This is a genomic window from Xanthomonas cucurbitae (assembly GCF_002939885.1).
Taxonomy (GTDB): domain Bacteria; phylum Pseudomonadota; class Gammaproteobacteria; order Xanthomonadales; family Xanthomonadaceae; genus Xanthomonas; species Xanthomonas cucurbitae.
Window position 1 is genome coordinate 1 of the sequence record NZ_MDED01000027.1, and the last position, 57,671, is coordinate 57,671.

General features: G+C 68.1%; 35 protein-coding genes and 1 CRISPR repeat array (1 of these 36 running past the window's edge). Of the genes, 11 read left to right on the plus strand and 24 right to left on the minus strand.

The window, feature by feature from the left end; genetic code table 11:
• Positions 1–120 precede the first annotated feature (120 nt).
• A CRISPR array of direct repeats spans positions 121–2,189; the repeat unit is 28 nt; unit sequence GTTCACTGCCGCGTAGGCAGCTCAGAAA.
• 103 nt (positions 2,190–2,292) lie between these two features.
• The 5 genes from zwf to XcuCFBP2542_RS14170 all read right to left on the minus strand — a co-directional run bounded on the left by zwf (position 2,293) and on the right by XcuCFBP2542_RS14170 (position 9,875).
• Positions 2,293–4,104, minus strand: a complete 1,812-nt coding sequence (gene zwf / locus XcuCFBP2542_RS14150) for a glucose-6-phosphate dehydrogenase (RefSeq protein ID WP_167526805.1) — start codon at positions 4,102–4,104, stop codon at positions 2,293–2,295.
• Entirely contained in the window at positions 4,101–5,900 is a 1,800-nt protein-coding gene (locus tag XcuCFBP2542_RS14155) for a glycoside hydrolase family 15 protein (protein ID WP_104604175.1), read from the minus strand. The genes zwf and XcuCFBP2542_RS14155 overlap by 4 nt, the downstream gene beginning before the upstream one ends.
• Before the next feature lie 63 nt (positions 5,901–5,963).
• Positions 5,964–6,275 carry a phosphotyrosine protein phosphatase gene (locus tag XcuCFBP2542_RS14160; protein ID WP_372372333.1) on the minus strand — a complete coding sequence of 104 codons (312 nt, stop codon included), beginning with the start codon at positions 6,273–6,275 and terminating at the stop codon, positions 5,964–5,966.
• A 26-nt stretch (positions 6,276–6,301) separates the two neighbouring features.
• Entirely contained in the window at positions 6,302–9,622 is a 3,321-nt protein-coding gene (locus XcuCFBP2542_RS14165; RefSeq protein ID WP_104604177.1) for an ankyrin repeat domain-containing protein, read from the minus strand.
• Complete coding sequence (locus XcuCFBP2542_RS14170; protein ID WP_104604223.1) at positions 9,615–9,875, minus strand: YcgL domain-containing protein; 261 nt, start codon at positions 9,873–9,875, stop codon at positions 9,615–9,617. Before XcuCFBP2542_RS14170 ends, XcuCFBP2542_RS14165 begins: the two co-directional genes overlap by 8 nt.
• 219 nt (positions 9,876–10,094) lie before the next feature.
• Here XcuCFBP2542_RS14170 and XcuCFBP2542_RS14175 point away from each other — a divergent pair, with 219 nt between their 5' ends.
• From XcuCFBP2542_RS14175 to XcuCFBP2542_RS14190, 4 genes are read left to right on the plus strand one after another with little or no spacing between them, the layout of a single operon-like run.
• A complete protein-coding gene (locus XcuCFBP2542_RS14175; RefSeq protein WP_104604178.1) occupies positions 10,095–11,291 on the plus strand; it encodes a beta-ketoacyl-[acyl-carrier-protein] synthase family protein in 1,197 nt (398 codons plus the stop codon).
• The gene (locus XcuCFBP2542_RS14180; protein WP_104604179.1) at positions 11,291–12,064 is read left to right on the plus strand and encodes a beta-ketoacyl synthase chain length factor; all 774 of its coding nucleotides are present in this window, start codon (positions 11,291–11,293) and stop codon (positions 12,062–12,064) included. Before XcuCFBP2542_RS14175 ends, XcuCFBP2542_RS14180 begins: the two co-directional genes overlap by 1 nt.
• Positions 12,061–12,882, plus strand: a complete 822-nt coding sequence (locus XcuCFBP2542_RS14185; protein WP_104604180.1) for a glycosyltransferase family 2 protein — start codon at positions 12,061–12,063, stop codon at positions 12,880–12,882. Before XcuCFBP2542_RS14180 ends, XcuCFBP2542_RS14185 begins: the two co-directional genes overlap by 4 nt.
• Positions 12,879–14,501, plus strand: a complete 1,623-nt coding sequence (locus XcuCFBP2542_RS14190; protein WP_104604181.1) for an NAD(P)/FAD-dependent oxidoreductase — start codon at positions 12,879–12,881, stop codon at positions 14,499–14,501. Before XcuCFBP2542_RS14185 ends, XcuCFBP2542_RS14190 begins: the two co-directional genes overlap by 4 nt.
• A 297-nt stretch (positions 14,502–14,798) precedes the next feature.
• On the opposite strand, the gene fabG is transcribed toward XcuCFBP2542_RS14190, so the two are convergent.
• The 9 genes from fabG to xanC form a co-directional block, all read right to left on the minus strand.
• Complete coding sequence (fabG, locus tag XcuCFBP2542_RS14200; protein WP_104604182.1) at positions 14,799–15,536, minus strand: 3-oxoacyl-ACP reductase FabG; 738 nt, start codon at positions 15,534–15,536, stop codon at positions 14,799–14,801.
• Between the two features lie 170 nt (positions 15,537–15,706).
• The gene (locus tag XcuCFBP2542_RS14205) at positions 15,707–16,156 is read right to left on the minus strand and encodes a hotdog family protein (RefSeq protein WP_104604183.1); all 450 of its coding nucleotides are present in this window, start codon (positions 16,154–16,156) and stop codon (positions 15,707–15,709) included.
• A complete protein-coding gene (locus XcuCFBP2542_RS14210; protein ID WP_104604226.1) occupies positions 16,143–18,509 on the minus strand; it encodes an MMPL family transporter in 2,367 nt (788 codons plus the stop codon). Before XcuCFBP2542_RS14210 ends, XcuCFBP2542_RS14205 begins: the two co-directional genes overlap by 14 nt.
• A 138-nt stretch (positions 18,510–18,647) precedes the next feature.
• Positions 18,648–19,295: a LolA-related protein gene (locus XcuCFBP2542_RS14215; protein ID WP_104604184.1), complete on the minus strand. Its 648-nt coding sequence runs from the start codon at positions 19,293–19,295 to the stop codon at positions 18,648–18,650.
• Positions 19,219–20,193 carry a lysophospholipid acyltransferase family protein gene (locus tag XcuCFBP2542_RS14220; RefSeq protein WP_104604185.1) on the minus strand — a complete coding sequence of 325 codons (975 nt, stop codon included), beginning with the start codon at positions 20,191–20,193 and terminating at the stop codon, positions 19,219–19,221. The genes XcuCFBP2542_RS14215 and XcuCFBP2542_RS14220 overlap by 77 nt, the downstream gene beginning before the upstream one ends.
• The gene (locus XcuCFBP2542_RS14225; protein WP_104604186.1) at positions 20,190–20,477 is read right to left on the minus strand and encodes an ApeI family dehydratase; all 288 of its coding nucleotides are present in this window, start codon (positions 20,475–20,477) and stop codon (positions 20,190–20,192) included. The genes XcuCFBP2542_RS14220 and XcuCFBP2542_RS14225 overlap by 4 nt, the downstream gene beginning before the upstream one ends.
• 11 nt (positions 20,478–20,488) lie before the next feature.
• On the minus strand, positions 20,489–21,238 hold the full coding sequence (locus XcuCFBP2542_RS14230) for a lysophospholipid acyltransferase family protein (RefSeq protein ID WP_104604187.1): 750 nt from the start codon (positions 21,236–21,238) through the stop codon (positions 20,489–20,491).
• A gap of 54 nt (positions 21,239–21,292) precedes the next feature.
• Positions 21,293–21,976 carry a COG4648 family protein gene (locus XcuCFBP2542_RS14235; RefSeq protein ID WP_167526992.1) on the minus strand — a complete coding sequence of 228 codons (684 nt, stop codon included), beginning with the start codon at positions 21,974–21,976 and terminating at the stop codon, positions 21,293–21,295.
• A 37-nt stretch (positions 21,977–22,013) separates the two neighbouring features.
• Complete coding sequence (gene xanC, locus XcuCFBP2542_RS14240) at positions 22,014–22,283, minus strand: xanthomonadin biosynthesis acyl carrier protein XanC (protein ID WP_104604189.1); 270 nt, start codon at positions 22,281–22,283, stop codon at positions 22,014–22,016.
• A gap of 294 nt (positions 22,284–22,577) precedes the next feature.
• Between xanC and XcuCFBP2542_RS14245 the strand changes: the two genes are divergently transcribed.
• Together XcuCFBP2542_RS14245 and XcuCFBP2542_RS14250 are read left to right on the plus strand one after the other, a co-directional pair.
• On the plus strand, positions 22,578–23,912 hold the full coding sequence (locus XcuCFBP2542_RS14245; RefSeq protein ID WP_104604228.1) for an NAD(P)/FAD-dependent oxidoreductase: 1,335 nt from the start codon (positions 22,578–22,580) through the stop codon (positions 23,910–23,912).
• On the plus strand, positions 23,909–24,916 hold the full coding sequence (locus tag XcuCFBP2542_RS14250; protein WP_170066993.1) for a chorismate transformation FkbO/Hyg5 family protein: 1,008 nt from the start codon (positions 23,909–23,911) through the stop codon (positions 24,914–24,916). Before XcuCFBP2542_RS14245 ends, XcuCFBP2542_RS14250 begins: the two co-directional genes overlap by 4 nt.
• 158 nt (positions 24,917–25,074) lie before the next feature.
• On the opposite strand, the gene XcuCFBP2542_RS14255 is transcribed toward XcuCFBP2542_RS14250, so the two are convergent.
• Positions 25,075–26,418, minus strand: coding sequence for an AMP-binding protein (locus XcuCFBP2542_RS14255; RefSeq protein ID WP_104604190.1), 1,344 nt, complete (start codon positions 26,416–26,418; stop codon positions 25,075–25,077).
• A 292-nt stretch (positions 26,419–26,710) separates the two neighbouring features.
• Here XcuCFBP2542_RS14255 and XcuCFBP2542_RS14260 point away from each other — a divergent pair, with 292 nt between their 5' ends.
• The 4 genes from XcuCFBP2542_RS14260 (at position 26,711) to hemF (ending at position 31,616) form a co-directional block, all read left to right on the plus strand.
• Entirely contained in the window at positions 26,711–29,077 is a 2,367-nt protein-coding gene (locus XcuCFBP2542_RS14260; protein ID WP_104604191.1) for a S9 family peptidase, read from the plus strand.
• A gap of 277 nt (positions 29,078–29,354) precedes the next feature.
• On the plus strand, positions 29,355–30,071 hold the full coding sequence (locus tag XcuCFBP2542_RS14265; protein ID WP_104604192.1) for a hypothetical protein: 717 nt from the start codon (positions 29,355–29,357) through the stop codon (positions 30,069–30,071).
• Positions 30,068–30,628: a hypothetical protein gene (locus XcuCFBP2542_RS14270; protein ID WP_104604193.1), complete on the plus strand. Its 561-nt coding sequence runs from the start codon at positions 30,068–30,070 to the stop codon at positions 30,626–30,628. Before XcuCFBP2542_RS14265 ends, XcuCFBP2542_RS14270 begins: the two co-directional genes overlap by 4 nt.
• Positions 30,629–30,716: 88 nt before the next feature.
• Entirely contained in the window at positions 30,717–31,616 is a 900-nt protein-coding gene (gene hemF, locus XcuCFBP2542_RS14275; RefSeq protein ID WP_104604194.1) for an oxygen-dependent coproporphyrinogen oxidase, read from the plus strand.
• Between the two features lie 525 nt (positions 31,617–32,141).
• Here hemF and polA read toward each other — a convergent pair.
• Entirely contained in the window at positions 32,142–34,922 is a 2,781-nt protein-coding gene (polA, locus tag XcuCFBP2542_RS14280) for a DNA polymerase I (protein WP_104604195.1), read from the minus strand.
• A 77-nt stretch (positions 34,923–34,999) separates the two neighbouring features.
• Here polA and XcuCFBP2542_RS14285 point away from each other — a divergent pair, with 77 nt between their 5' ends.
• Positions 35,000–35,284: a DUF2782 domain-containing protein gene (locus XcuCFBP2542_RS14285; RefSeq protein WP_104604196.1), complete on the plus strand. Its 285-nt coding sequence runs from the start codon at positions 35,000–35,002 to the stop codon at positions 35,282–35,284.
• A 72-nt stretch (positions 35,285–35,356) separates the two neighbouring features.
• On the opposite strand, the gene tssA is transcribed toward XcuCFBP2542_RS14285, so the two are convergent.
• The 8 genes in view from tssA to tssM are tightly spaced (at most 50 nt apart) and all read right to left on the minus strand, a layout consistent with a single transcriptional unit that may run on beyond the window.
• Positions 35,357–36,397 (minus strand): type VI secretion system protein TssA, encoded by a 1,041-nt coding sequence (gene tssA, locus XcuCFBP2542_RS14290; protein ID WP_104604197.1) that lies wholly within the window; start codon positions 36,395–36,397, stop codon positions 35,357–35,359.
• Between the two features lie 50 nt (positions 36,398–36,447).
• Positions 36,448–49,149 carry a filamentous hemagglutinin N-terminal domain-containing protein gene (locus XcuCFBP2542_RS14295; RefSeq protein WP_158251451.1) on the minus strand — a complete coding sequence of 4,234 codons (12,702 nt, stop codon included), beginning with the start codon at positions 49,147–49,149 and terminating at the stop codon, positions 36,448–36,450.
• A gap of 11 nt (positions 49,150–49,160) precedes the next feature.
• The gene (locus XcuCFBP2542_RS14300) at positions 49,161–50,843 is read right to left on the minus strand and encodes a ShlB/FhaC/HecB family hemolysin secretion/activation protein (protein WP_104604199.1); all 1,683 of its coding nucleotides are present in this window, start codon (positions 50,841–50,843) and stop codon (positions 49,161–49,163) included.
• On the minus strand, positions 50,840–51,283 hold the full coding sequence (locus XcuCFBP2542_RS14305; protein WP_104604200.1) for a hypothetical protein: 444 nt from the start codon (positions 51,281–51,283) through the stop codon (positions 50,840–50,842). The genes XcuCFBP2542_RS14300 and XcuCFBP2542_RS14305 overlap by 4 nt, the downstream gene beginning before the upstream one ends.
• A complete protein-coding gene (locus XcuCFBP2542_RS14310) occupies positions 51,280–54,972 on the minus strand; it encodes a bifunctional serine/threonine-protein kinase/formylglycine-generating enzyme family protein (protein WP_104604211.1) in 3,693 nt (1,230 codons plus the stop codon). Before XcuCFBP2542_RS14310 ends, XcuCFBP2542_RS14305 begins: the two co-directional genes overlap by 4 nt.
• Before the next feature lie 4 nt (positions 54,973–54,976).
• Positions 54,977–55,693: a PP2C family protein-serine/threonine phosphatase gene (locus tag XcuCFBP2542_RS14315; RefSeq protein WP_104604213.1), complete on the minus strand. Its 717-nt coding sequence runs from the start codon at positions 55,691–55,693 to the stop codon at positions 54,977–54,979.
• Positions 55,690–56,265: a type VI secretion system-associated protein TagF gene (tagF, locus tag XcuCFBP2542_RS14320; protein WP_104604215.1), complete on the minus strand. Its 576-nt coding sequence runs from the start codon at positions 56,263–56,265 to the stop codon at positions 55,690–55,692. The genes XcuCFBP2542_RS14315 and tagF overlap by 4 nt, the downstream gene beginning before the upstream one ends.
• Positions 56,262–57,671: the final stretch of a type VI secretion system membrane subunit TssM gene (gene tssM / locus XcuCFBP2542_RS14325; protein WP_104604217.1), read on the minus strand. The gene runs 2,118 nt beyond the window's last position; the window shows 1,410 of its 3,528 coding nt (coding positions 2,119–3,528); its start codon lies beyond the right edge, outside the window; its stop codon occupies positions 56,262–56,264. The genes tagF and tssM overlap by 4 nt, the downstream gene beginning before the upstream one ends.

Consider the following 57,671-nt stretch of genomic DNA (forward strand, 5'->3'; position numbering starts at 1 on the left):
CTGGGACGGTGGAAAGGGCCTGTTTCCAAGGCTCAACGCAGATTCAGGGGCCTCAAGGCACCCACACGAATCCGCGATGAGCCAGAAAAAAAAAGACTCTGCCGGCATTGCGCGAGCCATGTTCACTGCCGCGTAGGCAGCTCAGAAATACCTCGCGCGCGAGCGGGACAAGGGCGGCGAGTTCACTGCCGCGTAGGCAGCTCAGAAAAGTATCGAGGACAGCGAACACGCGACGGCGCCGTTCACTGCCGCGTAGGCAGCTCAGAAATGGTATACGGCCATAGCGCCGGTCTGCTTTGCGTTCACTGCCGCGTAGGCAGCTCAGAAACGAAGGGGCGCAGCATCGCATCGGCAGTGTGGGTTCACTGCCGCGTAGGCAGCTCAGAAACTCACGGACGGTCGGCAGCGCCTTCTCCCACGCGTTCACTGCCGCGTAGGCAGCTCAGAAATCATGAGGGTGACGTGCCGTGCCCCGAGCTCGGTTCACTGCCGCGTAGGCAGCTCAGAAATGGATCGGGCCACGGCCTCGATAGCGGTGGCCGTTCACTGCCGCGTAGGCAGCTCAGAAATAAGCGGGATATCGGCATACATGTCGAATCTTGTTCACTGCCGCGTAGGCAGCTCAGAAAGACACACCGCTCGAAGGCGAGGAAACCAAGTCGTTCACTGCCGCGTAGGCAGCTCAGAAAAATCGATTCAGATGCCGCCAGCTGCAAAAGTCGTTCACTGCCGCGTAGGCAGCTCAGAAATCACAGTCGAGCTTGGAACTGTATTTTGCAGCGTTCACTGCCGCGTAGGCAGCTCAGAAACATGGATTCATCCTGCCAGGTGACGTGCCCGCGTTCACTGCCGCGTAGGCAGCTCAGAAATAGGCAACGCGGCATACGCGAGTCGTTTGGGCGTTCACTGCCGCGTAGGCAGCTCAGAAAACCACTCTCCAACGGGTTTGGCGGCGGGTTGGGTTCACTGCCGCGTAGGCAGCTCAGAAAGACCACCGCCGCCATGAGCGCGCGTGTCGGGCGTTCACTGCCGCGTAGGCAGCTCAGAAATGCACGACCACATGCGCGCCGCGCACGCCATCGTTCACTGCCGCGTAGGCAGCTCAGAAAATCATGCCCTGCACTGGCCTGGTCGGAATCGGGTTCACTGCCGCGTAGGCAGCTCAGAAATTGAGACCGCCCGCTTATCGCGCTCGGTCGCAGTTCACTGCCGCGTAGGCAGCTCAGAAAGACGACCAGCTCCGCGCCTGCCAAGCCGTGGTGTTCACTGCCGCGTAGGCAGCTCAGAAAATGAGCGAGCCGGCAGTGATTGGCCGCCAGGTGTTCACTGCCGCGTAGGCAGCTCAGAAACACCGAAGTTGGTGCCGGTCTTCACCGGAGAGGTTCACTGCCTCGTAGGCAGCTCAGAAAAAATGAGCGCGGCGATGATGGCGATCAGGATGGTTCACTGCCGCGTAGGCAGCTCAGAAATGGTCAACTTGACCGGCATCGTCGGCGGCTACGTTCACTGCCGCGTAGGCAGCTCAGAAATTACGGATATCTCTCGCGGTCGCTGCATCGGCGTTCACTGCCGCGTAGGCAGCTCAGAAAGGGCCAATCTGTTCGCAGCGGAGAGGCGCTGTGTTCACTGCCGCGTAGGCAGCTCAGAAAACGGCGTGCGGCCGACCACAGGTCCGTAGCGTGTTCACTGCCGCGTAGGCAGCTCAGAAAAAGAGCCTGACTGCGCCGCGCCTGACGCTGGCGTTCACTGCCGCGTAGGCAGCTCAGAAATGGAAGCGCGCGACCGAGCAGAACGCGCATGAGTTCACTGCCGCGTAGGCAGCTCAGAAATTTTCGCGCTCACGCTGGACAGTCTGGCTGACGTTCACTGCCGCGTAGGCAGCTCAGAAATAGCGACCGAATCGGGGGATAAATGCGGAATGGTTCACTGCCGCGTAGGCAGCTCAGAAATGCTGCTCCACCGGCGCCTGCGACTGCCGAACGTTCACTGCCGCGTAGGCAGCTCAGAAAGTCAATGGACGCTGATGCCGAGCACCTTAAGCGTTCACTGCCGCGTAGGCAGCTCAGAAAACTCGCGAAGCAACGATTGCTGGCGGATTTGAGTTCACTGCCGCGTAGGCAGCTCAGAAAAACGAGCGCAGGGACCAAATCAACGGGATGGGGTTCACTGCCGCGTAGGCAACTCGGAATGCCGAAAAGCGGGCAGCCACCTCTGCAGCCATGGATTCCGAACGCAACGAGTCAATCGGCTTGCACGAGAACCAGCTGCCTTGTGGCAGCCGGTTCATCCGGCTCAGCTCCGCGGCTTGCGTTTTGGACGCGCGGCCGCTGACGTCTGCGCTTCGATCCGGTCGCCGACCGCCTTTCGCGTTGTCTTCGCAATTTTTCTGGTCGCCGGCTTGACCACCGCTTTCGCAACCTTGCCTTTTAATGCAGCAGACGCTTGCGTGCTTTTCTTCGTAGCTGTAGATGCACGGCTTGCGGTTGGAGGGGTGGCCCTCTTTGCCGCGCTTTTACGCGTCTTCCCGGCTGGCGTCATGGCACTGGTGCGCACTTCCGGTGGGCGGCGCGGGGGTGGCTTGCGGCCGGGGGTGAGTGCCCGCCAGGCATGGCCGCCGTTCATGGCCAGCAATGCGTCGGCGGCCGAGGGGCCGGCGCTGCCGGCGGCGTAGTTGGGGAAGTCGCTGGCCGGTTGCTTCCAGGCATCCAGGATCGGTTGCACGATGCGCCAGGCGCCTTCCACCATTGCCGCGTCCTGGAACAGGCCGGCTTCGCCGTTCATGCAGTCCTGCAGCAGGCGCTCGTAACCCACGGTGTATTCCTTGGGAAACCAGTCGCGGTAACGGAAATCCATGCGCACCGGCGCCAGCGCGACCTGTGCACCGGGGCGTTTGACGTCGAACTGCAGCGAGATGCCTTCGTCGGGCTGGATGTGCAGCACCAGCCAGTCGGGGCCGTAGCCACCCACTTCGGTGCTGCGGAACGGGGCCAGCGGTGCGGGCTTGAAGCGGATGGCGATCTCGGTGGTGCGTTCGCGCAGGCGCTTGCCAGTGCGCAGGTAGAACGGCACGCCGGCCCAGCGCCAGGTGTCGACCTGCAGTTTCATCGCCACGTAGGTTTCGGTATCCGAATCGTCGGGCACGGTGTCCTCTTCGCGATAGCCAGGCACGGCGCTGCGATTGACCGCGCCGGAGGCGTATTGGCCGCGCACCACATCTTCCGGTTTGATCGGGCGCACGGCTTCGATCACTTCGGCGCGGCGGCGGTGCATCGCCTCGGTGGTGAAGGCCGCCGGCGGTTCCATCGCGATCATCGCCAGCAGCTGGAACAGATGATTGGGCACCATGTCGCGCAGGCAGCCGGTGGGATCGTAGAAGCGGCCACGCCCTTCCACGCCGATGGTTTCGGCGGCGGTGATCTGCACATGATCGATGCGGTCGCGGTTCCACACCGGCTCGAACAGGCCATTGGCAAAGCGGAACGCCAGGATGTTCTGCACGGTTTCCTTGCCCAGGAAATGGTCGATGCGGAACACCTGGTCCTCGTGCAGCACCTTGGCCACGGTGGCATTGAGCGCGATGGCGCTGGGCAGATCGTGGCCGAAGGGTTTTTCCACGATGACCCGGCGCCAGCCCTGGCCTTCGCGCTGCTTGACCAGGCCAGCCTCGCCCAGGTTGAGCAAGACCGGTTCGAAGAAGCGCGCAGCGGTGGCCAGGTAGAACAGCACGTTGCCCTGGGTGCCATAGCGCTTGTGCAGCTTGTCCAGCACGCCGCCCAATGATTGGTAGGCACCCTGGTCGGTGAAGTCGCCACGCAGGTAATGCATGCGTTCGCGCAGCCAGTCCCAGGTGGCGGTGTCGAAGGCATCGGTCTGGAATTCGGCATCGCGGCTGCTGAGCAGCTGCGTCATCGCCTTGCCCATGTTGGTGCGCCAGGCGCGTTCGCTGATGTCGCCATGGTCCATGCCGACGATGGCGAAATCATCGCCCAGCGCACCGGCCCGGCGCAGGTTGTACAGCGCCGGCATCACCAGCCGCCGGGTCAGGTCGCCGCGGGCGCCGAACACTACGATGATGCAGGGCGGCGTGGTCTGTTGCTCGTTCATGGATGCGTTTCCTTTTCGCCCATGCGCCCGTGCAGGCGCAGTGCCGCATTGACCAGGGCCACGTGGGAATACCCTTGGGGGAAGTTGCCAAGCATGCGTTTCGCACGTGGGTCGTACTCTTCTGCGAGCAGGCCCACGTCGTTGCAGAGCCCGAGCAGCCGTTCGAGCAGCGCGCGCGCCTCCTCGGTACGGCCGATCAAGGCATAGTTTTCCACCAGCCAGAAACTGCAAGCGAGGAAGGTGCCCTCGCCGGCCGGCAGGCCGTCGGCACTGTCGTCGGCGCGATAGCGTTCGACCAGGCCATCGATGGTCAGCTCGCGTGCGATCGCGTCGGCAGTGGCGGCAATGCGCGGGTCCTCCGGCGGCAGGAAGCCGACGATGGGAATCAACAACAGCGACGCGTCCAGCCGATCGGAACCGTAGCTCTGCACGAAGTGGCCATCCGGGTGCACACCTTTTTCCAGCACTTCGGCGCGAATGTCTTCGGCGATCCGGCCCCAGCGCGCGCGCTTTTGCGCATCGGCGTTGGTGATGCCATCGCGCGCGCCGCAATCGAACGCCAACCATGCCATTACCTTGGAATGCACGAAGTGGCGGCGCTCGTCGCGGATTTCCCAGATGCCTTCGTCCGGTTGACGCCACAGGCTCTCGAGCGTGTCGAGGATGTTCTCCAACAATGCCGACGACGAGCCGTCGTCGTCCGACGGCGGTGCGACGCCCTTCTCCCGGGCGTAATGCAGGGCACCGATCAGCTCGCCATAGACATCGAGCTGGAACTGATCCACCGCGCCGTTGCCGATGCGCACCGGGCCGGAGTTTTCATAACCGGGGAGCCAGTGTGCTTCCCATTCCTGCAGCCGGCGCTCGCCGCCGATGCCGTACAGCGCCTGCAGCTGGTCCGGCGGACCGGCGATGGTGCGTTGCACCCAGTCACGGAACGAGGCGGCCTCGTCGCGATAGCCGGCCTGCAACAGGGCGATCAGCGTGAATACCGAATCGCGCAGCCAGCAATAGCGGTAGTCCCAGTTGCGGGTGCCGCCCAGGTGCTCGGGCAGCGAGGCGGTGGGTGCGGCGACAATGCCGCCGGTTGGCAGATAGCTCAGACCTTTGAGCACCACCAGCGAGCGGCGCACCTGCTGGGTCCATGGCCCGACGTCGGTACAGCGGCGCGCCCAGCCGTGCCAGAACGCGGTGGTGCGTTGCCGCGCCTGTTCCGGGTCGATCGGTGGCGGCGCAGGCAGATGCGAGGCGCCGTGGCTGAGCACGAACCAGGTGCTCTCGCCATCGCGCAGGGTGAAGTCGGCTTCGGTGCCCAGGTCCTGTCCGCGCAGTTGCTGCGGCGAGCGCAGCGCGAGTTGGTCGGGCCCGGCGATGGCGCGGATGCCACCGTCGATGCGGGTCACCCACGGCACGGTGCGGCCGTAATTGAAGCGCAGGGTCAGCCGCATATGCATGGACACCTCGCCCTGCACGCAGCGCACGATACGCACCAGGTGCTGATGCGCCTCGCCATCTTCGTTGGCGGCCATGAAATCGACCAGCTCCACCGTACCGGTATCGGCGATCAGCCGCGTGCACAGCACCAGGCTGTCGTCTTCGTAGGCGCGTTCGCTACGGTAATCGGCTGCGGGTGCCATCGCCCATTGCCCGTGTTGCTCGTCGCCCAGCAGCGATGCGAAGACCGCATCGGAATCGAAGCGTGGCAGACACAGCCAGTCGATGGTGCCACGGTGGTCGACCAGGGCCGCGCTGTGGCAGTTGCCCAGCATGGCGTGATCTTCGATACGCACGCTCATCGTCGAAACGCTTCCTTCCTGCGAAAGAAGCGGCAGTCTTGCACGCGCGGTGTCGGGATCAGGTTAGGACTGCGCCGGCAAACGCAGCAGCGGTGGCACCGTGTGTTCCAGCCGGCGGATCAGCGCCGGGTCCATGCAGGCATCGTCGTCGGGGATCTGCAGGCAGACCACGCGGCAGTGGCGCAGATGCGCGGCGAAGCATTTGCGCAGCAGCTGCAGGTGGCGCGATTCCATCACCAGCACCACCTGCGCTTCGTGCAACAGCTCCGCAGTGACCTGCACGTCGGCATCGGCGGCCAGCCCGGCCGATTGCGCCTGCACGCCGGCCCCGTCGGCGAACACGCGCGCGGCGGTGGGGCTGCGTACGAACAACACCCGCAGCGGTTGTCCGCCACGCAGGCTCAGCGCCCCTCGCGCAGGAAGCGCGCCATCGACGAGACGCCCGGCAGCGCCGGTTCGAACTGGCCGGCCACATCGATGAAGCCACGCATGATGGCGATCTCGCGCGGGGTACGGTTGAGTGCGTCGCGGCGATCGGCGTCGGCGCCGGCACGCAGCAGGCGCTGCACCAGCAGCGGCAGGCCATGCAGGGCGGCCAGGTGCAGCGGGCCGAAGCCGCGTTGATCGGCCACCTCCAGCGAGACGCCTTCATCGAGCAGGCGCTCGACTCCGGCCAGCACCACTTTCTCGTCGCAGGCGGTGCCCGGTTCGGCACGCGCGCCCAGCAACAGCAGCAGCGGGCTGACCCGGCCACCGGCCAGATGCTCGGGATCGGCGCCGGCCAGCAGCAGCGTATCCAGCAGGGCCAGCAGGCGGGTGCTGTCGCGTGCGGTGAAGCCGTACAACGCGGCGCAATGCAGCGCCGCCAGGCCCTGGTTGTCGGTGGCGTGCACGTCGGCCGCGGCGGTGAGCAGGCGCGCCACGATATCGGCCAGGCCCAGCGCGCAGGCCAGCATCAGCACGGTGACACCGGCCGGCAGGCGGTGCTCGATCTGCGCGCCGGCCTGCAGCAAGGCCGCGACGATCTCGGTCTGACGCATGCTCACCGCTGCCGACAGCGGCGTTGCGCCGCTATTGGCGGCGTGTTGCGGATCGGCGCCGCGGCCGAGCAGATAGGTCAACACGCCGAGATGGCCGCCGCCCGCCGCACGCAGCAGCGCGGTGCAGCCCTGCGCATCCACCGCATCGACGGTGAAGCCGAGGTCGATCAAACGGCGCACCGCATCGGTGTCGCCGGTCATCGCCGCTGCCGGCACGTCCGCCTCGCGCAGCGCGCGGTGCGGCAGCGGCCAGATCCGCCAGTCCAGCCAGTCGGCCAGATCGCGACGCCCGATCGACAGCGCCACGCCCAGCGGGGTCTGCCCATCGGCGGCGCGCGCGTCCGGCGAGGCGCCCTGTTTGACCAGCAGTTTCAGCGCGGCCTCGCGGCCCAGTGCGGTGGCCAGGTGCAGCGCGGTCATGCCGTGGCTATCACGCGCCTCGCGGTCCACGCCGTGTTCCAGCAACCATTGCTGCAGGCGCAACCAGCCCAGCCGCACCGCCCGCGACAACGGCGGGTCGCCGGCGGCCGAGGGCGCAAACGGATCGGCGCCGCGTTCCAGCAACTCCAGCGCGAACTGTTCCAGCCCGCGCGAGGCGGCATCGTGCTGCACGCAGGCGCTGAGCAGCCGGGTCAGGCCACCGGCACCGGCCGGCGAGACCCCATGCCGCAACAGCACCTGCAGCGCCGGCACCGCCTCCATCCCACGCGACAGCAACGCGAACATCGGCACGTCGCCGCAGGCGTCCCGCACCTCGGCATCGGCGCCATGGCGCAGCAGCCAGTCCACCGCCTCGGCCTTCAAGGCCACATGCGCATCGTGCAGCAGGCCGCCGAGTTCTTCCGGCCCGCACAGCCGGGCCAGGGCGACCAGGCCGTCGCGCTGGCCGAGTTGCAGGCCCTCGCGCAGCAGCACCAGCGGCGGGCGATCGGGCAATGTGGCGACGCCGGGGCCGTCGCCGGAGGCGTCGCTGACCACGGCCGGCAGCGGGTAAGCCGGATCGAGCAATCGCACGATGGCCCACCGCCCGGCCTCGGCCGCCACGTCCACCGCGCGGCGGCCGTGTGCATCGGCCGCATCGGCAGGCACCTGCAGTTCGAGCAGGCGGCGGATCAGTGCCGGCGAGACGCTGTCGGCGGCGCAGGCCAGCATCACCGCATTGCGGCCTTCGCCGTCGATGGCCAGCACGTCGGCCTTGCGTGCGATCAGGCGTTCGAGCACCGCGCTGCGCGCCTGGCGGGCCGCATCCAGCCACGGGGTGCGGCCGAGCAGGTCGCGCGCCTCCAGATTGGCGCCGGCCGACAACAACGCTTCGGCGATATCGCCATGACCGGCCAGGGCGGCTTCGTGCAGGGCGCTGCGGCGCTGGCGGTCGCGCGCATCCACGCGTGCCTTGTGCTTGAGCAGCAGCTGCACGCCGGCGGGGTCGTCTTCTTCGGTACCGGCGGCGGCCAGCAAAACCGGGGCGCCGCCTTCCGGTTCGGACTGCGCACCGCGCTCCAGCAGGAACTTCGCCAACCGCCAGTTGCCGACCTGGCAGGCCATCGCCAGCGGCGAGTGGCCGTCGTTGTTGAGCGCATCGAGTTCGGCGGCGGCATCGCGCAGCAGCGCAGCCACGCCGGGGTCTGAGCTGCGCACGGCGTGGTGCAGCGGGGTGTTGCCGTCGTTGTCGCAGGCGCGCGGGTCGGCGCCGTTGGCCAGCAGGGTCATCACCGCGTCCGGGCGGCCATGCCAGCTGTCGCGGGTGGCGGCCAGCAACGGGGTCATGCCGCGATGCGGCTGGTTGACGTCCACGCGCCGCACGATGAGTTCGCGCAGCAGGCGCAGGTCCGGCAGCACCGCTGCCAGCGCCGGCAGGCTGCGCTGGTCGCGCCATTCCGATAGCGGCAGCGCCTGGGGGTCGGCGCCGGCATCGAGCAATTGCAGCGCGCGGTCCACCCGGCCGCTGCGTGCCGCTTCGAACAGTTCGGGCACCAGCTGATGCTGCGCTACCGGCTCCAGCGGGCGTGGTGCGGCGGCCGCTTCGTTGAAGAAATCGGCCGCCTGCGGGGCCAGAGGTACCGCGCTGCGCGACGGCGCAGCGGTGCGCTGCAACAACAAATGGGCAACCGGCAACGCCGCACAGGCCGCGGCCGCCAGGCCCCAGCGCAGCGCGCTGGACACCCCGCCCGGCCAGGCCAGGGTCACGCACCACGTGCACATCGCCAGCACCAGCACGGCCACCAGCAACCCGCGCCAGGCCTGCAGTTCCTGCGTGGCCAGCGCGTGCCAGCGTGGCACCAGTGCACCGCCATCACGTTCCACCTCGCCCCACAATGGCCAGGTCCGCCACAGCCCGAGCAAGGCGGCGCTGACCGCCACGCTCAACGCCAGCGCGGCGGCCAGGCTACCGCTGTCGCGCAGGGCGGTCAGCGGCCAGCTGACGAGTGCGGCCAGCGCCAGCAGGCCCACGCCCCAGATCGCCAGCAACGGCGGCAGCGCCTGCGCAATGGCGCGCGGCTGCGCCGGCAGTGCGCGCGTCCCACGCGCCCACGACACCGCCAGCGCAAAGGCAGGCTGGGCCAGCCACAGGCTCAGCGCGGCAATGCCGCCACCCAGCCCACCCAGCAGGGACAACACCACACCGGCCGCGCCCGCCAGCGCTGCGGCGCGCAGACGCGCGGCACGCTGCGGATCAGTCATGGTCGCACTCGCCGGCCAGCACCACGGTCTTGGGCAGTTGCAGGTAGAAGCCATGCTTGCCCAGCGCCTCGCGCACCGTGGCCGCGTCGGCCTGCGCCAGCCGGCGCTGCGGCGTCAATTCCGCCTCCAGCACGAACGCGAACGGCGCCAACTGCGCGTGCACGGCAGCAGGAAGACCGGCGAAGTCGTCGCGCGTGGCGAGATAGACGAAGGTGTCCTGCTTGCGTTGGCTTTTATAGACGTAGGCGTGCATGCGCGCGTGATCGCGCTCGAAGAGCAATGGGTCGCGTCGATTGTGTCCCAATTGCGGCCATGGCGGAAGCGCGACGGGCGCGAAAAATCCCAGCCGCGTCAGCGACATGACCAGCACGTTCAGTTGCGCCATCGATGGGACAGGCGCACGCCACCGATATACTGCCAGCATTACTTCGCCAGCCAGACCACCGTGAGCCAAGCGCAGCATCCGTCCCAGATGGCCCCGGTCGCCGTCACCGCCTACACCTCCACCACCGCGCTGGGCGCCGGGCTCGCCGCCCAGGCCGCCGCCTTGCAGGCGCGCCGCAGCGGCCTGCGTCGCAACGATTTCGGGCCGCAACCGCTGCCGTGCTGGATCGGCCGCGTCGACGGCGTGGAAGACGTCGTCCTGCCCGATGCGCTGCACCGCTGGGACTGCCGCAACAACCGCCTGGCCTGGCTGGCGCTGCAACAGGACGGCCTGCTGGAAGCGGCGCAGGCCGCCGCGCAGCGCTACGGCGCCGAGCGCGTGGCGGTCATCATCGGCACCTCCACCTCCAGCATCGGCGCCAGCGAAGAGGCCTATACGCGGCTGGTGGAAGACGCCGACGGCGCGCGCTTCCCGCCCGATCTGGAACGCCCGATCGTGCACACCCCGCATTCGCTGGGCGACTTCGTGCAGCACGCCACCGGCCTGCGCGGCCCCAGCGTGACCGTGGCCACCGCCTGTTCGTCCAGCGCCAAGGTGTTTGCGCAGGCGGCGCGGCTGATCGACGCCGGGGTGGTCGATGCGGCCCTGGTCGGCGGCGTGGACACCTTGTGCGGCAGCGTGCTGTTCGGCTTCAACGCGCTGCAGGTGGTGGCGCCGGAACCGTGCCAGCCGTTCGATGCGCGCCGCGTGGGCCTGAGCCTGGGCGAGGCCGGCGGCTTTGCGCTGGTGGAACGCACCGCCGCCGCGCCGGACGCGGCGGTGTGGCTGTATGGCTACGGCGAATCCAGCGACGCGCACCATATGTCCGCCCCGCACCCGCAGGGCCTGGGCGCGCAGCTGGCGATGCGCGGCGCGCTGCAACGCGCCGGCCTGGCGCCGGCTGCGGTGGGCTATCTGAACCTGCACGGCACCGCCACCCCGGCCAACGACAGCGTGGAAGCGGCCGCAGTGGCGGCGATCTTCCCCGACACCTTGCACGCCAGCTCGACCAAGGCCTGGACCGGCCACACCCTGGGTGCGGCCGGCATCGTGGAATCGGTGATCGCGCTGCTGGCACTGCGCGACGGCCTGCTGCCGGGCACGCTCAACAGCGACGTGCCCGACCCCGCCTGCGGCCCGCAGATCCGCTTCGACAACGCGCAGACCCGGATCGACTACGCCATGAACAATTCTTTCGGTTTCGGCGGCAACAACTGCTCGCTGCTGTTCGGGCGGGCACGCTGATGCTCGCTGCCAGCATTGAAGGAATCGGCTTCTGGACCCAGGGCCTGCCCAACTGGGAGGCCGTGCGCGCCTTCGTGCACGGTGCCGCGCTGCAGGACACACCGGCGCGTCCGGCACCGCAGCTGCTGGCCGCCAACGAGCGCCGCCGCGCACCGGATACGGTGGCGGTGTCACTGGAAGCGGCACTGGCCGCCTGCACCGCCGCCGGCCGCGACCCGGCCAGCCTGCCATCGGTGTTCACCTCCACCCATGGCGACCTGGCCATCACCGATTACATGTGCACCACCCTGGCCAGCGACCCGCTGGCGATCTCGCCAACCAAGTTCCACAACTCGGTACATAACGCGGCGGCCGGCTACTGGACCATCGGTGCCGGTGCGTTGACGCCGGCTACGGCCATCAGCGCGTCCGATGCCAGCTTCGCGCAAGGGCTGCTGGAAGCCTTGGTGCAACTCGGCGACGGCGTGGAGGCGGTACTGCTGGCCGGCTACGACGCGCGCTCGGTGGGGCCGCTGGGCCGGATTTCGCCCAGCTGCGGCCTGCTGGGCGGCGCGCTGGTGCTTGGCAACGCCGGCCAGGCGGGCAAGCCGCAGTTGTACGCGCGGCTGGACGATGGCGCCCCGTCGCCGGGCGATGGCCCGTTGGCACGGCAGGTCGCCGGCAATGCAATGGCACCGATGCTGCCGTTGTTCGAACTGCTGGCCGGCCGCGGCGATGGCGTGGCCTTGCATGCCGGCCCTGGCCGCGTCCTGCGCGTGGGGATCCAGCCGTGAGCCGCGTGCCGCTGACGCCCCAGGACACTGCGATCCTGGTGCCGGCACTGAACGAATCGCTGCGCATCCGCGAAGTGGTCGGCGAGGCACTGCAGTACTGCACGCAGGTGATCGTGGTCGACGACGGCTCCGACGATGGCACCGCCGACTGCATCGCCGACCTGCCGGTGACGGTCATCCGCCATCCGCAGCGCATGGGCAAGGGCGCTGCCCTGCGCAGCGGCTTTGCCAAGGCGCGGCAGTTGGGCATGCGCGCGGTGATGACCATGGACGGCGACGGCCAGCACAAGGCCGCCGACTTTCCGCGCCTGCTGGCCGCAGCCAACCGCCACCCCGGCAGCGTGGTGATCGGCGCACGCCTGCGTAAGCGCGCCACCCAGCCCACCATCCGCCGCATCGGCAACGATTTCGGCGACTGGGGCATCGCCTGGGGCTGCGGTTTCCAACTGGTGGATAGCCAGAGTGGCCAACGGCTGTATCCGGCCTCGGTGTTCACCCTGCCCAATGTGCACGGCGAAGGCTTCGTGTTCGAAGCGCAGCTGCTGATTTCCGCCGCGCGCCAGGCCGGTGCGCGCGTGGTCGCGGTGCCGATCGAAACCCGCTACGCCGGCAGCGCGCCAGGCACTTTTCGCAAGAGCCATTTCCGGCTGGTGCACGATCTATGGAACATCACCTCCCACGTGGTCAAACAGGTCTGGGCCTACGGCCACGTCTGGCGCGAATATCGCCGCGTGCGCGCCAACCCGGTGATCGTTGACGATGCCGATGGCGAATTTGCTACTGTGCCCGCGGCCACCAAGAGCAACCCATCCTCATGAATGCACAGCGTAACGATGTCGTCATTACCGGTGGCGGTCTGGCCGGACTGAGCCTGGCCTTGCAATTGAAGCAACGCGATCCGGAGCTTGCGATCACCGTGCTGGAGCGCCGTGCGCACCCGGTGCGCGAGGCGGCATTCAAGGTGGGCGAATCCACGGTGGAAATCGGCGCGCAGTATTTCGCCGACGTACTGGGACTGCGCGAGCATCTGGAGACCGAACAGATTCGCAAGTTCGGTTTCCGTTTCTTCTTCTCCGACAAGCGCACCGACATCGACCGTTGCACGGAACTGGGCGTCAGCCAGATCCTGCCGACGCCGTCGTGGCAGATCGACCGCGGCCGCTTCGAGAACTTCCTGGGCGAACGCGCCCGCGCGCAGGGCATTACCTTTATCGATGGCTGCAGCGTCAAGGGCGTGGACCTGGCCGAGGACGACGCCGACCATGCGGTGCGTTACGAGTGCGCCGGCACTGCGGGCGTGCTGCAGGCGCGCTGGGTGGTGGACGCCAGCGGCCGCGCCGGCCTGCTCAAGCGCAAGCTCGGCCTGGCGCAGGACAACGCGCACGATGCCAACGCAGTGTGGTGGCGCGTGGAAGGCTTGATCGACCCCAATGGCTGGTCGCAGGACAGCAGCTGGCTGCAACGTTGCACCCCGCCGGATCGCTGGCGCTCGACCAACCACATGTGCGGGCCGGGCTACTGGTTCTGGCTGATCCCGCTGTCGTCGGGCGCGCACTCGCTGGGCATCGTCTGCGATGCCGCGATGCATCCGCTGGACACCATGAACACCCACGAAAAAGCCATGGACTGGCTGCGCCTGCATCAACCGCAGGTGGCTGCCACGCTCGACAGCGCGCACTACCGGCTGCAGGACTTCCTGTTCCTGCGCAAGTTTTCCTACAGCTGCAAGCAGGTATTCTCTGCGCAGCGCTGGGCGCTCACCGGCGAGGCCGGCCTGTTCCTGGACCCGTTCTATTCGCCCGGCAGCGACTTCATCGCCATCTCCAACACCTATATCTGCGAACTGATCGGCCGCGACCGTGCCGGCAAATCGCTGAGCCCGTATGCGGAGCTGTACCAACAACTGTATTTCTCGTTCTACGAAAACACCCTGACCCTGTACCAGGATCAATACGCCTTGTTCGGCGACGAGCAGGTCATGCCGGTCAAGGTGATCTGGGACTACACCTATTACTGGTCGCTGCTGGCGCCGCTGTTCTGCTCGGGGCGCATCGCCGACCTGAGCTTGTTGTCGCGCATGAAAGCGGATTTCTTCCACGCCCACGACATGAACCTGTCCATGCAACGCGTGTTGCACGACTGGGGCGTGCGCAATACCGAACAAGGCATCACCGGCGGCGAAGGCCGCCTGCTGGACCAGTACCTGATCGGCTGGTTCAACGAACTCAATGGCGCCTTGAACGACACCCTCGACGATGACGCCTTCGCCGCACGCATCCACCGCAACGTGGCACAGATGGCGGTACTGGCCCGCGAGATCCTGCAGCAGGCACGCCAGCGCCATCCGGCGCTGCCCGACCACGGCCTGGACGCATTGACGGCCGATGCCAGCGGCGAGGCGATCCTGACCGCCACGTGGTACGCCGACGCGGCGTGAGTTTGAGCGAGCGCGCCGATGCGCGGCGAGTTCTGGCGTGCGACGCGCTTTTTCGACCAGTACGTGCAGCACGTGAGCGCACTGGCATCCAGTGCGCGATGTCTCACCGGACGGTTAGTCGGCTGCTTTATTGAAAGCCCTGCGCACCGACCCTCTCGACTGGTCCTTGCCCGCCCACCGTCGCGGGACCCTTGGCGGCATGGATGCCGCCAAGGAGCTTACAAGGACGTACTTGCAGCGTGTCCTGCGATGGTGGGCGGGCAAGGGCCCTGCAACAAAGACGCAGACCATCCGCTCTCAGCCCATCCCACCATTGATGCCGATGACCTGGCCGTTGATGTAACCGGCGGACTCCGAACACAGAAACGCCACCAGCGCAGCGACTTCCTCGGGTTTGCCCACGCGTCCGGCCGGCACCAGTTGCTTGATGACGTCCGGGGCAAAGCTCTCGCCGACCATCTCGCTTTCGATCACGCCGGGCGCAACCACATTGACGGCGATACCGCGGCTGGCCATCTCGCGCGACAGCGACTTGCTGGCGCCGTGCAGCGCCGCCTTGGCCGCGGCGTAGTTGGTCTGCCCGCGATTGCCCAGCACCGCCGCCACCGACGACACGCTGACGATACGGCCCCAGCGCGTACGCGCCATCGGCAGCAACAAGGGCTGGGTGACGTTGAAGAACCCATGCAGCGACACATCGATGACCCGATGCCACTGCGCGGCCTGCATGCCCGCCATGGGCGCGTCGTCGTGGATGCCGGCGTTGTTGACCACGATCTGGATCGGGCCGCTGTCCAGCAGGGCCTCCAGCGCGGCCGTGGCGGCCTGCGCATCGGCCACGTCGAAGGCCACCGCTTCTGCGCTGCCGCCGTCGGCGACGATTGCAGCCACCACGTCTTCGGCACGTGCCAGGTTGCGGTTGGCATGCACGATCACATGCCGCCCCTGCGCCGCCAGCTGACGGCAGATGGCGCCGCCAAGATCGCCACTGCCGCCGGTGACCAGGGCGCGGCGCTGAGGAACGGAGATGCTCATGGAATCCTCGATGGAAGCCGCAGCAGCGACGGCGGAAAGAGCGTCATCCTAACCACTGGCAGCAAGCGCAGGAATAGATCGCCAGCCTGTTGATTGCCCACATTGCGTAGAGGCACGCTGGCGCGCGATGAGGCCTTCCCAGCAAAACCACATCGCGCGCAGGCACGCTCCTACAGCCCTTCCGTGGCCTGCGCGGCGCCCAGCATCACCGTGGCGCGGCCTTCGGCCAGCAGCCGCTCGCCGTGGCTCAGGCGAAAGCTGTACTGCTGGCTGTCCTCGCCCTGCATCAACACCTGCGCTTCGCACACGATCGCGTCGGGCAGCTGCTCCAGATAGGCCACCTGCAGTTCCACGCCGCGCAGGGCCACCAGCATGCCCGGGCGCACCGGCCTGCCCGAGGCACGGCCCAGCAGACCGCCGTGCACCGCCATCGCCTGCGCCCCGTATTCGCACAGATGCAGGGCGCGCAGGCGCCCGGCGGCGCGCAACGGATGCGTGTCATCGCGGTGCGCGTGGCTGCGCAGCACGATGCGCTGCGCATCCCATTCCACCACGTCTTCCCACAGGCACATCGCGCCCTGGTGCGGAATCAAGGCGGCAATCGCGTCACGTCCCTGCATGCGGATCTCCGTTGGCCACGCGTTCCAGCGCCGGTTCGCGCGACACCAGCAAGGCCAGAATGAAATTGAACAACACCCCCAGCGCCACCGTGCTTCCGATGGCGCGCAATACCGGAATGCTGGAGGCGGCCAGCAACGCGAACACCAGCAGCGTCATCAGGCTGCACACGATCAGCGCATGCAGCGTGCGCAGCTGATCGGCATGGTCGTCGCCGGCATGGTCGAAGAACAAGGCGTAATCCAGACCAAGCCCGGCCGCCAGGATCAGCGCGATCAGGTGGAACAGATTCAGCTCCACGCCGGTGCCGCGCAGGATGGCCAGGATCAGCACCGTGGTCAGCGCCATCGGCAGCAGCACGCGCGCGATGCGGCGCGGGCTGCGCAGCGCGATCGCCACCGTCGCCGCCAGCAACACCGCTGCCAGCACCAGGGCGCCAAGCACGCGGCCGCGGTAGGCCGCCACCAACGACTCGGAGGCGTCCTTCAGATCCAGCAGCTGCGCGCCGCTGCCGTCCACCGCCGCCGCCAGCACCGCCGGATCGCGCAGGCCGGTCAACGACACCAGCGCGGTGCTGCGATCGCCATGGCTCAGCAACAGGCCACCGACCGAGGTGGCCAGCGGCGAGCCGGACAGATCCTCCGGGCGCAGCGGCGCGGCATGCTTGGCCGTGTCCAGATCCTGCAGGAAGGGCGCAAACGCGTCGCTGCGCAATGGTGTGGTCGCCACCGCCTGCTCGGTCATCGCGCGCGCCTGCGCGGCACTTGGCAACGCTGCCTGACGTGCCTGCTGGGTCCGCGCACTGGGCAGGTAACGCGCGGCCATGTCGTAGCCGGTCAGCGCGCCATCGCGCACCAGTGCGTCCAGGCGCGGGCGCAACTGCTCGCTGGCCTGCAGCGCGGCTTCGTCGCTGGCGGCAGGCACGGCAAGCACGTAGCGCACATCCGGCGCACCCAGTTCCTGGCGCAGGTGGGTGTCCTGGGCCAGTGCCTTCGGCGGCACCGGCGTGAGCTTGGACAGATCGTTCTGCCAGAACTGGCCGGGCGCCAACGCGATCACCGCGATGCCGACCACCGCCACCACCGCCAAACTGATGCGTGGCCGCGGCAGCCGCGCGATGCCGCGCCACAGCGTGGCCAGCAGGCGCGAATCGGCGTAGTCGCGCGGTGCCGGGTCGATCAGCCACGGCAACAGCCAGCGCGTGGTGATGGCCGCCGCCGCCAGCCCGGCAATGGTGAACACCGCCAGCTGGCGCAGGCCGTCCACCCCGGAGAACAGGAAGGTCACGTACGCGATGCAGGTGGACACCACGCCCGTGGCCAGCGTCGGCCACAGGTGCCGTGCGTTGGCGCGCGGGTCCAGACCGGGGCGCTGATGGCTGAACAGGTGGATCGGGTAATCCTGCACCACGCCGATCAAGGTAAAGCCGAAGGCTACGGTGATCCCGTGCACGCCATCGAACAGCAGCGCCACCGCGCCCAGGCCGGCCAGGCCGGCGCTCGCCAGCGGCAGCACGCCAAGCACCGGGATCTTCCAGCTGCGATAAGCGACCAGCAGCAACAGCACCAGGCCCACCGTATCCAGGGTCCCGATCCACTGCGCCTCGCCCTGGGTGCGTGCGGTGATTTCCACCGCGAATGCGCCCGGCCCGGTCAGCGTCAGCTGCGTGGAGGTGCCCTTGCCCACCTTCGCGAAGGCCGCTTGCACGGCATCGTAAGCCTGCTGCTGTCCGGTGGGGTCGAACCCGGCTGCGCGCGTCTGCACGATCAACAGCGCCGATGTGCCGGCACGGTCGAACCACACGTCATTGCGTGTCTGTGGTGCGGCCGCTGGCTGCAGGGTCTCGGCCAGATGCAGGATTTCCAGTGTGGGATCACGTGGCAGCAACGGCTCGACCATGGCCGCTGCCGGCGAGCCCAGGTCCTGCACGCGCGCCTGCAACGCTGCTTCCAGCGTTGGTGCATCCAGCGGGGTCGTGTCGAAGCTGTCGCTGAGCAGGTAGCGGTACGGCAGCAAGCGCCCCGGAATCGCCTGCAGCCCTGCGTTGCCGCCGTTGCCGACCAGTTCGAACAGATCCGGCTGCGCGGACAACGCTTGTTGTAGTTGCTGCGATTGTTCGGCAAGCACGACCGGATCGCTGTTGGACAGCGCCATCAGCAGCAGCCGCGAACCAGGGCCTTCGCCGAGTTCTTCAATCAGCAGTTTTTGCGCCGGCGTGCGCGGAGCGGGCATGAATTTGCGCAAATCCCCAGTGACCTTGAGCGTTTCGCTCAACCAGAGCCCGGCCACTGCCAGCAATGCCAGCCACAACAGCGCCAGGCCGATGCGGCGGTTTGCGTTCAATTTAAACGCCATGGTGTGGATGTCCTGCTGCAGCGGCCGACCGCTTACCGGCCGCGCGCGCGGCATGCAACGTCATCGGCAGCACACGATTTGTTGCTGCCAATGGTGTGATTTTTCTGGAGACGACCGGTGCAGCCGTTCCGCGCGCGGTCACGCGCCCGAACCGTGGCAGAGCGTGGTCAGTGCCGCCGCGTCGGTGACACTGGCCGCCTCGCGCGCAGCGCCGGCCAGCAGCGTGCGCTGCAGCTCGCCCTTGACCGGCACGCTCTCGATGCAACGCAGCTCGTCATTGCGGCCGTACAGGCGCAATTCGCGCACCTGCCTGGCCACGGCGGCGTCCTTGGGCTGCAGCGTCAGCTGCCAGGCCTGCGGCTGGCCCTGCCCACTGAGGCGGTACTGCTGTTCCAGCAGCGCGCGGTCGCCGGCCAGCAGCGCGCCGAAGCCGGATTTCAGCCCGGCCAGCTCGGGCACGCGGCGCAACGAGAAGCGACGCGGCGGCTTGCCGTCGCGTTCCAGCACGCCTTCGTCGCCGGTCAAGGTGGTGGTTTCGTGGTACGGCGCGCTTACCTCGCGCACCAGCGTCTGCGCATCCGGGCGGCGGTAGTGGCCCTGCACGCGCAGCGGCGTCTTCAGCAGCGCCGAGCCACGCAGTTCGACGAACTCGGTACTGACCGGGGCCGGGCGCGCCAGGCGCTGCAGCACCTGGCCCACATCCAGGGTCTCAGGCGGTGCGGCGCATAGCGGTGCGGCGCTGGACAGCAGTATCAGCATCCACGGCAGGGTGCGGCGCATCGGCATGGTGGGTGTTCCAGAAATCGTAGAAGTTGAACCAGTTGTATGGCGCGTAGCGGGTGTAATGTTCCAGCCTGGCAGCGTAATCGCGCATGAGTACCGCCAGCGCCGGGGCGCGCTGGCGACGCGGCAGGTCCAGGCCTTCGCTGAAGGTCTCGAAGGCCAGCTCGTAATGGTTGCCACCGCGATACAGGCCGAACGCCAGCACCACCGGCACCTTGAGCGCGGCGGCGATCAGCCAAGGCGAGGTCGGGAACATCGCATTGCGGCCCAGGAACATCGCCGGCAGCGCCGGGTCGCCCTCGCGCGGGCGGTCGATCAGCAGCGCCACCAGCGCACCGGCGTCGGTGGCTTCCTTGATCGCCATGACGATCGAGGTGGCGTCCATCCCGGCATCGATGATGTTGGCGGCCAGCTGCGGATTGAGCGCGCCCAGCAGGTCGGTCAGGGCACGATTGTGCGCCTTGTCCAGCACCACCTTGACCTGCACGTCCGGGCGCTCGGTGGCCAGCACGCGCAGCGCGTCGAAACTGCCCAGGTGCGAACCGAAGATCAGCACGCCGCAGCCGCGATCCATCTGCGTGTGCAGCTGGTCCAGGCCGGTGATGTCCACGCGGAAGCGCTGCATCTGCCCACACAGCATGTACACCCGATCCAGGATGGTGGAGGCGAAGGTGTGGATATGCCGGGCCACCTCGCGCAGCGTTGCCTCACGGCCCAGCACCCGCGCCAGGTAGGCACGCGAGGCGGCGCGTTCGGGCGCACGCACCAGCAGGAAGTACAGCGTGATCGGGTAGAGCATCGCCCGCCCCACCGCGCGCCCGGCGTGGCGGGCGATGCCGCGGATCAGCCATAGGGCAAAGCGTCCGCCGCCTTCGGGGCGCTGTTTCCAGTGATTGCTCATGCCATTGCCTCGGCCACCAGTTCGCCGCTGACCAGCAGCTGGTCGGCGCGCTGCACGCGAAAGCGCCAGCGCGGGCCATCGCCTTCCAGCGTGACCGACGCGGTCTGGCCCGGCAGCAGCGGCTGCGCGAACTTCACCTGCGGCAGGCGTGCCGCCGCACGCGGGCCGTGCAGCGCTTCCACGGCTTGCAGCACATGGTCGAGCACGACCACGCCGGGCACCACGGGGCGACCCGGGAAGTGCCCGGGCAGGCAGGGATGGTCATGCGGCACGACGAAATCCATAAGCGTAGAACTCAGATCCTGGGTTGAAGCATTGCAGCCACGGCCTTGTGTGCCTGCTTGGTCAATTGCTGGCGGTCCGGTGCATCCGGCCCGGCGACGGCGATGGGCGCGCCGATGCGCACGCGGATGATGCCGGGGCGCACCCTGAACACACCATCTACCGGCAACACCTTGCCACAGCCATCCAGCGCCACCGGGACCACCTGCACGCCAGCATCGATAGCGGCCTGCAGCAGCCCGGCCTTGAATGGCAATAATGCGCCGCTACGGCTACGGGTGCCTTCGGGAAACAGACACAACTGCTTGCCCTCGCGCAGCAGCGCGGCCGCCTGCCGCCGCACCAGCGCTCCGGCCCGGCGGCTGTCGCGGTCCAGGAACAGCATGCCGGTGGCGCGCGCATACCAGTTCACGAACGGCACCTTGAGCATTTCTTCCTTGAGCAGAAAACGCAGTGGCACCGGCAGTGCGTAGAACAGCGCGCAGATGTCGATGATCGACTGGTGGTTGCTGACGAACAGGTAGTTCCTGGACCAATCGACCTGGTCGCGCCCTTCCACAATCACCCGGGCGCCCGCGCCGCGGAACAGCACCGGCGCCCACATCCAGCCGCCCATGCGCAGCAGGCGGTCGGCATCGCGGGTCAGTGCCAGCAGCAACAGCGCATAGACGATGCCGCCAGCGGTAAACGCCAGCGTGAAGGCCAGTTGCAGCAGATTGAATACGGCCCACGCCAGGCGCGACGGCATCCTTGCCAACGGCATTTTTGTCTTGTCCCCGAAACTGTGCACGAACGTCGGTGCCCTTGAGCTACGCCGTCAGCGTAGCAAATCGCGCCAGAAGTCCGGCCCGAGCCGCGCCATCTGCCGCATGAAGTCCAGCAGATTACGGTAGGGCCGCTGCGGAAACCAGCGGGCGCGCAAGCAATATTCCCCGACGAAGAACCCGCCCAGCACGCCATAGGCGAGCAGGTTGGCAAACAACGAGGCGCGCGCATCGCTGATCGGCAGTGGCGAGGCAATGCCCAGTTGCGCCAGCACGCCACTGGGTTCTGCGCACAGGCCCAGCACCAGGTTGACCAGGGCCAACCCGCACAGCAGCAGCGCCCAGGCCAGGGTGAGGCGGCGCGTATAGCGGTACTGCGCCGGGGTCAGCGGCACGCCGGCCTGGCGGTACAGCCCTTCGACGATGCGGGTAATCAACGGCGTGCGCCCGCGGCGCAGGCTGCGCCCGAAGAACCAGGCGATCCAACCGGTGAACACCACCGGCGGCGCGGCCAGCAACAGCATCGCGTACGGCGACTGCCACAACGCCCACAGACCGGCCAGGGTCGCCAGCGCCAGCATCCAGGCCCACGGCCGACGGCCGACCATCGGCTCGATCAGCACCATCAGCACCAACAGGCCGCCGGCCACCACGGCCAGTTCGGGGCGATGACTGGCGTTGGCCCAATGCGCCAGCGGCGAGTACGCCACCGCCAGCAGCACGCCCACGCCCAGCACCCAAGGCGCAGACTCGCCAGGCGCGGCGGCGGGCGCCTCAGACGGTCTTGTTGGCTTGGACATGCGCCGACAATGCGCGCAACGACGCGAAGATGCGACGGTTTTCGTCGTTGTCCGAGCGCAGCTGGAAGCCGTAGCGCTTGCTGATCGCCAGCGCCAGTTCCAGTGCATCGATCGAATCCAGCCCCAACCCGGTGTTGAACAATGGCGCCTCTGGCTCGATGTCGGCGGGTTGGACGTCTTCCAGGTTCAGGCTTTCGACCAGGAGTTCGGCCAGTTCACGTTCGGCAGCGGTTTGCGAAGACATCCAGAGGGTTTCCAGGGTAAAAGGTCGTGGCAGAGGGGACCAGCGCGCCAACCGGGCACCAAGGCCGATGGTCGTGGTGGGCGAGGCATCGAGCCGGCAGTGTACGTAGCGTACCTGTCGGGTCGCGCGCCCGGCCCAGCGCGCATCCGGCGATCGCCCTGTCCTTGCAATGGTCGTCCTGTGAGGGACAGACGGCCCGCACAGCAGTCCGGGCCGCCGGTCAGGCTATCATGACTGCATCACGCTCGCCCGCTGCAGGTTCGTTCCAGGATGACTTCTCCCGTTGTTCGCCCCATCCCGGCCGCCGGGCCGGCCCCCGGACCGGAGTGTCCGGACGTCGTGATCGTTGGCGGCGGACCGGCTGGTTGCGCTGCGGCCATTGTACTGGCCGAGCTCGGTTGGGCGGTGACACTGCTGGAGAAGGCACAGCATCCGCGCTTTCATATCGGCGAATCGCTGCTGCCGATGAACATGCCCATTCTCGAGCGCCTGGGCGTGCTGGAACAGGTGCGCCGCATCGGCGTGCTCAAGCGCGGCGCGGATTTTCCCAACGATGCCGGCGGCTACAACACATTCCGCTTTTCGCACGCGCTCGATGCCAAGGCCGACTTCGCCTTCCAGGTCCCGCGCGCGCAGTTCGACGAGGTGCTGTTCGCGCGCGCACGGGCAGTAGGCGTGGATGCACGCGAGCAGGTCGCGGTGGAACAGGTGGACCTGGACGGCGGCCAACCGCTGCTGCGGGCGCGCACGGCCGACGGCCAGGTACAGCAGTTCCGCCCGCGCTACCTGCTCGACGCCAGCGGCCGTGACACCTTCCTGGGCAACCGGCTCAAACTCAAACGCGCCAATGCCAAGCACCAGTCTGCCGCGCTGTTCAGCCACTTCCGCGGCGTGACCCGCCGCCCGGGCGAGGATGCCGGCAACATCAGCATCTACCGGCATGCACATGGCTGGATGTGGCTGATCCCGTTGCCCGACGACATCATGAGCGTGGGCGCGGTCTGCTACCCCGAATACATGAAGACGCGCAAGGGCGACAGCGAGGGGTTTCTGATGCGCACGCTGGCGCTCAACGTCGAAGTCACCGAGCGTATGGCTGGTGCGCAGCGCGTGGCGCCGGTGCATGCCACCGGCAACTACGCCTACGCATGCACGCGCATGGCCGGGCCGCGCTGGCTGATGCTCGGCGATGCCTACACCTTCGTCGATCCGATGTTTTCCTCCGGCGTGTTCCTGGCCATGCACAGCGCCGAACGCGGCGCGGCGATGGTGGACGCGGCGCTGCGCACGCCGCAGCACGAAGCCAGGCTGCAGCGCGCATTGCAGCGTGAGCTCAACCGCGGCATCGACGAATTCAAGTGGTTCATCTACCGCTTCACCTCGCCGACCATGCGCAGCCTGTTCGCGCAACCGCAGAACGTGCTGCAGCTGGAACAGGCCGTGGTGGCGATGCTGGCCGGCGATGTGTTCGACAGCCCCAAAGTTCGCCTGCGCCTGCGCGCCTTCCGCGCCATCTACGCACTCACCACGCTGTCGATGCTGCCGCGTGCCTGGCACTCGTGGCGCCAACGCCGGCGCCAGGCCAGGTTCGGTTTCGACGGCGACACCTTGCACCGAGACAGTCAATGACCGCTTCCCCCGCGCCTACTGCGCAGCCCCTGCGCGCTCCCCGCCTGCAGGTCGATTATGTCGACCAGACCGACCCGGCCGCGCTACTGACCGATCAGCAGGTGCTGGCGGTATTCGGCTTTGGCACAACTGCGTCACGCCTGCACGACCCGCGCTATCTGCGTGTGCCGCTGCAGCCGTACCAGGCCGATGTGCTGGAAGTGTGGCGTACCGATGCGCCGGTGCGTAGCGGCCGCGATGGCAACATCGCCTGGTCCAGCGACGGCCGCCTGCAGTTCGGCGTGATCGAAATCGACGAGCAGGATGTCGATATCGAAGACGCCGCCGCCAAGGCCTATGCCGAGATCACATCCTTCGTCAGCGGCAGCGACACGCCGCGCCTGTTGCGCATCTGGAACTACCTGGATGCCATCACCCTGGGCAGCGGCGACCGCGAACGCTACCGCCAGTTCTGCGTGGGCCGCGCACGCGGGCTGGGCGCATTCGACACCGCGCAGCTACCGGCCGCTACCGCGGTGGGTCGCTGCGATGCCGAACGCGTCATCCAGATCTACTGGCTGGCCGCCGCCGAGGCCGGCCTGCCGCTGGAAAACCCGCGCCAGGTCAGTGCCTACAACTACCCGCGCCAGTACGGCCCGCAGCCGCCAAGTTTCGCCCGCGCGATGTTGCCGCCGGCCGGTAGCGACATGCCGCTGCTGCTCTCGGGCACCGCCGCTGTGGTCGGGCATGCCTCGATGCATACCGGCCAATTGCTGGCGCAGTTGGAAGAAACCTTCGCCAATTTCGATGCCCTGCTCGGTGCTGCACGGACGCATGCACCTGCCCTGCCCGCGCAGTTCGGCGCCGGCACACGGCTGAAGGTGTATGTGCGCGAGCAGGACGACCTGGCCAAGGTCGCTCACGCCCTGGATGCGCGCTTCGGTGATGCGGTTCCGCGCCTGCTGCTGCACGCGGTGATCTGCCGCGACGAGCTGGCGGTGGAGATCGATGGCGTGCATGGGTGAGCCTGCACTGCGGCAGCCGGCAGCTCCGCGTGCTGGACCGCCCGGTGCCCGGCGCTGGCAAGCGCTCTGCGCGGTCATGATCGCCGCTGTGTCACGCCGCGCGGCACCCGCAGCGCACTGAACGGCATGCCCGGCGCGCTGCTGCGCGATTGCAGCGCTCAGCCGTTGAGCAGGCCCAGCACCAGATCACGCGGCAGCTTGCCGGTTTCGTTGCGCGGCAGTACCGCGAGCTTGCGCAGGCGGCGCGGCAGGAACACCGGATCGATGCTGGCGCGCAGCGCGGCAAGGATCTGCGCTTCGTCCAGCGCAGGCGCCACCACCAGTGCGGCGATGCGTCCGACGGCTTGTCCGGCGTCGGGCGTGAGTTGCACGACGATGCCATCGATCACGCCAGGAACGGCGAGCAGGCGGCGGGTGAGATCGGCCAGCGAAGCGCGCTTGCCGGCGATTTCCAGCAGGTCGGCCTGGCGCCCGCGCACCTGGAAGCGGCCGTCTTCGGCAACATCCATCATGTCGGCCAGCAACACCGGTGTGGCCAGATGCGGGGCATGCACCAACGTGCCGGCCTCCTGCACCTGCAACCGCACGCCCGGCAGCGGGGTCCAAGCCGCTTCCAGCGCGGTGCGACGCACGGCGAACACGCAGGTCTCGGTGGAGCCGAACATCTCGCGCACTTCCCCGCCGAAGCGCGCCTCGGCCGCCGCCGCGACCTCCTGCGCCAGCGGTGCCGTGGCCGAGACGATGCCCACCAACGGCGGCAGTACCACGCCCGATTCGACCAGCGCGCGCAGATGCACCGGCGTGGTCACCAGCACGCGCGGCTCCGGAATCTCTGCCAGCGCACGCGCCACATCGTCCGGAAAGAACGGGCGCCCGGCATGTACCGCCAACGCGGTCACCATCGGCAACAGCACCGACAATTCCATGCCGTACATGTGCTGCGGCGGTACCGTGGCCACCACATGCGGCACCGCATCGGTGTGCGCCCACAGGCTTTGCAGCGCCACCAGATCCTGTCGCGTGCTGGTCAGAAAGCTACCCCAGGTCTTGGGATTAGGTTGCGGTGCACCGGTACTTCCGGAGGTGAAGCCGATCGCCACCAAGGCATCGTCGGCCAGCAGCGGGATCGGGCCATCGGCCTGCGGCAGCTCGGCCGGCAGCTGCCAGTAACGCGGCGGCGCCAGCTCCAGCGACAGATCGCCCAGGCAATAGGTGTCGGCATGGCGTGCCTGCACTTCGCCGACCACGGCCGGCGCGCGCGAGGACGGCAGCAGCGACACCTGCCCGCGCAGCGCGCAGGCATAGAACGCCACCATGAAGTGGTAGCGGTCTTCGCATAGATTCACCGCGTGGCGGCCTTGCGGCAGTTGCTGTGCCAGACCGTGCACGTGCGCTGTGAAGGTTGCCAGATCCACCGACTGTCCCGCGCGCCACGCCAGCGGCCGGCCAGGCGCGCCGACGGCCATGGGGTGGGAAAGGGCAGGAGCAGACAGGCTGGGCATGTGCATCGACAATCGCAAAAGCGCGCTAGCTTGGCGCCCCGCCCGGGCCGCTGGCAAGTCGGCAGGTCGCCAGCCCGGGGCACGCATGCGCCGCTGGCGCGCTGCCGGTGTTCCCGAGGCCGCGGCGACGAAGCCACCAGGCCACGGATCTTCGGCCATTGTCGCGCTCGCCAGGCGCGCTGGTGACTGCGCGTGGACAACCGCCGCATGACCTGTGGCCCAAGCCTTGCGTGCGGATGAGCTGCTAGGCTTGGCCGTTCTCTTCAGTACCCCGTCGTTGCCGATGCCCAGATTGCTGCCGTTGACCCTTCTGCTGCTGACTGCCGCCGCGCACGCGCAGTCCGCCGCACCGCTCACCATTGAACGGGTCATGGCCGATCCGGACTGGATCGGGCCGTCGGTCGATCAGGCATGGTGGCAATGGGACGGCAAACAGGTGCAATACCTGCTCAAGCGCGACGACAGCCCGGTGCGCGACACCTACCGCCAGGGCATCGACGGTGCCGCCGCCGAACGCGTCGCCGATACCGCCCGCGCCGGCCTGGATGCCGCCAACCCCAGCTATGACGCCACCCGCCAGCGCATGTTGTTCGCGCGCAACGGCGACATCTTCCTGCGCGATCTGCGCTCGGGCGCGCTCACCCAGCTGACCCGCAGCAACGAGGTCGAATCGCGGCCGCAGTTCGCCAGCGATGGCGGTGCGATCTGGCGTGCCGGCAACAACTGGTACCACTGGCGCTCCGATGGCGGCACTGCGCAGGTTGCCGTGGTCAAGGCCGAGCGCGACCCCAATGCCGTGCCCAAGGCCGATACGTTGCGCGAGCAGCAACTGGCCACCCTGGCGACGCTGCGGGACGACCGCGAACAGCGCGATGCGCTGCGCAGCCAGGAAGATGCCTGGCGCCGTGCCGATGCCACCCGCGCCGCCGCGCCGGTGTATCTGGGCGATGAAGTCGAGATCGTCGACAGCGCCTTGTCGCCGGACGGCCGCCACCTGCTGGTGGTCACCCAGGCCAAGAGCGCCGAAGAAGGCCAGGCCGGCAAGATGCCCAAGTACGTCACCGAATCCGGTTACGAGGAATTCCAGGAAGTGCGTACCCGCGTGGGACGCAATGACCCGGTCGCGCACACGCTGTGGCTGGTGGATGTCACCGCCGGCAGTGCGCGGCAGCTCTCGTTCGACGCGCTGCCGGGCATCGCCACCGACCCGCTGGCAAGCCTGCGCAAGGCCGCCAAGCGCGATGCGCTCAAGGGCAACCGCACCGTGCGCGTGGAAAGCGATGGCGATGGCAGCGGCCCGGCCGTGCACTGGAGCGACGACGGCCGCAACGTGGCAGTGGAAATCCGCGCCACCGACAACAAGGACCGCTGGATCGCCAGCGTGGATCTGGACACGGCCAAGCTGCAGCCACGCCATCGGCTGAGCGATGGCGCCTGGATCAGCTGGGACTTCAACGATTTCGGTTGGCTGCCCGACAACCGCACGCTGTGGCTGCTGTCCGAAGAATCCGGTTATTCGCACCTGTATACCGTGGACGGCAACGGCAAGCCGCGCCAGCGCACGCGTGGCAAGTGGGAAGTGTCACTGCCGGTGCCCAGTACCGATGGCAGCGGCATGTACTTCCTGTGCAACCAGAAGTGGCCGGGCGACTACGAGGTGTGCAAGCTCGACCTGCGCACCGACCAGCTCACCGAAGTGACCGCTTTGAACGGCGTGGAAGGCTTCAGCCTGTCGCCGAACGGGCAGCAGCTGTTGGTGCGTTACTCCGGTGCGTATCTGCCGCCGCAACTGGCGGTGGTGCCGGCCGCCGGCGGCCAGGCCAGGGTACTCACCGATACGCGCACAGCAGCCTTCAAGGCGCAGTCGTGGATCGCACCGCAATACGTACAGATACCCTCCAAGCATGGAGCCGGCACGGTCTGGGGCAAGTACTACGGCCCGCAGACGCCCGAGCCGGGCAAGCAGTATCCGATCGTGATGTTCGTGCACGGCGCCGGCTACCTGCAGAACGTTTCGCAACGCTATACGCCGTATTTCCGCGAGCAGATGTTCCACAACCTACTGGTGCAGCAGGGCTACATCGTGCTGGATCTGGACTATCGCGCCTCCGAAGGCTACGGCCGCGACTGGCGCACCGCGATCTACCGCAACATGGGCCACCCGGAACTGGAAGACTACCTGGACGGGCTGGACTGGCTGGTGACCACCAAGCAGGGTGACCGTGCGCGTGCCGGCATCTATGGCGGTTCCTACGGCGGTTTCATGACCTACATGGCGCTGTTCCGCAGCCCAGGCACGTTCAAGGCGGGCGCGGCGCTGCGGCCAGTGGGCGACTGGATGCAGTACAACCACGAGTACACCTCCAACATTCTCAACACGCCCGAGCTCGACCCGCAGGCGTACAAGACGTCCTCGCCGATCAACTACGCCGATGGGCTGCAGGACCATCTGCTGATCGCGCACGGCATGATCGACGACAACGTGTTCTTCAAGGACTCGGTGGACATGACGCAGAAGCTGATCGAGTTGCACAAGGACAACTGGCAGGTGGCGCCGTATCCGCTGGAACGCCACGGCTTTACCCGCGCCGACGCGTGGCTGGACGAGTACAAGCGCATCCTCAAGCTGTTCAACGAACAGGTGAAGCCACAGCGCTGAGCCGATGCTGCGCCCATTGCGAGATGGGCGCAGCGAGCGCGCAAGGAACAGGGCATCGCGTCTGCGGCCCCTGCAGGCGAGCGGCAGCGCCTGCCGTGCAAGCGCATGCCGCGTTGCCATGCGCTCACCTGCCCGTACGCCGGTGGCTCTAAGCTTGGTACCAGGATCGGCAAAGCGATGCTGCATTCGCGCCCTGCTGCACCGGTCTGCCGCATGCCCGGTGCGCCGCCTGCTTGGTGGCGATCGTCAACGACGTCGGCGCATACGAGGAGAGGCGATGGGCCTGTGGGACCGTTTGTTTGGACGCAACACCGCCGCGGCAAAGACGCCGCGCACCGAGCCCACCGTGGCGCCGGCCGCTATAGAAGAAGACGCGACAGCGGCCAGCGCCATCGACCCGGCCCTGCAACCGGCGCTGGCTGCATTCCAGCGTGGCGATCACGTTGGCGCCTACAGCGCGGCGTTGGCGCAGCTGCAGACCGGTGCCGACGCGCAACGGCTGTGCGCGTTGTCGCTGAGCGCACTGGATCGCTACCGCGAGGCCTATCCGCATTGGCTGGCCCTGTATGAGCTGGAGCCCACAGCGCACAACGCGTTGCAGCTGGCCGCCACCGCGGTGATGTGCAACGAGATCGCGCGCGGTGAGCAGTGGTTGCTGACCTTCGACGATCTCAACGCGCACGAACGCGCGACTTCGCCGGCCGTTGCACGCACCAGCTTCCTGACCGCGCTGACCCGCGCCGGCCACGGCGCGCAGGCCCTGCCGCATCTGGAATGGCTGCGCGAGGCGTACGCCGGCATGTCAATCACAGACAGTCATTTTCTCTCCGTGCGCGGCCTGCCGTTCCTGGAGGCGTTCCTGGAACGCAGCACGCCGTTGCTGCGCCAGTGCCTGCCGGCCGATGCCCTGCCCGGCTGGTATGCACAGCTGCAACCCGCGCTGGACCCGCCCGGGCAGGCGGTGGTGGCGGCGCACATCGCCGCGCTGCAATGAACGCCCCGCACCGCACCGCGTTGCAGCCGCGCGGCGGGTTGGTGACGCCACTGGCCTGGGTGTCGCTGTTGCTGGGCGCGGCCAGTGCGCTGGCCAATCTGTTGCAGGTCGTGGTGCTGGTGGCGGTGCCCGATGCCGGTACGCTTGCGCTGCCTGCCGGCATGCGGATCCCGCACGCCTGGCAATGGCTGATCGACCATGCGATGGCGCTGTCGCTGCTCGGCGTGGTGCTGTCGGTCGCGTTTGCCTGGCTGAGCTGGGCGCTGCTGCAGCGCCGCGAATGGGCACGCATCGGTTTCGTCGTGGTGTTGCTCGCCACCGGCCTGCTGAACTTCGCCGGGCTGGCCCTGATCGGGCCGCTGTTCGACTGCGTGCAGGCAATGCTGCCTGCCGAACTGGTGCACAGCCCCGAATGGCCGCAATTGCAGGTGCGTCTACAGGCCACCCGGCAAATGGCGCTGGTCCTCACCGGGCTGGGTGCACTGGCCATCGGCGGCCTGCACGCGGCGCTGGCCTGGCGGCTGTGCACGCCAGCGGTGCGCGCCGAGTTCAGCTGAGCGACTGCACGCGCCGCACCTCGCCCTGCGACAAACGAGCGCGCGTGGGTGGGCGCACTGGCGGCGAGACACGATTTAGAATCGGAGCATGAACGAATTCGACCGTGTACGCGATTATCTGACCGACCTGCAGGACCGCATCTGCGCCGCCGTAGAAGCCGCCGATGGCCGGGCGCGCTTCTCCGAAGACCTGTGGCAACGCGAGGAAGGTGGTGGCGGGCGCACCCGCATCCTGCGCGATGGTGCGGTATTCGAACAGGCCGGCATCGGTTTTTCAGACGTCTCCGGCACCCGCCTGCCGCCCTCGGCCAGTGCCCACCGCCCCGAACTGGCGGGCGCCACCTGGCGCGCCTGCGGGGTGTCGCTGGTGTTCCATCCGCACAATCCGCATGTGCCCACCACGCACATGAACGTGCGCTACTTTCGCGCCGAACGCGATGGCGAGGTGGTGGCGGCGTGGTTCGGCGGCGGCTTCGACCTGACCCCGTTCTACCCGGTGGACGAAGACGTGCAGCACTGGCATCGCACCGCGCAGGCGCTGTGTGTGCCGTTCGGCGAGGAACGCTACGCCGCGCACAAGCGCTGGTGCGACGAGTATTTCTTCCTGCGCCACCGCAACGAAACGCGTGGCGTGGGCGGCCTGTTCTTCGACGACCTGGGCCAGGACTTCGAACGCGACTTCGCCTACCAGCAGGCGGTGGGCAATGGCTTCCTGGACGCCTACATGCCGATCGTGCAGCGCCGCAAGGACCAGCCTTTCGGCGAGCGCGAACGCGAGTTCCAGCTGTACCGCCGCGGGCGCTATGTGGAGTTCAACCTGGTCTACGACCGCGGCACCTTGTTCGGGCTGCAAAGCGGCGGGCGAGCGGAGAGCATCTTGATGAGCCTGCCGCCGCGGGTGCGCTGGGAGTACGGCCATGCAGCCGAGCCTGGCAGTGCCGAAGCGCGCTTGCTGGATTATCTGGTGCCCCGCGACTGGCTGGGTTGATCTATCGGCGGCTGGCGGCTGGCAAGCGTGGTCCGGCCGTTGGCTTTTCCGTCTGCATTGATGCAGGCGGCCAGCGCCGCCATATAAACCTGAATTGGCGAGATGAAACACTGTGTTGATTCAGTGGATTAATTTGGCCTATTCAAATTTGTGATTAAGACATACTGCGCAAACAGCGCGCAACATCCCAAAGCGTGCCGCAGCGCAAGGCAATCCGCGCTTTCAACCGTAGAAAATAAAAAGCCCCGCAGACCAGGGGGAGGTCGGCGGGGCCAGGGAACGGAAACTTGGGGAGGAGTTTCCGCTCCGAGATCTGCTCCAGGGGATGGGAGAGATCTGCCGACAGGCGTTGCGCCCGTCGAGGGATATAACACCACTTTCCACATTGATGGATCGTGAAGATAACTGTTAAAAAAATGTAGAATTTAGCGGTTATTCATTCCCTCGACGCTGATGCAGTTGCGTTATCACGCGCGCTCCGTATAACTGATCTGTGTATCCAGCATATCGCTGGAATTCATCACGTCAGTGCGCCTGGTCCCAGTTATCGCCAATGCCCGAATCCACCACCAGCGGCACGCGCAACGCGGCGGCAGCGGCCATGCGCGTGGTGACTTCGGCCAGTAGCGTATCGACGAAATCGATGTCTGCTTCGAACACTAGTTCATCGTGCACCTGCAGGATCATCTGTGCGCGTTGCGCGTGGTCGGCGATCCAGCCATCCACGCTGACCATGGCGCGCTTGATGATGTCGGCGGCGGTGCCCTGCATCGGGGCGTTGATGGCGGCGCGCTCGGCGCCGGCGCGCTGGCCCTGGCTGCCGGCGTTGATGAAGTCCAGATACAGGCGGCGGCCGAACACGGTTTCCACGTAGCCCTTGTCGCGCGCCTGCTGGCGCGTGGTCTCCATGAAGTCGCGCACGCCCGGGTAGCGGCTGAAGTACAGCGCGATGTAGTCCTGCGCTTCGCCACGGCCGATGCCGAGCTGACGTGCCAGGCCGAAGGCGCTCATGCCGTACATCAGGCCGAAGTTGATCGCCTTGGCGGCGCGGCGCTCATCCCCGCTGACGGTGTCGATGGTGCGGCCGAACACCTCGGCGGCGGTGGCGCGGTGCACGTCGGCACCGGACTCGAACGCGCCCACCAGGCCGGGGTCGCCGGACAGGTGCGCCATGATGCGCAGCTCGATCTGCGAATAGTCGCAGGCGATCAGCTTGCGCCCGGCCGGGGCGACGAAGGCGCGGCGAATGCGGCGGCCGTCTTCGGTGCGGATCGGGATGTTCTGCAGATTCGGGTCGGACGAGGACAACCGCCCGGTGGCGGCGCCGGCCTGGTGGTAGCTGGTGTGCACGCGCCCGGACTGCGGGTGGATCATCTCCGGCAGCTTGTCGGTGTAGGTGCTGCGCAGCTTGGCCAGGCCGCGGTACTCCAGGATCACCCGCGGCAGTTCGTGCTGGTCGGCGATGGCTTCCAGCGCCTCCTCATTCGTCGAGGGCTGGCCCTTGGGCGTCTTGACCACGGCGGGCAGCTTGAGCTCGTCGAACAGCAGCGCCTGCAGCTGCTTGGGCGAATCCAGGTTGAAGGTGCGCCCGGCCAGCTCGGTGGCCTTCTGCTGGGCGGCGAGCATGCGCTTGGACAGGTCCGCGCTCTGGCGGCGCAGTTCGGCTGCGTCCACGCACACGCCGTTGGCCTCGATGCGCGCCAGCACGCTCACCAGCGGCATTTCGATCTCGCGATAGACGCGCTCCAGGCTGGGCTCGGCGGCCAGGCGCTGGCCCAGCACCTGGTGCAGGCGCAGGGTGATGTCGGCGTCTTCGGCAGCGTAGCCGGTGGCGTCTTCCAGGCTGACATGGGCGAACGGGATCTGCTTGGCGCCCTTGCCGCAGATGTCTTCGTACTTGACCGTGTCGTAGCCCAGATAGCGCTTGGCCAGGCTGTCCATGTCGTGGCGGGCGCTGCCGGAATTGAGCACGAAGCTCTCCAGCAAGGTGTCGTCGGCATAGCCGGCCAGCTCCACGCCGTGGCGGCGCATCACGTGCAGGTCGTACTTGCCGTGCTGGCCGAGCTTGCGCACGGCCGGGTCGGTGAGCAGCGGTGCCAGCTGCGCCAGTGCCTGGGTGCGGTCGAGCTGGGCCGGGGCGCCGGGGAAGTCGTGGCCGAACGGCAGGTAGGCCGCCTGACCAGGCTCGGCGGCGACGCTGAGGCCGATCAGGTTGGCCTGCAGGGCATCCAGGCTGTCGGTTTCGGTATCGAAGGCGAACTGGCCGGCGGCGCGCAGGCGGGCGATCCAGCTGTCCAGCTGTTCCTGGGTGAGGATGGTGGCGTACTGGCCGGGCGCGGCCAGTGCCGGGTCGATATCCACCGGCGCACTGGCCGGGCCGGAGACGAAGCCGGTGCCGCGGGCGCGGCCGGGTTCGGTGCGGGCCACCGCCATCGCTTCGGTCTGCACGCCGGCGGCGGCGGCGCCACCGAGTTCGCGCAGCGCCTGGCTGAAGCCGTAGCGGGCATACAGCGCAGCCAGCGTTTCGCTGTTGGGCTCGCGCAGCTCCAGCGCGCGCGGGCCGCTGGCCAGCACCACGTCGGTCTTGATGGTGACCAGCTCGCGGTTGAGCGGCAGCCGCGGCAAGGCGGCGCGCAGGTTGTCGCCGATCTTGCCCTTGATCTTGTCGGCGTTGGCGATGACCCCGTCGAGCGAGTCGTATTCGGCCAGCCATTTGGCGGCGGTCTTGGGGCCGCACTTTTCCACGCCGGGCACGTTGTCGATGGTATCGCCCATCAGCGCCAGCAGGTCCACGATCTGGTCGGGGCGCACGCCGAACTTGGCGATCACCGCTTCGTCCGAGTCCATGCGGCTGCCGCTCATGGTGTTGACCAGTTCGATGCCCGGACGCACCAGCTGGGCGAAGTCCTTGTCGCCAGTGGAGATGGTGACGGCCAGGCCATCGCTGGCACCTTGCAACGCCAGCGTGCCGATCACATCGTCCGCTTCCACGCCGTCGATGCGCAGGATGTCGATGCCCAGCGCATGCACGATGTCGCACATGGGCTGCACCTGCGCGCGCAAGTCGTCGGGCATCGACGGGCGGTTGGCCTTGTAGTCGGCATACAAGTCATCACGAAATGTCTTGCCGGGCGCATCCACCACGAAGGCGACGTAGGCCGGGCGCTCCTTCAAGGTGGCTCGCAGCATGTTGACCACGCCGAACAAGGCGCCGGTGGGCTCGCCCTGGGCGTTGGTCAGCGGCGGAAGCGCGTGGAACGCGCGATACAGGTAACTGGACCCGTCGATCAGGACTAATCTGCTCATGGCCCGATTCTACGCTGCACGCCCACAGCGCACCCGGCCGGCGCATACTCGGCGGCGACCTCACACGGACCATCACGATGAACAAAGCACGTTTCTTGCTGCTGCCGCTAGTGCTGCTTGGCGGCTGTGCCACCACCAATCCTGGCGGCGGCGATGTGCCAGCCAATGCCGACGTCACCAGCAAGACCATGGGCAATGGCGACAAGGTGGACGAATACCGCGTCAACGGTGAACTGGAAATGGTGCGCGTCACGCCGGCACGCGGTGCGCCGTATTTCCTCTACGACCGCGACCACGATGGACACACCGATGCGGAGAAGGACAAGGTCAACAAGGTACATTGGCAGCTGTATAGCTGGTGATTCGGGAATCGGGAATCGGGAATCGTAGAGCGTAAGCACGGCGGCGTTGCCGGCCGCTCGTGCCGGCAATGCTCAGCGTTCTTCCAGCGGGCCGGTGACGCGTTGCAGGTCGTCGATGCCGGCCGGGGCCAGTTCCTTCATCAAGGCCAGGAAGTCGCAGCCCACCAGGCGCTGGGCGCGGCGCAACAGCATCGGGACCGGGCTGGAAGGCTCGCAGCGCGCGTAGTAGGCGCAGATCTCGTCCAGGCGGCGCAGCACATCGTCCGGGCCGGCAATGGCACCGGGTGGGCGGGCGCTGCTGGATGCCACCTCGCCCTCGCCTGCCGGCGCGGCGTCGGCCTCCGGCGTGCCGGCGGTGGCACCGCCGTCGCGCGCCCGCCAATGCGGCAACACGAAGCGCTCCAGCTCGCGTAGGTCGGTCAACAGCGGGCGCAGGTCTGGCGCGGCGGTGCCCAGGCGTTCGGTCAGCAGGGCGTCGATCGCACGCGTGCGCGCCAGCGCATCGGTGATGGCCTGGGCAGAGGCGGCCAGGGTCTCGAGCGCGCAGTCCAGGCAGCAGGCTTCGATCTCGGCCAGGCTGGGGCCGCTCTGCCCGTCGGCTAGCTTGATGCTGCCGTTGGCTACGCGCAGGTCGCGCAGGCTGAAACGGCCCAGCCGCGGCGACTGCACGAATGCGGTGGTGCGCAGCGCGCCCAGCAGGCCCATGGGGTCGCTCAGGCCGACCAGGGCGTTGACGCGCGAGGTGGGGTCGTTGTCGTCGTCGGCATCCAGTTGCGGGTGCACGCTGTCCCAATGCTGCTCCAGCAGGCCGTGGATCAGCGCCAGGGTGTCGGCCCAGCCGGGCAGCCCGCGCAAGCGCAGCCAGGCCGCGCCGAGCCGGCTGGCCACGCGCAGGTCGCGGCTGCGCCGGCTCAGCTCCAGCGCCAGCGTCTGCACCTTGTCCCAGTCCGGCTCTTCGGCGGCAATGACGGCATCGCCCAGGCTGCGCTCGGCGCGGATGGCCGAGTCGCGCTCCAGGCGCAGGAAGTCCGGGTCGTATTCCAGATCCGGGCCGGCCGGTGCGTCGTCGCTGACCGGTGCGAGCAGGGTCTGCAGGGTGCTGTCGTCGTGCATGGCATGGGCTCCGTCGGGGGAGCCGCCGCAACGAGGCGGCGGCGGGGCGATTACTGGGGGGTGCAGACCGCGTCCGGGTCGCCGGCATCGCAGGCCGGCTGCTGGTCGTCGGGCAGGCGCAGGCCGGGGCGAACCAGGCCGAACGCGCGATACGGCGTCCCGGAGCTGGACAGATCGACAAAGGCGATGGTGCGGTTGGCCGAACTCTGCGCGCGACTGGCGAACGCAGAGGCCGGCACGTTGAAGCTGGAGCCGCCGCTCAGGTCCAGCAGGCCGCCAGCGGCGGTGGTGGCGTCGAAGTAGGCCGGTGGCGCGCCCACCATGCCGATGGTCTGCGACCCGCTGCCGATGAGGTAGATCGGGTCCTGCTGGGTGCCGATGCGGCCGGTGGCCGAGAAGCTGCCGGTGCCATCGCGCAGGGTGGCGCGGCCTTCCTGCAACAGATCGCCGCGCACCGACAGGAACAAGGCGCTGTTGCCGGCATCCACGCTGTAGACGCTGCCGTTGGCCCGCACCAGGGTGAGGGTGCCGGCGTTGGTCAGGCTGAAACCATTGCCGGCCGTGAAGTCGCCCAGGCGCACCACGCGGTTGTCGATGAAGGTGGCCGCATCGCCCAGCATGACCGGACCACCGGCACTGCCACTGAGCAGGTTGGTACCCAGCGTACTGCCGGCGCGCTGGTCAATGCCCGCTGTGGCCTGCAGCCAGGTGCTGGCACCGCTGAGCTGTCCATCCAGCAGCAACACCGCGCCACTGCCCAGCCGCAACAACGTGCCGCCATCCACGCGCCCGCTGACCTGCAGCGTGGTGGCGCTGAACACGTCCAGCCCCTGCGCGCTGACATCGGCCAAGGTGCCGATGCTGTTGCCGGCACCGGCGAGCGTGGCCGCACCGGCGGCGCTGCCGTTGAGCTGGCCGACACGCAGGCTGCCAGCGCGCTGGGTGATCGCACCGCCGCTATGCAGGCTGAGCGTGCCGGCCGTGGCGACATCGTGGCCGAGCAGCATGGCACCGCCGCTGGTCAACGCCACGGTGTTGCCGGTGATCGCGCCACTGCTGGACAGCTGTCCGCCGGCCTGCAGGTCCACCGCACCGCTGGATTGCACGGCGGCGGCCAGGGCGTTGCGATCGGCCAGGGCGATGCTGCCGCCGCTGGCCTGCACACTCCCCTGGAAATCGTTGCCGGCGTCGGTGAGCACGATGGCACCGGTGCCGGCGTCGAGCAGGCTGTTGCCGAGGACGGTCAAGGCGCCCTGCTGGGTGATACCGGCACCGGTTGCAGCCGGGCGCGCGATCGCCTGCGCGGTGACCCTGCCATTGTCGCTACCCGCAGCGGTGCCGCTACGCGCCAGCAGCGTGCCGCCGATACGGCCCTGGCCCAGGTTCAGGCCGGCACCGCTGGCCGCATCCAGCGCGCCGACGTCCAGGTTGCCCAGTGTCAGTGCGTTGCGATCGCGCACGCGGGTATCGCCGCCGCTCAGGCTGAGGATGGATTGGAAATCATTGCCCGTATCGGCCAGAGCGATGGTTGCGCCGGCGCTATTGATGCGGCTGGCACCGGTGACGGTCAGCGCGCCGGTCTGGCTCACCGCACCGCCGTTGCTGGTGGCATCCAGATCGCCGTTGACCAGGCCAAAACCCAGGTTCAATGCACCGTTGCTGGTGACATTCAATGCGCCGGTGTCGAGTGCATCCAGGCTGAGCGCATTGGCATCGCGCACCCGCGTGGCGCCGCCGGTCAGGGCAAGCCCTCCCTGGAAATCGTTGCCCGCCGCATCCAGCACGATCGCGCCGCTGCCGGCATCCACCACGCTGTTGCCGGCCACCTGCAACGTGCCCGCGCCCTGGGTGATGGCCGCGTTGGTGCTGCGCAGGCTCAGCGTGCCGCCGGCGGTGATGCCCTCGCCCAGCGCAATCCCGTTGGCACCGCTGAGCTGCACATCGCCACCGCGCACGGCGTGCGTGGTGGTGAGGACAGCGCCGCGCGCCGTGAGGCTGAGCGCGCCGGTACCGACATCGATCGCACTGGCAGGCAGCTGCAAGGCACCGCCGGCATCCAGCGACACCGAGGCATTGCCGCTGCTCTGCAAGGACGCCATCTGCAGATCGTTGCGATCCACCAACGCGATGCCGGAGGCGATCGCGTTCACTGCACCGGCGAAATCGTTACCGGCGTTGTCCAGCGCGATGGCGCCGTTGCCGGCATCGAGCGTGCTGGTGCCGCTGATGCGCAGTGCGCCTGCCTGGGTGATGCGGCCGCCGTTGCTGGTGGCGGTCAACGCGCCATCGACGCGGCCCTGGCCCAGATTCAGTGCGCCGTTGCTGGCGATGGTGAGTGCGCCGGTGTCCAGCGTGCCCAGGGTAAGCGCGGAGCCGGCCGTGAGCTCGGTCGCGCCACCGGTGAGGCTCACCGTGCCTGCGAAGGCATTGTTGCCGGTCAGCGTGATAGTGCCGGCGTCGGCACCGAGGCTGCCGGTGCTGCTATCGAAAGTTGTCGCGCCGCCCACGCTGAGCGCACCGCGTTGCACGATGTCGCCGCCGTTGCTGATGGCCGTCAGTGCACCGTCGCTGCGACCGCTACCCAGGCTGAGCGTGTCCTTCACCGTCGCGTCCAGGGCACGTTCGTTGCTGGTTGCGCGCAGGCTGGTCACCGCAAAGGTCTCCAGGCTGAGTGCATTGCGATCGACGATCTGGCTCGCACCACCGACAAGGCGCACTCCGCCCTGGAAGTCGTTGAACCGGTGGGTGAGCGTGATCGTTCCGGTACCGGCATCGATCATGCTGGCGCCACCCACCCCGATCGAAAAGGTCTGGCCGATCGCGCCGCCATTGCTGGTTGCACGCAAATCGCCACGCACGCCGGCCATTCCCAGGTCCAGCGCACCGGTGCTGGTCACCGTGAGGCGATCGGCGCCAACGTTGCCCAGCGTCAATGCATTACGGTCCACCAGCGTCACACCTTGTGAGAACACCGATAGCGCGCCGACGAAATCGTTGCCGACGTTGTCCAACCTGACGTCACCGGCGTTCGCTTCGATGACGCTGCTGCCTGAGACCACCAGTGGCCCCGTCTGCGACACCGAGCCGAACACGCTGCTCGCCGCCAGCGTACCGACCGTACCCTGGCCGAGATTGAGCGCACCCACCGTCGAGACATGCAGCTCTCCGACGTTGAGCATGCCCAGCGTCAGTGGCGTAGCGGTACCAATCCGCGCCGCTGCCGCGTTGAGCGTGAGCTTGCCCGCCAGATCGTTGGCTGGATCGTTCAAGAAGATGGCGCCCGCGCCTGCGTCAAGCACAGCGTCACCAAGGACACGGAGCGAGCCGCCCTGCCTGATCGCACCGCCATTGCTGCGCGCCGACAGCGTGCCGGCGACGACGCCAACCCCCAGATTCAGATCGCCCTGGCTGGTGGCCTGCAGCGTGGAGGTGTCCAGCCGCCCCAGCGTCAATGCAGTGGCATCGGCAATCCCCACCGCGCCACCACGCAGCGAGACGGTTCCAGCGAAGTCGTTGCCTGGCGCTGTCAATGCAATGGTGCCCGCACCCGCATCGAACGAGGCATCGCCAGACACCGACAACGTGCCTGTCTGTGCGATGGCACCGTTGGCGACGGCGGCGATGCTGCCCATGCGCGAGGTTGCCAGCGACAGCGCATGGGCATCGCGCAGTTGTACCGCACCGGCGGCCACGGCCACGGTGCCGCCGAAGTCGTTTCCGGCCTGGTTCAAGGTGACCGCGCCGGCGCCGGCGTCGATCACGCTGTTGCCGGCGATGACCAGTGCACCGGCCTGCCCGATGGCAGCACCGTTGCTGACCGCCAGCAGGCTGCCCGCACTGCCCTGGCCCAGATCCAGCTGCCCATGGCTGGTGACGTCGAGCGCGCCGGTGACGAACCGCTCCAGGGTGAGCAGGTTGGAATCCACGATCTGCGCGTTGCCCGCCGCCAGGGTGAGCGCACCGCGGAAATCATTGCCGTCGGAGTTCAGCACGAGCGCGCCGCTGCCGGCATCGACCGTACTGGTGCCAGTGACCAGCAACGCACCGGTCTGCGTCACGGCCCCGCCGTTGCTGGTGGCGACCAAGATGCCATCGATCGTGCCGCTGCCCAGGTTCAATGCGCCGTTGCTGGTGGCGGTGAGGTTGCCGGTGTTGAGCGTGCCCAGCGTCAACGCATTGCGGTCGTTGATGTTGGTGAGGCCGCCGCTGAGCGTGACGGCCTGCTGGAAGTCGTTGTTGCCGGTCAAGCTGATGGCGGCGGTGCCGGCGTTTGCACTGGTCGTCTCGCGCACCAGCAGTTGGCCGGCGGTCTGCTCGATCGCGGCATTGGCCGTGCGCAGGGTCAAGGTGTTGTTGGCGGTGATGTCGTGCGCAAGCGTCAGCCCGTCGCGGGCGTCGAGCACGACATTGCCGCCGCTGAGGGCACCCTGGGTGGCCAGTGGACCGGCGTTTGCGGTCAGGGTCAGTCCACCGGTGCCGGCGGTGATCGCCGATGTCGGTAGCGTGATCGCCTGCGCGTTCAACACGATGTTGCCGCTGGTGTTGCCGGCGATCGAGGAGACCGTCAGCGTGTTGCGGTCGGTGAGGGCGATGCCGTTGCCGGTGGCGCCGACGGCGCCCTGGAACTCGTTGTCGGCATTCTCCAGCGTGATGCCAGCGCTGCCGGCATTCAACGTGCTGGTGCCGGTCACGGTCAGGCCGTTGGCCTGGGTGATTGCGCCACCGTTACTGGTGGCGGCCAGCGTGCCGGTAATGATGCCGCTGCCCAGGTTCAGTGCGCCGTTGCTGGTGGCAGTGAGGTTGCCGGTGTTGAGCGTGCCCAGCGTCAGCGCATTGCCATCGGTGATGCTGGTGAGGCCGCCGGTCAGCGCAACGGCTTGCTGGAAGTCGTTGTTGCCGGTGGTCAGGGTGATCGCGCCAGTGCCGGCATTGAGGCTGCTGGCATCGGTCACGGTCAGGCCGTTGGTCTGGGTGATCGCGCCATTGTTGCTGGTGGCGGTCAGTACGCCGGTGACCGTGCCGCTGCCCAGGTTCAGCGCGCCGTTGCTGAGGGCAGTGAGGTTGCCGGTGGTGAGCGTGCCCAGTGTCAACGTATTGCGGTCGGTCAGGCTGGTGAGGCCGCCGGTGAGCGTGACGGCCTGCTGGAAGTCGTTGTTGCCGCTCGTCAGCGTGATCGCGCCACTGCCGGCATTCAACGTGCTGGTGCCAGTCACGGTCAGGCCGTTGGACTGGGTGATTGCGCCACCGTTGCTGGTGGCGATCAAGCTGCCATTGATCGTGCCGCTGCCGAGGTTCAGTGCGCCCGTGCTGATGGCCGTAAGGTTGCCGGTGTTGAGCGTGCCCAGCGTCAACGCATTGCCGTTGGTGAGACTGGTCAGGCCGCCAGCGAGGCTGACGGCCTGCTGGAAGTGATTGTTGCCAGTCGTCAGCGTGATCGCGCCAGTGCCGGCATCGATGCTGCCAATCCCGGTCACGGTCAGGCCGTTGGACTGGGTGATCGCGCCATTGTTGCTGGCGGCGGTCAACGTTCCGGTGATCGTGCCGCTACCCAGATTCAATGCGCCAGTGCTGGTGGCGGTGAGGTTGCCGGTGTTGAGCGTGCCCAGCGCCAGCGCATCGCGATCGGTGATCTGCGCGACACCACCGGTCAGGGTCACTGCATTCTGGAAGTCGTTGTTGCCGCGGGTCAACGTGATCGCGCCACTGCCGGCAGTGATGCTGCTGGCGCCGGTCACGGTCAGGCCGTCGGTCTGGGTGATCGCACCGTCGTTGCTGGTGGCGGTCAAGGTGCCGGTGATGGTGCCGCTACCCAGATTCAATGCGCCGTTGCTGATGGCGGTGAGGTTGCCGGTGGTGAGCGTGCCCAGCGTCAATGCATTGCCATTGGTGATGCTGGTGAGGCCACCGTTGAGACTGACGGCCCGCTGGAAGTCATTGTTGCCGGTGGTCAGGGTGATCGCGCCAGTGCCGGCATCGATGCTGGCAATACCGGTCACGGTCAGGCCGTTGGACTGGGTAATCGCACCGTTGTTGCTGGTGCTGGTCAGCGTGCCGGTGATCGTGCCGCTGCCCAGGTTCAATGCACCGTTGCTGGTGACGATAAGGTTGCCGGTGTTGAGCGTGCCCAGCGTCAGCGTATTGCGGTCGGTGAGGCTGGTGGCGCCGCCGGTGAGCGTGACGGCCTGCTGGAAGTCGTTGTCGAGACCGTTCAAGGTGATCGCACCGGCAGCGGTGGCCGTGGTGCCTGCTGCAACGTCGAGGTGCCCGGCAGTCTGGTTGATCGCGCCGGTGTCGCTGGTCAATCCAAGCGTGCCGCGGGACTGGATCACATGCCGCAGATTCAGGCCGCTACCCGCGCGCAAGGTGAGGTTGTGACCAGCCAGCGAGCCGGCGGTGGTCAGCGCGCCACCCAGCGAGGTCAGGCTGAGATCGCCGGTGCCGGTCTCGATCGCCTGCGCGGGCAGCGTGAGTGTGTCGCCTGCCAGCAACGCGATGGCACCGTTGCCACCGTTGGTCAGCCCGGCCACCGTCAGGCTGTTGGCATCGCGCATCGTCAGCCCGTTGCCGGTCAGGCTGACTGCGCCCTGGAAATCGTTGTTCGCCTCCTCCAGCGTGATGGCAGCGCTGCCGGCATTGAAGGTGCTGGTGCCGGTCACGGTCAGGCCGTTGGATTGAGTGATCGCGCCATTGTTGCTGGTGGCGGTCAACGTGCCGGTGATCGTGCCACTGCCCAGGTTCAATGCGCCGTTGCTGGTGGCGGTGAGGTTGCCGGTGTTGAGCGTGCCCAGCGTCAATGCATTGCCGTTGGTGAGGCTGGTGAGGCCGCCAGCAAGGCCGACGGCCTGCTGGAAGTCATTGGTGCCGGTGGTCAGGGTGATCGCGCCAGTGCCGGCATCGATGCTGCCAATGCCGGTCACGGTCAGGCCGTTGGATTGGGTGATCGCGCCGTTGTTGCTGGCGGCGGTCAGCGTGCCGGTGATGGTGCCGCTGCCCAGGTCCAGCGCGCCATTGCTGAGGGCAGTGAGGTTGCCGGTGTTGAGCATGCCCAGCGCCAGCGCATCGCGATCGGTGATCTGCGCGACACCACCGGTCAGGGTCACTGCATTCTGGAAGTCGTTGTTGCCACTGGTCAACGTGATCGCGCCACTGCCGGCATCGATGCTGCTGGCGCCGGTGACGGTCAGGCCGTTGGACTGGGTGATCGCACCGTTGTTGCTGATGGCGGTCAAGATGCCATCGATCGTGCCGCTGCCCAGGTTCAGTGCGCCGTTGCTGATGGCGGTGAGGTTGCCGGTGTTGAGCGCGCCCAGTGTCAATGTGTTGCGGTCGGTGATGCTGGTGGCACCACCGCTGAGGCTGACGGCCTGCAAAAACGCGTTGTTGGCGTTCAAGGTAATGGACGCGGTGCCGGCATTCAGCGCGCTGGTGCCGGTCACCAACAAGCCGTTGGACTGGGTGATTGCGCCGTTGTTGCTGGTCGCGGTCAGCGTGCCGACGATCGTGCCACCGCCCAGGTTCAGTGCGCCGCTGCTGCTGGCGGTCAGGCTGCCGGTATTGAGCGTCCCCAGCGTCAAGGTAGCGCGGTCGGTGATGCTGGTGGTGCCACCGCTGAGGCTGACGGCCTGCTGGAAGTCGTTGTCGCTATTGGTCAGCGTGATTGCCTGGCCGAGCGCATCGATGCTGCTGGTTCCGGTCACGGTCAAGCCGTTGGATTGGGTGATTGCGCCGTTGTTGCTGGTGGCGTTCAACGTGCCGGTGATGGTGCCGCTGCCCAGGTTCAGCGCGCCGTTGCTGATGACAGTGAAGTTGTCGGTATTGAGCGTGCCAAACGTCAACGCATTGCGGTCGGTGATGCTGGTGAGGCCACCGCTGAGGGTGACCGCCTGCTGGAAGTCGTTGTTGCCGGTCAAGGTGATGGCCGCAGTGCCGGCATTGACGCTGGTCGCATTGCGCACCAGCAGTTGCCCGGCGGTCTGCTCGATGGCGGCATTGGCCGTGCGCAGGGTGAGGGCGTTGTTGGCGGTGATGTCGTGCGCAAGCGTCAGCCCGTCGCGGGCATCGAGGACGACATTGCCGCCGCTGAGGGCACCCTGGGTGACCAGTGGACCGGCGCTGGCGGTCAGGGTCAGTCCACCGGTGCCGGCGGTGATCGCCGATGTCGGCAGCGTGATCGCCTGCGCGGTCAGCGCGATGTTGCCGCTGGTGTTGCCGGCAATCGAGGAGACCGTCAGCGTGTTGCGGTCGGTGAGGACGATGCCGTTGCCGGTGGCGCCGACGGCGCCCTGGAACTCGTTGTCGGCATTCTCCAGCGTGATGGCAGCGCTGCCGGCATTCAAGGTACTGGTGCCGGTCACGGTCAGGCCGTTGGACTGGGTGATCGCGCCGTTGTTGCTGGTGGCGGCCAGCGTGCCGGTGATGGTGCCGCTGCCCAGGTTCAATGCGCCGTTGCTGATGGCGGTGAGGTTGCCGGTATTGAGCGCGCCCAGTGTCAATGTACTGCGATCGGTGAGGCTGGTGAGGCCGCCGGTCAGCGCGAGGGCCTGCTGGAAGTCGTTGTTGCCGTTGGTCAGCGTGATCGCGCCAGTGCCGGCATTCACTCTGCTGGCACCGGTCACGGTCAGGCCGTTGGTCTGGGTGATCGCGCCGTTGTTGCTGGTGGCGGTCAGCGTGGCGGTCAGCGTGCCGGTGATCGTGCCGCTGCCCAGGTTCAATGCACCGGTGCTGGTAGCGATGAGGTTGCCGGTGTTGAGCGTGCCCAGCGTCAGCGTACTGCGGTCGATGATGCTGGTGAGGCCGCCGGTGAGCGTGACTGCCTGCTCGAAGTGGTTGTTGCCGGTCAGGGTGATGGCGGCGGTGCCGGCATTCAAGGTGCTGGTGCCGGTGACGAAGAAGCCGTCGGTCTGGGTGATCGCACCGTTGTTGCTGGTGGCGTTCAGCCGGCCGACGATCGTGCCCCTGCCCAGGTTCAACGCACCGTTGCTGATGACGGTCAAGCCGTCGGTGATGAGCGTGCCCAGCGTCAGGGCATTGCGGTCGGTGATGCTGGCGGCGCCACCGTTGAGGTTGACGGCCTGCTGGAAGTCATTGTCGCCGTTGGTCAGCGTGATCGCCTGACCGAGCGCATCGATTCTGCTGGTACCGGTCACGGTCAGGCCGTTGGACTGGCTGATCGCCCGGTTGTTACTGGCGGCGGTCAGCGTGCCGGTGATGGTGCCGCCGCCCAGGTTCAGCACGCCGTTGCTGATGGCGGTGAGGTTGCCGGTATTGAGCGTGCCCAGCGTCAGCGCATTGCGGTCGGTGAGGCTGGTGGCGCCGCCGCTGAGCGAGACAGCCTGCTGGAAGTCATTGTTGCCGTTGGTCAGCGTGATGGCCTGGCCAAGTGCATCGATGCTGCTGGTGCCGGTCACGGTCAGGCCGTTGGCCTGGGTGATTGCCCCGTTGTTGCTGGTGGCGGTCAATGTGCCGGTGATCGTGCCGCCGCCCAGGTTCAGTGCGCCGTTGCTGGTGGCGGTGAGATTGCCGGTGTTGAGCGTGCCCAGCGTCAATGCATTGCGGTCGGCGATCTGCGCTACACCGCCGGTCAGGGTCACTGCACTCCGGAAGTCGTTGTCGCCGGTCAAGGTGATGCCCGCAGCGCCGGCATTCAACGTGCTGGCACCGGTCACGGTCAGGCCGTTGGTCTGGTTGATTGCGCCACCGTTGCTGGTGGCGGTCAACGTGCCAGTGATCGTGCCGCCGCCCAGGTTCAGGTCGCCGTTACTGATGGCAGTGAGGTTGCCGGTGTTGAGCGCGCCCAGCGCCAGCGCATCGCGATCGGTGATCTGCGCGACACCGCCGGTCAGGGTCACTGCGTTCTGGAAGTCGTTGTCGACGGCGGTCAGCGTGATCGCGCCAGTGCCGGCATTCACGCTGCTGGCATCGGTCACGGTCAGGCCATTGGCCTGGGTGATCGCGCCGTTGTTGCTGGTGGCGGTCAACGTGCCGGTGATGGTGCCGCTACCCAGATTCAGGTCGCCAGTGCTGGTGGCGGTGAGGTTGCCGGTGTTGAGCGTGCCCAGCGTCAATCGATTCCTGTCGGTGATGCTGATGGCACCGCCAGTGAGCGTCACTGGCTGCTCGAAGTCATTGTTGCGATTGGTCAGCGTGATCGCGCCGGTGCCGGCATCCAACGTGCTGGCGCCGGCGACGAACAGGTTGCTGGCCTGGGTGATCGCACCATTGTTGCTGGTGGCGTTCAGCCTGCCGAAGACCGTGCCCGTGCCCAGGGTCAGCACACCGTTGCTGGTGGCGTTGAGGCCGTTGAGCATGAGCCCGCCCAGCGTCAGTGCATTGCGGTCGGTGATGCTGGCGATGCTGCCGCTGAGGCTGACAGCCTGCTGGAAGTCGTTGTCGCCATTGGTCAGCGTGATCGCCTGGCCACGCGCATTGATGCTGCTGGTGCCGGTCACGGTCAGGCCGTTGGACTGGGTGATCGCCCAGCTGTTGCTGGCGGCGGTCAGCGTGCCGGTGATCGTGCCACCGCCCAGGTTCAGCACGCCCTCGCTGATGGCGGTGAGATTGCCGGTGTTGAGCGTGCCCAGCGTCAACGCATTGCCATCAGTGATACTGGTGAGGCCGCCGGTCAGCGTGACGGCCTGCTGGAAATCGTTGTTGCCGGTCAGGGTGATGGCGGCGGTGCCGGCGTTTGCACTGGTCGTCTCGCGCACCAGCAATTGGCCGGCGGTCTGCTCGATCGCGGCATTGGCCGTGCGCAGGGTCAAGGTGTTGTTGGCGGTGATGTCGTGCGCAAGCGTCAGCCCGTCGCGGGCGTCGAGCACGACATTGCCGCCGCTGAGGGCACCCTGGGTGGCCAGTGGACCGGCGTTTGCGGTCAGGGTCAGTCCACCGGTGCCGGCGGTGATCGCCGATGTCGGTAGCGTGATCGCCTGCGCGGTCAGCGCGATGTTGCCGCTGGTGTTGCCGGCAATCGAGGAGACCGTCAGCGTGTTGCGGTCGGTGAGGGCGATGCCGTTGCCGGTGGCGCCGACGGCACCCTGGAACTCGTTGTCGGCATTCTCCAGCGTGATGCCAGCGCTGCCGGCATTCAACGTGCTGTTGCCGGTCACGGTCAGGCCGTTGGCCTGGGTGATTGCGCCATTGTTGCTGGTGGCGGCCAGCGTACCAGTGATGGTGCCGCTGCCCAGGTTCAATGCGCCGTTACTGGTGGCGGTGAGGTTGCCGGTGTTGAGCGTGCCCAGTGTCAGCGCATTGCCATCGGCGATGCTGGTGAGGCCGCCGGTCAGCGCGACGGACTGCTGGAAGTCGTTGTTGCCGGTGGTCAGCGTGATCGCGCCACTGCCGGCATTGAGGCTACTTGCACCGGTCACGGTCAGGCCGTTGGCCTGGGTGATCGCACCGTTGTTGCTGGTGGCGGTCAGCGTGCCGGTGATGGTGCCGCTGCCCAGGTTCAACGCGCCAGTGCTGGCGGCGGTCAGGTTCCCGGTGGTCAGTTCGCCCAGCGTCAGCGCATTGCCATCGGTGATGCTGGTGGCACCGGCCTTGATGTTCACCGCTTTGACGAAGTCGTTGCTCGTAGTGTTCAGGGTGAGCGCATGGGACCCGAGCGCGAACGTACTGATCCCCTTCACCTGGAGGGCGGTGCCCTGACCGAGATCGCGCGCATTGGTCAGGCTCAGATCGCCGTCTATGAAGCCATTGATCTTGGCGATCTTGTTCTCGCCGGTGAGCAGCAGGTTTTTGCTGACGCTGGCAAACAGGTCGCCGGCGGTCAGGGTGCCGGTTTGCTGCACGCTGCCCTCAGTGATATAGCTGATCGAGCCGCTGCCGACATTGATGCTGCCGCTGCCACCAATCGATGTTTCAGTGCTGCCATTGGCAACCAACGAGACATTGCCGTCCCTTCCGACATCGGACAGCGAAACAGCGCTGATGATGCCGCTGTTGTTGACGAGCTGGTTGAACAGCGCTCTGGCGGCGCTGGCCTGCAAGGTGATGGTACCGCCGGGTGCGATCAGACTGTCGGTGTTGTTCACCGCCGCTCCGCCTAGCTGGCTTTGCAACCCTGTCTCGATGACGACGCCGAAACCGCCACTTTCGAAATTGAGCGTGGCGCGGTTGGCGCCGGCCAGTGTGATGTTGCCCGCCGTGGCGGTGATGGTGCCGTTGTTGACGACCTGGCCACCGATCAGGTTGACCGAGCCTGCCGCCGCAGTGATGGTGCCGTTGTTGGAGACGAACGAAGTGCCGCCGCCGGCATCGAGCGTGTTGCCGTTGTTCATGAAATCGGCCGCGCTCATACCCAGGCTGCTGGCCACCAGGCCGCCGACATTGACCTGCGCGCCAGGGCCGAACAGCACGCCATTGCTATTGACCAGGAACACCTGCCCGTTGGCGTTGAGTTTGCCAAAGATCTGGCTGGCCGAACTGCCGCCAATCAAATTGAGCACCACCGCAGCGCTGGAGGGCTGGTCGAACCGCAGCGTGGCATCCGCGCCGAGGTTGAAGGAGGACCAGGTCAATGCCATCCGGTCCGAGGTCTGGGTGATGACCTGGCTGGCGCCGGTAGGTACCGGGAGGGCGCCGGTGCCACCGACAATGCTGCCGTTGGTCGGCAGCTGAGTACTGGCAACCTGCGCGGCGGCAGGCGCACTGAGTGTGAGCGCGGCGGCCAGCGCCAGCGCCAGCGGGGAGCGCGGCGGCAGCGCACCAGGGGAACGGGCGGCAGCGGTCGCGGCGGTGTGGTTGGCGTGCATGCGCAGATCCCTCAGAAAGTGAAGCCGAAACGCGTGTAGATACGGGCGTCGTCGCGACCATCGGAGGCGTTGCGGCGTCCGGTCGGCAGGGCGGCGGTGAGGCGCCATTCGAAATTGGCGTACTGCGGCAGGCGGAAGGTGAAACCCACACCGGCGGCGTCGAAGGTCGCCGGCGCGGCTATCCCGTTGGACGCGTACACGCGGGCGTGGTCGGCGAACACGTCCAGCTCCAGCAGCTCGCGCCACGGGCGGCCGTTGAACGGCGAGGCGACATCGGCAAAACCCGGCGCATCGACGTGGTATTCCAACCCGGTGTAATAACCACGGTCGCCCAACGCATCGGAGACCGGATAGGACCGCATGCTGTCCGGGCCACCGACGGCGAATTGCTCCAGCGGCGCCAGGGTGTTGTCGCTGTATTGGCCGCTGACCTTGAAATACAGGCGCTGGGTGCGGGTGAGGTACTGCAGGCGGGTGTAGGACAGCCGCGCCAGTGTGAAATGGCTGTCGCGATCGGGGGTGACCAGGTCCGGGTCGGCCGAGTCGTCGCGCAAGGCCTGGCGCACGCTGAGCTGCAACAGGTCCACCCCGCGCCAGCGCAGGTCGGTGCGGCGCAGCGAGGCGCCGAGTTCGGCCACGTCGAAGGACTGGTCCGAGAGCCGGGTGCCGGCCGCTTCGAGCCGCGAGGTTTCGCGCAGGTAGCGCGCCGATGCCTGCAGCTGCAGCAGATCCTGGTTGATGAATTTCCAGTCGGCGCCGGCATACACCACGGCTGTCGGTCCCCTGAGGCCAAGCCGGGCGAACAGGCCGTTGCGCACTTCCAGCTCGCTGCGGCTGGCGCCGACCACCGCACTCAGGCCGGACACCTGGCCGATCGGCAAGGCGTATGACAACGCGCCGATCTGGCTTTGCCGCGGCGACAGCGAATAGGCGTAATTGGCCGCGAACACATCGCCCAGGCCGAGCGGGCTGTTCCAGGTGATGCCCACCTGGGCGCGATAACGGCCGGTGAGTTCGGTACCGTAGTTGTTGCCGCCCAGGCTGATCGTGTACGGGCGCGCGGCTTCGCTGGCGACCAGCACCACGTCGGTCTCGCCAGCGTTCTGGCCAGGCTGCAGCACCGAGGACAACGACACGCCGGGCAGGTCGCGCGTGTACAGCAAGGCGGTGTCCACGTCCTGCTTGCGCAGCGGGCGGCCCTGCAGCTGGCGCAAGGGCGCCGACAACGCGGTGCCACGATAACGCGCCGCGCCCTGCACGGTGATCTGGCCGATCCGTCCTTCGAGCATGCGGATCTCGATGAGGCGGTCCGCGCCCGGGGTTTGCGCCGGCAGGTAGGCGGTGCTGACGATGAAGCCGGCGCTGCGATAGGCCTGGGTCACGGTGTCGGCCACCGCCTGCAGCTGGTCGAAGCGCAACGCCACTTCCGGCTGGCCCTGCGCCAGCGCGGCGAAGGCGGCATCGGCCACGGCCTGGATGCGCGCCGGGTCGATACCGGCGTCGGGGTAGTTGCCGACCTCGCGCACGCGGAAGCCGCGTACCGGCAGGGTTGCTGCGGCATCGCCGCGATCCTTCATGGCCGGCAGTGCGGCACCGCTGCCGGCAACCGGTGCTACGGAATCCTGCTGTCCCTGCGCCCAGCTGGGAACGGGCAGCAGCAGGCACGCGGACACCGCCGCGGCCAGACACGTCATACGCATTCGTCACTTACCCCTGAAAACATCCGCTGTCGCGCATGCCCGACGGCGTCGGCTGCGCATGCGGCAGTCTCGAGACCCGGGTGATGTTCGGCAGGCGGGCACTCACTCCTGACTGAACGTCGGTCGAACCCCAACGCACCTTCACGGAATATTAGCAATATTAATGCAACGACGGTCACTGTTACGACGATTGCCACGTTACGACGACGGCGCTGGCTGAACCGGTTCGCTTGCCGGGGTGGGCGGGCGTAGGGGTCGGCCGGCCGCAGCGGCGGGTTGCGCAAGGTAGCGCCCTGCGCCTGCCGCGCGGCCTCCAGCACGCTGCGGCGGCGTGCGCGGTACTGCGCGCGGTCGAGCTGGCCGTGCTGATGCGCCTGCGCCAGGGCCTGCAGTTGCGCGTTGGCCGCGTGCTGCGTGGTGCCGTCGTGGCTCATGGCAATTCCCGCAGCACGCGAAAGCCCACATCCGGCTGCGCCGAGCCGTTGTCGCTACGGCTGGCCTGCACGGTGCAGTCGGACCAGTAGCTGGCAAAGCTGCCGCCGCGCGCCTGCACCCCGGCGCCAGTGGAGACCCATTCCCAGACATTGCCGGTGAGGTTGATGAGGCCCCAGGGGTTGGCGTCGCGCCCGCGTGCGGAGACCGGCGCGCGCACGGTGTCGCTGGCGCTGGCGGTGGGCGGCACGCAGTTGCTGTCTTCGGCCTGCCGCCAGTTGGCCCCGGCCTGCGCGGCATGCAGCCATTCGGCATCGCTGGGCAGGCGGTAGCGCCAGCCGCCGCTGCCGATGGTCAGCCAGCGCAGGTAGGCGCGGGCCTGGCTCAGGCTGATGTTGCGCACCGGCGCGCGGGCCAGCTCGGGGGTGCTGGCGGCCTGCGCGGTACAGCGGCCGGTGGCCTGGCAGAACAGGTTGAAGTCGGCCACCGCCACCTCGCCGCGCGATAGCGCATACGGCTTGCCGCCATCGCGGCCGGGCACCACCACCAGCATCGGCCCGCGGGTGTCGCCCAGGGTGTCGAAACAGGCCGCGCCACGGCCTGGCAGGCCGGCGCCGCCGCAGGGGTCCGGCCCGGTGGGCACCGGCGGCAGGCTGGCCTCGTCGTCCAGGCCGGCCGGCGCCGCGGCCGCGCCGGGAGCGCGCGGGATGGGCGCGGCGACGCCCGGTTGGGCGCCGGGTTTGCCACGCGCCGGCCTGGCCGGGGCAGCCGCCGCCGGGTCGCCGGCACTGCCGGTCGGCACGCTGTCCGGCACGGGTGCGTCGCTGGCGGGCGCGCCTTGCAAACGGGCGGACAGCGCACCCTCGGGCAGTTGCCCGGCGGCCTTCATCTGCGCTTCCAGCTGCGCCATGGCCGTGGCATCGCTGCGATACAGCGCCTGCAGGCGCTGGCCCAGTGGCCGACGCTCGGCGGCCGGCAGGTCGCCGGCCGCCATCACGGCGGCCACCACCGCATAGCGTTCCTGCGCCTGGCGCAGCTCGGCGCGCTGGCCCAGCCGCTGCTGGGCCTGGGCCAGCAAGTCGGCGGCCTGGGCATAGCGGCCCTTGGCGAAGGCGTCGTCGGCGGTGTTGCGGTACACCTGCGCCAGCAACTGCGGGCCTTCGCTGCGCAGCAGCGGGTGGTCCGGCTGCAGGCTGCGGATGCGCGCCAGCGCATCGGCGGTCTTGCCCAGATCGTTGGCGGCCGCGGCACGCCGCAGCGATTCCACCCGCCCGGCCAGTTCGGCCTCGGCGCTTTCGCGGGCCAGTGCCTGTTGCAGTTGCTGCTGCAGGGTCTGCAGGCGCGTGCGCTGGGCCAGCAAGGCGCCCGACTGCGGGACCAGGTCCAGGCCGAACGCCACCAGCGCCTGCGCGCCGGCCAGTTGCGCCGGATCGGCCTGCGCGGCCACCACGCCGGCGATGGCCTCGGCCACGGCGCTGCGCTGCGTGCTGCGCTCGGCCGGCGGCAACGCGGCCAGCGCGGCGGCCACGCGATCGCGCCAGGCCGGGTCGGTTGCCGGCTGTGCCAGGGCGGCTGCCAGCGCCTGGCGTGCGCCTGCGGCATCGAGCGGCGCGGTGGCGCGTGGGCGGCGCGCCTGCTGTTCGGCCACCTGCACCTCGGCGCTGCGCAACTGCAGGCGCAGCGCGTCCGGGAAGGCGGCGCGGGCCTGGTCGATCTGGTTGCGCGCGGTGGCCAGTTGCCCGGCAGCCACCGCCTGCGCGATGGCCTCGTCCAGCCGCACTTCCAGCGCCGAATGGCGCAGCAGGCTGCTCTGCGGATCGATGCGGCGCACCTGGTCCAGCGTGGCCAGCGCGTTGTCGGGTTGGCTGCGGAACAGCAGCCCGGCGTCGAGCTGGCGATTGAGCGCGGTGTCGAGCGCGTTGAGCCGTTCGTTCTTCTCGCGTTCCATGGTCTGGCGGCGCGCATCCAGCGACGGCGAGTACAGCCGCAGCCGGTCGCGCAGCGCAAAGACCTGCAATGCGCCGCGATAGTCGTCGCGGCCGTTGCCCGGATTCCATAGCGCATCCAGGCGACGCAGCAGGAAATCCTCGATCAGGTCGCTGCGGTCGGTGAGCAGGCGGCGGCGGTCGTCCGGCTCCAGGCTGGACAGCGCCTGCATGGCCTGGGTTTCGTCGCGATAGCGCTGCGGGTCCTGCGCGCCGAAGCGTGCGATCACCTCGGCCAAATGTTGCTGATGCAGATAGCGGTGGATGCCCCAGCCGCCCGTGCCCACCACCGCCAGTGCGGCGGCGCCGTAGCCGAGCAACGGCAGCGCGCGTTCGCGCAGTGGCACCTGGCGCAGGCCATCGAGCAACTGCTCCACCCGCTTCAGGCGATGCGTGGCCGGGAACGCCACCGCCGCGCACAGCGTGGCGTACTGGCGCCGGGTCAGGCCAGGCACCGGCGGCGGGCGGCGGCCTTCGCGCAGGGCCACCTCGGCACTGAGCTTGTCGAAGGGGTGCTTGCCGGTGAGCAGCTCGAAACACACGCAGCCCAGCGCGTACAGATCATCGGCCGGTGTCGGCGCCTGGCCGCGGATCATCTCCAGGCTGGCATAGGCCGGGGTCAGCGCGCCGAGCGTGGCGGCGTCGAACACGGTCTGCTCGCCGGCCACGTCGGCGGCGTGTTTGCCGGCGCGTGCGATACCGAAGTCGAACACCTTGGCCACGTTCTCGCGGGTGACCATGACATTGCCGGGCTTGAAGTCCGAATGCACCACACCGGCCGCATGCGCGCGGATCAGCGCGCGGCCCATGCCATCGATCAGCGGCCAGGCCTGCTTGAGCGGCATGCCGCTGTAGGCCTGCTCGCGGATCAGGGTCTTCAGGTCGCAGCCGTCGATGTACTCCATGGTCATGAAGACCAGGGTGCGGTCCTTGTCGAAGTCGTACACGCGCACGATGTTGTCGTGTGCCAGCTTCTGCGAGCGGCGCGCTTCGCGTTGCAGCGCCACCAGCGCATCGGGATGGCGGCGGAATTCGTCGCTGAGCACCTTCACCGCCAGCCACGGGTCGCGGTCGCGCGCTTCCACCTTGCGTTCGTCGCGTGCCAGGTACACCACGCCCATGCCGCCACGCCCGAGTTCGCGTTCCAGCAGGAAGCGGCCCTTGAGCAGGCTGCCGACGCTGGCGTGATCGCCGCCGGCCGCGTCGGCCAGTTGCTGCCAGCTGGACAGGCTGGCGGTGCCGGCCGTGCCGGTGCCGGTGCCAGTCCCAGTGCCGGTCTGGGTACCCAGACCGGTCTGCGTGCCCAGCCCCAGGCTGGTGAGGCTGGGCGCATCGCCGGGTAGCGGCTGCGCCGGTTGCACGCGGGTGATGTCCTCGTCGAGCACGCGCACGGCATCGCGGCGCGGCATCACCACGGTGGCGTCGTCGTCGATCGGCGTGGCTGGCGGCGGTGTCGATGGCGGCGCGGCGGCGGTGGGAGCGGCGGCGGTGCGCAAGGCATCCAGCCGGCGCACCAGGGTGGTGACGGTGGCATCGTCCAGCAGCTGCTGGCGCTGCAGCTGCCACAGCGTTTCCACGCCATCGCGGTATTCGGCGTCCGGCATCGCCGCGCGCCTGCCCAGCGCGGCCAGCACGGCCTCCAGGTCCAGCGCGCCGCGGCGCATGGCGGTGACCAGTTCGGTCACGGTGGCGGTGTCTTGGTGCATGCGGTCACTCCTGCAGGCTGACGACGACGGCGGTGACGTTGTCGCGCGCCGCCCTGCCCATCGCCAGTTCGAACAAGCGCGCCAGCAGCGCGCGCGGATCGCCGAAGCGGTGGCATTCGGCATCCAGCTCCGGGTCGGGGATTTCCTTGTTGATGCCGTCGCTGCACAACACGAACTGCGTGCCGGGCAGGCTGGGGGTGAGCACCCAATCGACAAACAACGGTTCCTGCGCGCCCACCGCACGGGTGAGCACACCGGCTGCGGCGGCGGCGGCCTGGGCGCTGCCGAACTGGGTCACGTCCTCGCGCACGCCGTGCACGTGGTCGCGGGTGAGCTGGCGCAGCGGGCCGGCGTGGCGGGCGTAGATGCGGCTGTCGCCGACCCAGCCGCACAGCATGAAATCCGGGTCGTGCACCAGCACCACCACGGTGGTGGCGATCATGTCCACGCGGCGCTGCCGCGCGGCGTGCAGCAACTCGGCGTTGATCTGCGCCAGGGTGTCGTCGATGGCGTCCAGGAAGTCGCACAGGTCCGGCGGGCGCACCAGGGCGCCCAGCCGCTGCACCAGCAACTGGCTGGCGTAATCACCGGCGCTGTGGCCGCCCAGGCCATCGGCCACCACCCACAGCCCGGCCTCCTCGCGCACCAGCAGCGCGTCTTCGTTGAGGCGGCGCACCTTGCCCGTTTCGGTATGTCCGGCCGAGCGGTAGGGCGCGCTCATCGGGTCACCTCGGTGATGTCCTGTTCGGCCAGCAGCCAGTCCAGATAGCGTTCGGCGGCGGGCAGCCCGTGCAGCGACTGGGCGGTCTCGCCTGGACGCCACCACAGCGCGTGACCCTGCACGGGGGCCGGTGCGGTGGAGGGCGTGGCCGGTAGCGCGAGCGCGCACACGGCGGTCTCGAAACCGGCAGCGTTGGTGCGTGCGCGCAAGGCGCGGCCCAGGCAGGCGGCCAGCGCGCCGAACCACGCCGGCGCCGGGAGGCATGCGTGCGCCCACGGCATCGCCAGGGTCAGCGGAAAGCACCGCCCCACCCGGTCTTCGCCCGGACCGAGCACGCCGGCCCAGGCCTGCGGCCCGCATACGCCCGGCCCCAGCGCGAACGCACGCACGCCACTGCTGCGGTAGGCGGCGGGCCAACGCTCGCCCAGCGGCTGGCGAACCGCCTCCAGGCAGGCGGCAAAATGCGCATCCCAGGGCTGCACGAAGCCGGGCGGCAGGCGCCGCTGCACGAAGTCGCCCACGCCGGGCAACTTGCCGTAGAAGCCGATCTGTTCGGTGGCCGACATGCTCAACCGCCGCACGCAAAGTGCTGGACGTCGCTGTCCAGAAACGGGTGCCGCAGGTTGCCTGCGCGCAGCGGCAGCTGCACGTCGTGGCCGCCGAGCGCGAAACGGGCGACGAAGCGCAGGTCGGAGGGATTTTCCAGATGCGCGTCCTGTAGCGCGCGAAACAGCGCCCAGTCGCCCTGGTAATCGAGCTTGCCCAGCGCCACGCCGTCGGCACCGAAGGCCGTGATCGAGACATGCCCCGGCACCGGGCCGGGCCAGGTCATCGGCATGCTCTGCGCGGCGCCGGGCTGGTAGTCGTAGCGCTGGCCGTCGATCTCCAGCGTGAGCCGGGCGACGCCCTCGCCCAGCGTGGGCGCCAGCACGGTGAAGCCCACCTGCGGGGCCGGCCCGCCGCGGAAATACTTCTGCCGGATACGCTGCGCCAGTTGCAGTTGCGCCGGCAAACCGGGAGCGCCGACCACCGCATCGGGGCCGTCCTTCCAGCGCCAATGCGCCGCCTGGGTGTCCAGCAGGGCCTGTACGGTGCCGGTGTACAGCGCATCCAGGCGCCCGCCGCTGCCGAACAGTTCGCCAAAATTCTGCAGCGGAATCTCCACCTGCGCGGCCGGGTCGAACGGGTAGCGGCCGCGCACGAACTCGCTGCACACCTCGCCCACCGACTGGCGCACCTGTGCATCCAGCGCCGCACGCGCGCCCTGGGTCATCAAGGTGGCGCTGCTGCCGGCCAGGCTCTGCAGCCAGCCGGTCACCGGCGGCGGCAGCTGCGCCATTTCCTGCCGCGCCAGTGCCAGTTGCGCATTGGCCGCCGCAGCATCGCCACCGCCTTGCGAGACCACCAGCAACTGCTTGCCGAGTTGATCGAGCACGCGCAGCAGCTGGTCCAGCGGCGTGCTGCCGGGCGCACCGGCCGCCAGTGCATTGAGGGCCAGGAAATGCTCGCTGATCGCTGCCCCAGGCACGGATGCGGTGGCGGCCGCAGGATCGGGCGGGGTCGCCAGCGCGGCGCGCATCGCTGCCCCACCCGGCAGCTTGGCCGCTGCGCTGCCGGCGGCGGCGGCGGCCTTGCCGGCCACCGCAGAGGCAGCGCGCTGGGCCGCATCCGGCGGTGGGGCGCGGTCCATCGCCTGGGTGTGGTCGCCGACCACGCCCAGCAGCAGCCGCAGCGGTGAACTGGGGCCGGCCAGCTTGGCGGCGGTGGCGCTGGCGGCGGCCAGATCGGCGGCCGGGCGCAATTGCAGATCGGCCAGCAATCCATCCCAGTAGCGGAGATAGTCGGCCTCGTAGCGCTGGCCGACCTGGCGCGTCAGCGCGGCGCGGGCGTCCGCATCCAGCGGCGCGCCGCCGAACACCCAATCGTCGCGCCCGAAGCGTTCCACCGCCTGGCCGATGCCGTCGCGCTGCAGGGCCGC

Bases quoted from the DNA above. Each gene is read 5' to 3' on its own strand.
- zwf (WP_167526805.1), bottom strand. From the start codon at position 4,104: ATGAACGAGCAACAGACCACGCCGCCCTGCATCATCGTAGTGTTCGGC.
- XcuCFBP2542_RS14155 (WP_104604175.1), bottom strand. From the start codon at position 5,900: ATGAGCGTGCGTATCGAAGATCACGCCATGCTGGGCAACTGCCACAGC.
- XcuCFBP2542_RS14165 (WP_104604177.1), bottom strand. From the start codon at position 9,622: ATGACTGATCCGCAGCGTGCCGCGCGTCTGCGCGCCGCAGCGCTGGCG.
- XcuCFBP2542_RS14170 (WP_104604223.1), bottom strand. From the start codon at position 9,875: ATGCACGCCTACGTCTATAAAAGCCAACGCAAGCAGGACACCTTCGTC.
- XcuCFBP2542_RS14175 (WP_104604178.1), top strand. From the start codon at position 10,095: ATGGCCCCGGTCGCCGTCACCGCCTACACCTCCACCACCGCGCTGGGC.
- XcuCFBP2542_RS14180 (WP_104604179.1), top strand. From the start codon at position 11,291: ATGCTCGCTGCCAGCATTGAAGGAATCGGCTTCTGGACCCAGGGCCTG.
- XcuCFBP2542_RS14190 (WP_104604181.1), top strand. From the start codon at position 12,879: ATGAATGCACAGCGTAACGATGTCGTCATTACCGGTGGCGGTCTGGCC.
- fabG (WP_104604182.1), bottom strand. From the start codon at position 15,536: ATGAGCATCTCCGTTCCTCAGCGCCGCGCCCTGGTCACCGGCGGCAGT.
- XcuCFBP2542_RS14205 (WP_104604183.1), bottom strand. From the start codon at position 16,156: ATGCAGGGACGTGACGCGATTGCCGCCTTGATTCCGCACCAGGGCGCG.
- XcuCFBP2542_RS14210 (WP_104604226.1), bottom strand. From the start codon at position 18,509: ATGGCGTTTAAATTGAACGCAAACCGCCGCATCGGCCTGGCGCTGTTG.
- XcuCFBP2542_RS14215 (WP_104604184.1), bottom strand. From the start codon at position 19,295: ATGCCGATGCGCCGCACCCTGCCGTGGATGCTGATACTGCTGTCCAGC.
- XcuCFBP2542_RS14220 (WP_104604185.1), bottom strand. From the start codon at position 20,193: ATGAGCAATCACTGGAAACAGCGCCCCGAAGGCGGCGGACGCTTTGCC.
- XcuCFBP2542_RS14225 (WP_104604186.1), bottom strand. From the start codon at position 20,477: ATGGATTTCGTCGTGCCGCATGACCATCCCTGCCTGCCCGGGCACTTC.
- XcuCFBP2542_RS14230 (WP_104604187.1), bottom strand. From the start codon at position 21,238: ATGCCGTTGGCAAGGATGCCGTCGCGCCTGGCGTGGGCCGTATTCAAT.
- xanC (WP_104604189.1), bottom strand. From the start codon at position 22,283: ATGTCTTCGCAAACCGCTGCCGAACGTGAACTGGCCGAACTCCTGGTC.
- XcuCFBP2542_RS14250 (WP_170066993.1), top strand. From the start codon at position 23,909: ATGACCGCTTCCCCCGCGCCTACTGCGCAGCCCCTGCGCGCTCCCCGC.
- XcuCFBP2542_RS14255 (WP_104604190.1), bottom strand. From the start codon at position 26,418: ATGCCCAGCCTGTCTGCTCCTGCCCTTTCCCACCCCATGGCCGTCGGC.
- XcuCFBP2542_RS14265 (WP_104604192.1), top strand. From the start codon at position 29,355: ATGGGCCTGTGGGACCGTTTGTTTGGACGCAACACCGCCGCGGCAAAG.
- XcuCFBP2542_RS14270 (WP_104604193.1), top strand. From the start codon at position 30,068: ATGAACGCCCCGCACCGCACCGCGTTGCAGCCGCGCGGCGGGTTGGTG.
- hemF (WP_104604194.1), top strand. From the start codon at position 30,717: ATGAACGAATTCGACCGTGTACGCGATTATCTGACCGACCTGCAGGAC.
- polA (WP_104604195.1), bottom strand. From the start codon at position 34,922: ATGAGCAGATTAGTCCTGATCGACGGGTCCAGTTACCTGTATCGCGCG.
- XcuCFBP2542_RS14285 (WP_104604196.1), top strand. From the start codon at position 35,000: ATGAACAAAGCACGTTTCTTGCTGCTGCCGCTAGTGCTGCTTGGCGGC.
- tssA (WP_104604197.1), bottom strand. From the start codon at position 36,397: ATGCACGACGACAGCACCCTGCAGACCCTGCTCGCACCGGTCAGCGAC.
- XcuCFBP2542_RS14295 (WP_158251451.1), bottom strand. From the start codon at position 49,149: ATGCACGCCAACCACACCGCCGCGACCGCTGCCGCCCGTTCCCCTGGT.
- XcuCFBP2542_RS14300 (WP_104604199.1), bottom strand. From the start codon at position 50,843: ATGACGTGTCTGGCCGCGGCGGTGTCCGCGTGCCTGCTGCTGCCCGTT.
- XcuCFBP2542_RS14305 (WP_104604200.1), bottom strand. From the start codon at position 51,283: ATGAGCCACGACGGCACCACGCAGCACGCGGCCAACGCGCAACTGCAG.
- XcuCFBP2542_RS14310 (WP_104604211.1), bottom strand. From the start codon at position 54,972: ATGCACCAAGACACCGCCACCGTGACCGAACTGGTCACCGCCATGCGC.
- XcuCFBP2542_RS14315 (WP_104604213.1), bottom strand. From the start codon at position 55,693: ATGAGCGCGCCCTACCGCTCGGCCGGACATACCGAAACGGGCAAGGTG.